The sequence below is a fragment of the Streptomyces sp. NPDC001880 genome, assembly GCF_053594575.1.
Window position 1 is genome coordinate 1 of sequence record NZ_JBSFET010000024.1, and the last position, 56,644, is coordinate 56,644.

General features: G+C 72.1%; 48 protein-coding genes, 1 tRNA gene and 2 pseudogenes (1 of these 51 cut by a window edge). 29 read left to right on the forward strand and 22 right to left on the reverse strand.

What is annotated here, in order from left to right; genetic code table 11:
- From ACWCQ6_RS16150 to ACWCQ6_RS16165, 4 genes and pseudogenes are all read left to right on the forward strand, one after another.
- A pseudogene (locus ACWCQ6_RS16150) lies at positions 1 to 1,237 on the forward strand (adenylate/guanylate cyclase domain-containing protein); the annotation flags it as partial.
- Between the two features lie 2 nt (positions 1,238 to 1,239).
- Entirely contained in the window at positions 1,240 to 2,124 is an 885-nt protein-coding gene (locus tag ACWCQ6_RS16155) for a S8 family peptidase (protein WP_451089590.1), read from the forward strand.
- Positions 2,108 to 2,710 (forward strand): GAF domain-containing protein, encoded by a 603-nt coding sequence (locus tag ACWCQ6_RS16160; protein WP_451089592.1) that lies wholly within the window; start codon positions 2,108 to 2,110, stop codon positions 2,708 to 2,710. Before ACWCQ6_RS16155 ends, ACWCQ6_RS16160 begins: the two co-directional genes overlap by 17 nt.
- 40 nt (positions 2,711 to 2,750) lie before the next feature.
- Positions 2,751 to 3,539: a sugar phosphate isomerase/epimerase family protein gene (locus ACWCQ6_RS16165; RefSeq protein ID WP_451089594.1), complete on the forward strand. Its 789-nt coding sequence runs from the start codon at positions 2,751 to 2,753 to the stop codon at positions 3,537 to 3,539.
- Positions 3,540 to 3,572: 33 nt separating this feature from the next.
- Here the strand turns inward: ACWCQ6_RS16165 and ACWCQ6_RS16170 are convergent, their stop codons facing one another.
- Complete coding sequence (locus tag ACWCQ6_RS16170; RefSeq protein WP_451089596.1) at positions 3,573 to 4,490, reverse strand: EamA family transporter; 918 nt, start codon at positions 4,488 to 4,490, stop codon at positions 3,573 to 3,575.
- Positions 4,491 to 4,594: 104 nt separating this feature from the next.
- Between ACWCQ6_RS16170 and ACWCQ6_RS16175 the strand changes: the two genes are divergently transcribed.
- Positions 4,595 to 5,509: a LysR family transcriptional regulator gene (locus ACWCQ6_RS16175; protein WP_451089734.1), complete on the forward strand. Its 915-nt coding sequence runs from the start codon at positions 4,595 to 4,597 to the stop codon at positions 5,507 to 5,509.
- A gap of 192 nt (positions 5,510 to 5,701) precedes the next feature.
- Positions 5,702 to 7,555: a glycoside hydrolase family 3 protein gene (locus ACWCQ6_RS16180; protein ID WP_451089598.1), complete on the forward strand. Its 1,854-nt coding sequence runs from the start codon at positions 5,702 to 5,704 to the stop codon at positions 7,553 to 7,555.
- Between the two features lie 106 nt (positions 7,556 to 7,661).
- Here ACWCQ6_RS16180 and ACWCQ6_RS16185 read toward each other — a convergent pair whose 3' ends face one another.
- Positions 7,662 to 8,033: a hypothetical protein gene (locus ACWCQ6_RS16185; protein WP_451089600.1), complete on the reverse strand. Its 372-nt coding sequence runs from the start codon at positions 8,031 to 8,033 to the stop codon at positions 7,662 to 7,664.
- 264 nt (positions 8,034 to 8,297) lie between these two features.
- Between ACWCQ6_RS16185 and ACWCQ6_RS16190 the strand changes: the two genes are divergently transcribed.
- Positions 8,298 to 8,804 carry a hypothetical protein gene (locus ACWCQ6_RS16190; RefSeq protein WP_451089602.1) on the forward strand — a complete coding sequence of 169 codons (507 nt, stop codon included), beginning with the start codon at positions 8,298 to 8,300 and terminating at the stop codon, positions 8,802 to 8,804.
- Between the two features lie 21 nt (positions 8,805 to 8,825).
- On the opposite strand, the gene ACWCQ6_RS16195 is transcribed toward ACWCQ6_RS16190, so the two are convergent.
- From ACWCQ6_RS16195 to speB, 3 genes are all read right to left on the reverse strand, one after another.
- On the reverse strand, positions 8,826 to 12,629 hold the full coding sequence (locus tag ACWCQ6_RS16195; protein ID WP_451089604.1) for an ABC transporter ATP-binding protein: 3,804 nt from the start codon (positions 12,627 to 12,629) through the stop codon (positions 8,826 to 8,828).
- Between the two features lie 145 nt (positions 12,630 to 12,774).
- The gene (locus tag ACWCQ6_RS16200; protein ID WP_451089606.1) at positions 12,775 to 13,746 is read right to left on the reverse strand and encodes a serine hydrolase; all 972 of its coding nucleotides are present in this window, start codon (positions 13,744 to 13,746) and stop codon (positions 12,775 to 12,777) included.
- A gap of 585 nt (positions 13,747 to 14,331) precedes the next feature.
- On the reverse strand, positions 14,332 to 15,300 hold the full coding sequence (gene speB, locus ACWCQ6_RS16205) for an agmatinase (RefSeq protein ID WP_451089608.1): 969 nt from the start codon (positions 15,298 to 15,300) through the stop codon (positions 14,332 to 14,334).
- Between the two features lie 277 nt (positions 15,301 to 15,577).
- Between speB and ACWCQ6_RS16210 the strand changes: the two genes are divergently transcribed.
- A complete protein-coding gene (locus ACWCQ6_RS16210) occupies positions 15,578 to 17,053 on the forward strand; it encodes a PucR family transcriptional regulator (protein ID WP_451089610.1) in 1,476 nt (491 codons plus the stop codon).
- A gap of 36 nt (positions 17,054 to 17,089) precedes the next feature.
- On the opposite strand, the gene ACWCQ6_RS16215 is transcribed toward ACWCQ6_RS16210, so the two are convergent.
- From ACWCQ6_RS16215 to ACWCQ6_RS16235, 5 genes are all read right to left on the reverse strand, one after another.
- Positions 17,090 to 18,319, reverse strand: a complete 1,230-nt coding sequence (locus ACWCQ6_RS16215) for a lanthionine synthetase LanC family protein (RefSeq protein ID WP_451089612.1) — start codon at positions 18,317 to 18,319, stop codon at positions 17,090 to 17,092.
- A gap of 97 nt (positions 18,320 to 18,416) precedes the next feature.
- Complete coding sequence (locus ACWCQ6_RS16220; RefSeq protein ID WP_451089614.1) at positions 18,417 to 18,581, reverse strand: hypothetical protein; 165 nt, start codon at positions 18,579 to 18,581, stop codon at positions 18,417 to 18,419.
- Positions 18,582 to 18,590: 9 nt separating this feature from the next.
- Positions 18,591 to 21,338 (reverse strand): lantibiotic dehydratase, encoded by a 2,748-nt coding sequence (locus ACWCQ6_RS16225; RefSeq protein WP_451089616.1) that lies wholly within the window; start codon positions 21,336 to 21,338, stop codon positions 18,591 to 18,593.
- Positions 21,335 to 22,174, reverse strand: coding sequence for a thiopeptide-type bacteriocin biosynthesis protein (locus ACWCQ6_RS16230; RefSeq protein WP_451089618.1), 840 nt, complete (start codon positions 22,172 to 22,174; stop codon positions 21,335 to 21,337). Before ACWCQ6_RS16230 ends, ACWCQ6_RS16225 begins: the two co-directional genes overlap by 4 nt.
- A 445-nt stretch (positions 22,175 to 22,619) precedes the next feature.
- Positions 22,620 to 22,781 carry a hypothetical protein gene (locus tag ACWCQ6_RS16235; protein ID WP_451089620.1) on the reverse strand — a complete coding sequence of 54 codons (162 nt, stop codon included), beginning with the start codon at positions 22,779 to 22,781 and terminating at the stop codon, positions 22,620 to 22,622.
- A gap of 193 nt (positions 22,782 to 22,974) precedes the next feature.
- On the opposite strand from ACWCQ6_RS16235, the gene ACWCQ6_RS16240 reads away from it, so the two are divergent.
- From ACWCQ6_RS16240 to tesB, 3 genes are all read left to right on the forward strand, one after another.
- Positions 22,975 to 23,364: a peptidase inhibitor family I36 protein gene (locus ACWCQ6_RS16240; protein WP_451089622.1), complete on the forward strand. Its 390-nt coding sequence runs from the start codon at positions 22,975 to 22,977 to the stop codon at positions 23,362 to 23,364.
- A 190-nt stretch (positions 23,365 to 23,554) separates the two neighbouring features.
- Entirely contained in the window at positions 23,555 to 24,712 is a 1,158-nt protein-coding gene (locus ACWCQ6_RS16245) for an acyl-CoA dehydrogenase family protein (RefSeq protein ID WP_451089624.1), read from the forward strand.
- 19 nt (positions 24,713 to 24,731) lie between these two features.
- Entirely contained in the window at positions 24,732 to 25,607 is an 876-nt protein-coding gene (gene tesB / locus ACWCQ6_RS16250; protein ID WP_451089626.1) for an acyl-CoA thioesterase II, read from the forward strand.
- Positions 25,608 to 25,791: 184 nt separating this feature from the next.
- On the opposite strand, the gene ACWCQ6_RS16255 is transcribed toward tesB, so the two are convergent.
- From ACWCQ6_RS16255 to ACWCQ6_RS16270, 4 genes are all read right to left on the reverse strand, one after another.
- Entirely contained in the window at positions 25,792 to 26,577 is a 786-nt protein-coding gene (locus ACWCQ6_RS16255; protein ID WP_451089628.1) for a phosphatase, read from the reverse strand.
- Between the two features lie 76 nt (positions 26,578 to 26,653).
- The gene (locus tag ACWCQ6_RS16260; protein WP_451089630.1) at positions 26,654 to 28,168 is read right to left on the reverse strand and encodes a DUF6056 family protein; all 1,515 of its coding nucleotides are present in this window, start codon (positions 28,166 to 28,168) and stop codon (positions 26,654 to 26,656) included.
- Between the two features lie 64 nt (positions 28,169 to 28,232).
- The gene (locus ACWCQ6_RS16265) at positions 28,233 to 29,702 is read right to left on the reverse strand and encodes a glycosyltransferase (protein ID WP_451089632.1); all 1,470 of its coding nucleotides are present in this window, start codon (positions 29,700 to 29,702) and stop codon (positions 28,233 to 28,235) included.
- Between the two features lie 171 nt (positions 29,703 to 29,873).
- The gene (locus ACWCQ6_RS16270; RefSeq protein ID WP_451089634.1) at positions 29,874 to 30,479 is read right to left on the reverse strand and encodes an SACE_7040 family transcriptional regulator; all 606 of its coding nucleotides are present in this window, start codon (positions 30,477 to 30,479) and stop codon (positions 29,874 to 29,876) included.
- Positions 30,480 to 30,576: 97 nt separating this feature from the next.
- Here ACWCQ6_RS16270 and ACWCQ6_RS16275 point away from each other — a divergent pair, with 97 nt between their 5' ends.
- From ACWCQ6_RS16275 to ACWCQ6_RS16290, 4 genes are read left to right on the forward strand one after another with little or no spacing between them, the layout of a single operon-like run.
- Entirely contained in the window at positions 30,577 to 32,199 is a 1,623-nt protein-coding gene (locus tag ACWCQ6_RS16275; protein WP_451089636.1) for a carboxyl transferase domain-containing protein, read from the forward strand.
- A gap of 13 nt (positions 32,200 to 32,212) precedes the next feature.
- Positions 32,213 to 34,300, forward strand: a complete 2,088-nt coding sequence (locus ACWCQ6_RS16280) for an acetyl-CoA carboxylase biotin carboxylase subunit (RefSeq protein WP_451089736.1) — start codon at positions 32,213 to 32,215, stop codon at positions 34,298 to 34,300.
- Complete coding sequence (locus ACWCQ6_RS16285; protein WP_451089638.1) at positions 34,297 to 35,238, forward strand: hydroxymethylglutaryl-CoA lyase; 942 nt, start codon at positions 34,297 to 34,299, stop codon at positions 35,236 to 35,238. Before ACWCQ6_RS16280 ends, ACWCQ6_RS16285 begins: the two co-directional genes overlap by 4 nt.
- A 29-nt stretch (positions 35,239 to 35,267) precedes the next feature.
- Positions 35,268 to 36,434 (forward strand): acyl-CoA dehydrogenase family protein, encoded by a 1,167-nt coding sequence (locus ACWCQ6_RS16290; protein WP_451089640.1) that lies wholly within the window; start codon positions 35,268 to 35,270, stop codon positions 36,432 to 36,434.
- A gap of 84 nt (positions 36,435 to 36,518) precedes the next feature.
- Here ACWCQ6_RS16290 and ACWCQ6_RS16295 read toward each other — a convergent pair whose 3' ends face one another.
- Positions 36,519 to 37,103 (reverse strand): helix-turn-helix domain-containing protein, encoded by a 585-nt coding sequence (locus tag ACWCQ6_RS16295; protein ID WP_451089642.1) that lies wholly within the window; start codon positions 37,101 to 37,103, stop codon positions 36,519 to 36,521.
- Positions 37,104 to 37,220: 117 nt separating this feature from the next.
- On the opposite strand from ACWCQ6_RS16295, the gene ACWCQ6_RS16300 reads away from it, so the two are divergent.
- Together ACWCQ6_RS16300 and ACWCQ6_RS16305 are read left to right on the forward strand one after the other, a co-directional pair.
- The gene (locus ACWCQ6_RS16300) at positions 37,221 to 38,057 is read left to right on the forward strand and encodes an EamA family transporter (protein WP_451089644.1); all 837 of its coding nucleotides are present in this window, start codon (positions 37,221 to 37,223) and stop codon (positions 38,055 to 38,057) included.
- Positions 38,058 to 38,637: 580 nt separating this feature from the next.
- The gene (locus ACWCQ6_RS16305; RefSeq protein ID WP_451089646.1) at positions 38,638 to 39,345 is read left to right on the forward strand and encodes a hypothetical protein; all 708 of its coding nucleotides are present in this window, start codon (positions 38,638 to 38,640) and stop codon (positions 39,343 to 39,345) included.
- A gap of 69 nt (positions 39,346 to 39,414) precedes the next feature.
- On the opposite strand, the gene ACWCQ6_RS16310 is transcribed toward ACWCQ6_RS16305, so the two are convergent.
- Positions 39,415 to 40,857 carry an MFS transporter gene (locus ACWCQ6_RS16310; RefSeq protein ID WP_451089648.1) on the reverse strand — a complete coding sequence of 481 codons (1,443 nt, stop codon included), beginning with the start codon at positions 40,855 to 40,857 and terminating at the stop codon, positions 39,415 to 39,417.
- Positions 40,858 to 41,015: 158 nt separating this feature from the next.
- Here ACWCQ6_RS16310 and ACWCQ6_RS16315 point away from each other — a divergent pair, with 158 nt between their 5' ends.
- From ACWCQ6_RS16315 to ACWCQ6_RS16325, 3 genes are all read left to right on the forward strand, one after another.
- Positions 41,016 to 41,471: a MarR family winged helix-turn-helix transcriptional regulator gene (locus tag ACWCQ6_RS16315; protein ID WP_451089650.1), complete on the forward strand. Its 456-nt coding sequence runs from the start codon at positions 41,016 to 41,018 to the stop codon at positions 41,469 to 41,471.
- A 118-nt stretch (positions 41,472 to 41,589) separates the two neighbouring features.
- Positions 41,590 to 42,231, forward strand: coding sequence for a GNAT family N-acetyltransferase (locus ACWCQ6_RS16320; RefSeq protein ID WP_451089652.1), 642 nt, complete (start codon positions 41,590 to 41,592; stop codon positions 42,229 to 42,231).
- On the forward strand, positions 42,228 to 42,587 hold the full coding sequence (locus ACWCQ6_RS16325) for a hypothetical protein (RefSeq protein WP_451089654.1): 360 nt from the start codon (positions 42,228 to 42,230) through the stop codon (positions 42,585 to 42,587). The genes ACWCQ6_RS16320 and ACWCQ6_RS16325 overlap by 4 nt, the downstream gene beginning before the upstream one ends.
- An 87-nt stretch (positions 42,588 to 42,674) precedes the next feature.
- Here the strand turns inward: ACWCQ6_RS16325 and ACWCQ6_RS16330 are convergent, their stop codons facing one another.
- A complete protein-coding gene (locus ACWCQ6_RS16330) occupies positions 42,675 to 44,303 on the reverse strand; it encodes a beta-N-acetylhexosaminidase (protein WP_451089656.1) in 1,629 nt (542 codons plus the stop codon).
- 126 nt (positions 44,304 to 44,429) lie between these two features.
- Here ACWCQ6_RS16330 and ACWCQ6_RS16335 point away from each other — a divergent pair.
- The 3 genes and pseudogenes from ACWCQ6_RS16335 to glmS all read left to right on the forward strand — a co-directional run bounded on the left by ACWCQ6_RS16335 (position 44,430) and on the right by glmS (position 47,030).
- A pseudogene (locus tag ACWCQ6_RS16335) lies at positions 44,430 to 44,853 on the forward strand (DUF4429 domain-containing protein).
- Positions 44,854 to 44,880: 27 nt separating this feature from the next.
- Positions 44,881 to 45,156, forward strand: a complete 276-nt coding sequence (locus ACWCQ6_RS16340; RefSeq protein ID WP_072489218.1) for a hypothetical protein — start codon at positions 44,881 to 44,883, stop codon at positions 45,154 to 45,156.
- A 44-nt stretch (positions 45,157 to 45,200) separates the two neighbouring features.
- A complete protein-coding gene (glmS, locus tag ACWCQ6_RS16345; RefSeq protein ID WP_189547057.1) occupies positions 45,201 to 47,030 on the forward strand; it encodes a glutamine--fructose-6-phosphate transaminase (isomerizing) in 1,830 nt (609 codons plus the stop codon).
- A gap of 379 nt (positions 47,031 to 47,409) precedes the next feature.
- Here the strand turns inward: glmS and ACWCQ6_RS16350 are convergent, their stop codons facing one another.
- The gene (locus tag ACWCQ6_RS16350; protein WP_451089658.1) at positions 47,410 to 47,931 is read right to left on the reverse strand and encodes a universal stress protein; all 522 of its coding nucleotides are present in this window, start codon (positions 47,929 to 47,931) and stop codon (positions 47,410 to 47,412) included.
- A gap of 960 nt (positions 47,932 to 48,891) precedes the next feature.
- On the opposite strand from ACWCQ6_RS16350, the gene ACWCQ6_RS16355 reads away from it, so the two are divergent.
- The 3 genes from ACWCQ6_RS16355 to ACWCQ6_RS16365 all read left to right on the forward strand — a co-directional run bounded on the left by ACWCQ6_RS16355 (position 48,892) and on the right by ACWCQ6_RS16365 (position 50,944).
- The gene (locus tag ACWCQ6_RS16355) at positions 48,892 to 50,133 is read left to right on the forward strand and encodes a helix-turn-helix domain-containing protein (protein WP_451089660.1); all 1,242 of its coding nucleotides are present in this window, start codon (positions 48,892 to 48,894) and stop codon (positions 50,131 to 50,133) included.
- A 9-nt stretch (positions 50,134 to 50,142) separates the two neighbouring features.
- Positions 50,143 to 50,745 (forward strand): oligoribonuclease, encoded by a 603-nt coding sequence (gene orn / locus ACWCQ6_RS16360; RefSeq protein WP_451089662.1) that lies wholly within the window; start codon positions 50,143 to 50,145, stop codon positions 50,743 to 50,745.
- 126 nt (positions 50,746 to 50,871) lie between these two features.
- A tRNA-His gene (locus tag ACWCQ6_RS16365) sits at positions 50,872 to 50,944 on the forward strand.
- Positions 50,945 to 51,025: 81 nt separating this feature from the next.
- Here the strand turns inward: ACWCQ6_RS16365 and ACWCQ6_RS16370 are convergent.
- From ACWCQ6_RS16370 to ACWCQ6_RS16380, 3 genes are all read right to left on the reverse strand, one after another.
- On the reverse strand, positions 51,026 to 51,283 hold the full coding sequence (locus tag ACWCQ6_RS16370) for a substrate-binding domain-containing protein (protein ID WP_451089664.1): 258 nt from the start codon (positions 51,281 to 51,283) through the stop codon (positions 51,026 to 51,028).
- 138 nt (positions 51,284 to 51,421) lie between these two features.
- On the reverse strand, positions 51,422 to 52,393 hold the full coding sequence (locus ACWCQ6_RS16375) for a spermidine synthase (protein WP_451089666.1): 972 nt from the start codon (positions 52,391 to 52,393) through the stop codon (positions 51,422 to 51,424).
- 138 nt (positions 52,394 to 52,531) lie between these two features.
- The gene (locus tag ACWCQ6_RS16380; protein WP_451089668.1) at positions 52,532 to 52,978 is read right to left on the reverse strand and encodes a hypothetical protein; all 447 of its coding nucleotides are present in this window, start codon (positions 52,976 to 52,978) and stop codon (positions 52,532 to 52,534) included.
- Between the two features lie 256 nt (positions 52,979 to 53,234).
- On the opposite strand from ACWCQ6_RS16380, the gene ACWCQ6_RS16385 reads away from it, so the two are divergent.
- A complete protein-coding gene (locus tag ACWCQ6_RS16385) occupies positions 53,235 to 54,593 on the forward strand; it encodes a tetratricopeptide repeat protein (RefSeq protein WP_451089670.1) in 1,359 nt (452 codons plus the stop codon).
- 177 nt (positions 54,594 to 54,770) lie between these two features.
- On the opposite strand, the gene ACWCQ6_RS16390 is transcribed toward ACWCQ6_RS16385, so the two are convergent.
- A complete protein-coding gene (locus tag ACWCQ6_RS16390) occupies positions 54,771 to 55,367 on the reverse strand; it encodes a histidine phosphatase family protein (RefSeq protein WP_451089672.1) in 597 nt (198 codons plus the stop codon).
- Positions 55,368 to 55,602: 235 nt separating this feature from the next.
- Between ACWCQ6_RS16390 and ACWCQ6_RS16395 the strand changes: the two genes are divergently transcribed.
- Positions 55,603 to 56,595 carry a phosphatase PAP2 family protein gene (locus ACWCQ6_RS16395; protein WP_451089674.1) on the forward strand — a complete coding sequence of 331 codons (993 nt, stop codon included), beginning with the start codon at positions 55,603 to 55,605 and terminating at the stop codon, positions 56,593 to 56,595.
- Positions 56,480 to 56,644 carry the 5' end (the start) of a hypothetical protein gene (locus ACWCQ6_RS16400; RefSeq protein ID WP_451089676.1) on the forward strand. It continues 1,023 nt past the right edge of the window, so the window shows 165 of its 1,188 coding nt (coding positions 1-165); the start codon lies at positions 56,480 to 56,482; its stop codon lies off the right edge, out of view. Before ACWCQ6_RS16395 ends, ACWCQ6_RS16400 begins: the two co-directional genes overlap by 116 nt.

The following is a 56,644-nucleotide window of genomic DNA, read 5'->3' on the forward strand; positions in this document are numbered from 1 at the left end:
GGCCCGGGCCGCCGCCGCGCTCGCCGCGGCCGGTGCGCAGGCCCTGGCCCGTTCCGATCTGCACTGGGCCCAGGGCCTGTTGGAGCGTGCCGCGGACCTGCACCCGGCCGGTGACCCGGCCGCGGCACCGACGTTGCGGCGGCTCGGCGAGGTGCGCCTCGCGCTCGGCCGTTCCGAGGAGGGGGAGCGCCTGCTGCGGCAGGTGCTGGCCATCAGGACCGCGCCGGTGGAGGCCGCGCACGCCCGGCTCGCGCTGGCGGTGCTGGACCCGGCCTCGGTGAGCGTGTCGGCCACGGCCCGGTCGGCGCTGCCGCTCTTCGAGTCCGCCGGGGACTGGGTCGGGCAGGCACGGGCCCGGCTGCGGCTCGCGCAGCGGTTGCAGCTGGCGGGCCGGCACGAGGAGGCCGACCGGGATCTGACCCTGGCCCTGGACCACGCGGTGCGGGCCGAGGCCGAACCGGAGCGGGCGGCGGCGCTCGGGGCCATCGGGATCTCGTTGTGGCGCGGCCCGGAGCCGGTACCGGTCGCGGTGACCCGCTGCCGTGACCTGCTGGCCGCGCACGGCGCCGGCCGCCCCGCCGTACGGACCACGCTGAACTGTCCGCTGGCCGTGCTCCACGCACTGCACGGCCGGGCGGACCGGGCCGGGGAGTGCCTGGCCGAGGCGGAACGGCTGGCCGACGAGCTGGGGTACGCGGAGGCGGAGGTCTTCCTTCCGGTGTTCCGGGCGACGGTCGAGTCGCTGCTCGGGCACACCGGCCCGGCCCTGGACCTGCTCGTCCGGGCGGACCGTGCGGCAAAGCGCGGCGGGGCCCGGTCCATGCGCACGGCCATCGCGCTGGAGGCGGCCCGGCTGCTGCTCGACGACGACCGACCGGACGACGCGGGTCCGTGGCTCGAAGGGGTCGGTGAATCGCAGCCGTTGCCGCACGCGGACCGGGTGGACCTGACGGGGCTGCGGGCCCGGCTGGCGGCGGGGGCCGGGGACGCGGAGACGGCCCTGGGCCACGCGGACCGTGCCGTGCGCGACTCCCTGCTGACCGACTCCCCGCTGGTGCGGGCCACCGCATCGCTGGACCGGGCGCGGACGCTGGCGCTGCTGGGCGACACGGCGGGCGCGGCGGCGGCGGCGCGGGAGGCCCGGGAGGGGTTCGCGGAGAAGGGACATCTGCCGGGCGAACGATGGGCCGCACGGCTCGTCGCCGGACCGGCGGCGGCCACGACGGAGAAGAGCTGAGGATGACGACCACGGACACGGCACCGGGGCCGGGACTGACCTGGAGTCTGCGGGGACGCGGACCCGACGACGTGGCGGTCCTCGCGGACCCGGGCCCCGGGCACGGGGACGGGGACGGAGCCGTACCGGGTACCGGGCGGGGCGTGCGGGTCTGCGTGGTGGACTCGGGCGTCGAGCGCGACCATCCGGGCGTCGGCCCGGTCGCGGGCTCATGGGTGGTGGTCAAGGACCCGGAGACCGGCGAGATCGAGGTGCGGCCGACCGACACCGGGGACTCCTGCGGGCACGGCACCGCCTGCGCGGGCATCATCCGGCGGACCGCCCCGGAGTGCGAACTGCACAGCGTGCGGGTGCTGGGCGAGCGGTTCTCCGGCACCGGGGACATACTGCTGGCCGGGCTGCGCTGGGCGGTGGAGCAGGGGTTCGACGTGGTGAACCTGTCGTTGTCCACCACCCGTGCACGGTTCGCCGAGGAGCTGCACGCGCTGGCCGACCACGCCTACTTCAACCGCACGGTCGTCGTCGCCTCCGCGCACAACTCCCCGGTGGAGAGCTATCCGTGGCGGTTCGCCTCGGTGATCTCCGTGGGCAGCCACCAGGAGGAGGACCCGGAGCTGCATCTCTACAATCCCGACCCGCCGGTGGAGTTCTTCGCCCCCGGCCAGAACGTGACGGTGCCCTGGCTGGGCGGCACCTCGATCCGTACCACCGGGAACAGCTTCGCGACCCCGTACATCAGCGGACTGTGCGCGCGTCTGCTCTCGGCCCATCCGAGGATGACGGCTTTCCAGCTCAAGAACGCTCTCTATCTCTCCGCGGCCAACGTGCGGTTCGGTCCGCGGCTTTCGACCCCGGCAGGAGAGGTCTGTGATGACTCCGAGAACTGAATCAGTGTCCGCCGCGGGCGCGGTGCCGACGGCGGACACGCACCGGCGCGAGCTCCTCCAGTCCATTGTCGACGTGGCCCGCGCGATCTTCGGCGCGGCGGCCGGCTCGGTCTTCCTGCTGGACGAGGAGGCGGACGAGCTGGTCTTCCAGGCGGTCTCCGGCCAGGGCGAGGAGTTCCTGGTGGGCCGCCGGTTCCCGGCCGGCCGCGGGATCGCGGGCTGGGTGGCGACGTCCGGTGAGCCGATGGTGGTGGACGATCTCACCACGGACTCCTCGTTCGACCGTGCGCTCGCCGAGTCCACCGAGTTCGTGCCCAGTGCCCTGATGGCGGCCCCGCTCATCAGTGACGGCCGGGTGCTCGGTGTGCTGGAGGTGCTCGACCCGTCCCCGCGCGCCCGCACGGACATCCGGGAACTGGACCTGCTCGCCATGTTCGCCCGGCAGGCCGCCGCGGCATTGCGGGTGGCGGCGTACGCCCCGTCAGGCGCCGGTGCGCAGGGGCTCGAGCGGCTGGGGCCGCGTCAGCGGGCGGACGCGCTGAGGCTGCTGGGTAGTCTGGAGCAGCTGCTCCGGGAGCCCTGCTGAGCCCCGGGGGCAGGACGCCGACGACGGAAGGACCACGCAGGTGAAGTTCGCCTTCTCGACCCTCGGAGTACCGGGGCTGCCCATCGCCGATGTCGTCCGGCTCGCCGTCGACCACGGCTATCAGGGGGTGGAGCTGCGGGCGCACCCGGAGGAGCCGGTGCACCCGGGCCTCTCCGCTTCCGAACGGGCCGCCGTGGTCGAGGAGTTCGAGAAGGGCGGCGTGGAGATCCTGACCGTCGCCGGGTACGTCCGGGCCGCCGCCGAGGGCGACGACGCGCCGGTGCTGGAGGAGCTCGCCGGGCTGGTGGACCTGGCGCACGACCTGGGTGCGCAGAACGTCCGGGTCTTCCCGGGCGGCGGCAGCCAGGACCCCGCCGTGGCCGACGCGGCCGCTGCCCGGCGGCTGGCCGCCGCCGCTCCGCACGCCGCCGACAAGGGCGTACGCATCCTGCTGGAGACCCATGACTCGCACCGGGCCGGTGTCGATGTGGCCCGGGTCGTCGGGACGGTCGGGCACGGGCAGATCGGCGCGCTGTGGGACATCATGCACACCTGGCTGGCGGGCGAGGAGCCGGCCGCGAGCCATGCGGTGCTGGCCCCGCACCTGGGCTACGTACAGGTGAAGGACATCGCGTCGGCGCAGGACATCGAGCCGTTGGCGCTGGGGGCCGGGGTGCTGCCGCTGGGGGCCTGCCTGGACACGCTGGACCCGGACAGCTGGGTCTGCTGGGAGTACGAGAAGCGCTGGCACCCGGGGGCGGCGGAGCTGCCGGGCCTGCTGGACGCCGGGCGGGAGCATCTGTTGCGGCTGGGCACGCCCGAGCAGTAGGCGGCGCACGGGCCGGGGCGGCACGCGGCTGGTTCAGGCGGCCCGCGCCGGCTCCGCCTCCCGCTCCGGGGCCTTCGGCGTCGGGGTGCGCGGGCGGCGCGTCCCCGCCAGTGAGGTGAGGGCCACCCCGCCGACCAGCAGCGCCGCCGCGCACCACCGCAGCGGGCTCACCGGCTCCCCGAGCAGGAGCGCGGCCGAGGACATCCCGAAGACCGGGACGAGCAGGGTGAACGGGGCCACCGAGGAGGCCGGGTGGTGGCGCAGCAGGAAGCCCCAGGCGCCGAAGCCGAAGACGGTGGTGATCCAGGCGACGTAGACGATGATCCCGGCGCCGCTCCAGTCCAGCGCGGCCAGCGCCTCCTTGTCGCGGTCCCAGCCCTCGAAGAGGAGGGAGAGGCCGAGCAGCGGGAGGACGGGCACGGTCGAGACCCACACCATGAAGTTGAGCGAGTCCGGCGGGGCCGCCTTGCGGGTCAGTACGTTGGACACGCCCCAGCAGGCCGCCGCCGCGATCACCAGGACGAAGGCGAGCACGGGTCCGCCCGCGCCCTCGTCGACCGCCGCGACCCCGATGCCCGCGAGGGCCACCCCCATCCCCGACACCCGCACCCTTCCCGGGCGTTCGCCGAGGGCGATGGCGGCGAAGAGGGCCGTGAAGACTGCCTGGACCTGGAGCACGAGGGACGAGAGGCCGGCGGGCATGCCGCGGTCCATGCCGATGAAGAGCAGCCCGAACTTCGCCACCCCGAGGACCAGCCCGACGCCCACGATCCACTTCCACGCGACCTTGGGCCGGCCGACGAAGAAGACCGCGGGCAGGGCGGCGGCCAGGAAGCGCAGGGCGGAGAAGAGCAGCGGCGGGAAGTGCCCGAGGCCGACCTCGATGACGACGAAATTGACACCCCAGACGGCGGCCACCAGGGCGGCCAGGGCGATGTGGAGGGGACGCATGCACCGAGGATCACCCGCGCCGACCATGTAGCACCAGCGCCGATTTCTTCATGGTGGAATTGAGCGTCGCTAATGAATCGCCCATGAATGGCACAGGAGGTCCGGTGCTCGATCTGGCCCGGCTGCGCGCCCTGCACGCCGTCTCTGTCCACGGCTCGGTCGCGGGGGCCGCCGCCGCGCTCGGCTACACCCCGTCGGCGGTCTCGCAGCAGATCACCAAGCTGGAGCGGGAGACCCGTACGACGCTGCTCGAACGGCGCGGGCGCGGTGTCGCGCTGACCGAGGAGGCGCTCCATCTGGCGTCGACGGCCCAGCAGTTGCTGGCGATCGTGGAGCGCGCGGAGACCTCGCTGGAGGAGCGCAGGGGGCTGCCGACCGGGCGGCTGTCGATCGGCGCGTTCGCCTCCGCGGCGCGCGGGCTGCTGCCCGGTGTGCTGGCGGAGCTGGACCGGGACCACCCGGCCCTGGACGTCCGGATGACCGAGGTCGATCCGCATCTCTCGGTCGACCTGGTGGCCAAGGGCGTGATCGATCTGGCGGTCGCGCACGACTGGGACATCGCCCCGCTGCCCGCCCCCGAGGGCGTGGCGCAGGCGGTGATCGGTGACGACCGCTGCGATCTGCTGGTGCCCGAGGGGCATCGCCTGGCCGGGCGGGAGGCGGTGCGGCGCGAGGAGCTGGCGGGCGAGCGGTGGATCTGCCAGCCGCAGGGGACGGTCTGCCACGACTGGCTGGTACGGACGTTGCGGGCGGCGGGCCACGAGCCGGACATCCGGCACCGGGCGGAGGAGAACCACACCCAGCTGGCGCTGCTGGCCGCCGGCCTCGGGGTCGCGATGATCCCGCGCCTGGGGCGGGGGCAACTGCCGCCGGGGGTGGTGGCGGTGCCGCTCGATCCCGTACCGGTGCGACGGCTGTACGCGCTGTGGCGTACGGAGGCGGCCCGGCGGCCCGCGATCACGGCGGCGGTCTCCGCGCTGCGGGCGCACGGCGCCGCGGTGGGGCTGGGGCAGGACTGAGGCGGGGCCGGGGCGGGGGCGGGGCCGGGGCGGAGGCGAGGTGGGGCCGAGGCGGGGCTGGGGCGGGGACCTGCCACGCCGGGCGTACTCAAAACGGTCCAGACCCTTGACCGGAAGTTATTTTCTGGATATCCGTGCTCCTTGGCAGTTTCTTTCACCCCCTCGTCCCCGAGTACGGCCGAAGGAGCTCACGTGCACCACCGCACCTCCAGACGCACCCTCCTCACCGCCACCGCCGCGACGGCAGTCGCCGCTGTCACGGGCGCGGGCCTCGCGCCCGGCGCGGTCGCCGCCCAGCGGTCCGCGAGCAGCGGACAGTACAACTCAGCCGCCACCACCAAGCGCCTCAAGCGGATCATCTCCAAGATGACCCTGGAGGAGAAGGTCGGGCAGCTCTTCGTGATGCGGGTGTACGGGCACTCCGCCACCGACCCCGACCAGGCCGACATCGACGCCAACCTGGCCGAGATCGGGGTCCGCACGGCCGCCGAGATGATCGGCAAGTACCACGTCGGCGGGATCATCTACTTCGCCTGGGCGCACAACACCCGCGACCCGCACCAGATCGCCGATCTCTCCAACGGCATCCAGCGCGCCGGTCTCGCCGGCCCCACCCCGCTGCCGCTCCTCGTCTCCACCGACCAGGAGCACGGCATCGTCTGCCGGGTCGGCGAGCCCGCCACCCTGATGCCGGGCGCGATGGCGCTGGGCGCGGGCGGCTCGCGCTCCGACGCCCGCCGGGCCGGGCAGATCGCGGGCGCCGAACTGGCCGCGCTCGGTATCAACCAGAACTACGCCCCGGACGCCGACGTCAACGTCAACCCGGCCAACCCGGTGATCGGCGTACGGTCCTTCGGCTCCGACCCGCAGTCCGTGGCCGGCATGGTCGCCGCGCAGGTGAAGGGGTATCAGAGCAGCGGAATCGCCTCGACGGCCAAGCACTTCCCGGGCCACGGCGACACCAGCACCGACAGCCACACCGGCCTGCCCGTCATCAACCACACCCGGGAGCAGTGGGCCGAGCTGGACGAGCCGCCGTTCCGGGCCGCGATCGCCGCGGGCATCGACTCGATCATGACCGCGCACATCGTGGTCCCGGCGCTGGACCCCGCGGAGGATCCGGCGACGCTGTCCCATCCGATCCTCACCGGCATCCTGCGCGAGGAGCTCGGCTACGACGGTGTCGTGGTGACCGACTCGCTCGGCATGGAGGGGGTGCGGACGAAGTACGGCGACGACCGCGTGCCGGTCCTCGCCCTCAAGGCCGGCGTCGACCAGCTGCTCAACCCGCCGAGCCTGGACGTCTCCTGGAACGCCGTCCTGGAGGCCGTGAAGAACGGTGAACTCACCGAGGCCCGGCTCGACGAATCGATCCTGCGCATCCTGCGGCTGAAGGCGAAGCTCGGGCTGTTCGACGACCCGTTCGTCAGCCACTCGGGGGTGGACCGCACCGTCGGCACCCAGGCGCATCTCGCCGCCGCCGACCGGATCGCCGAGCGCACCACCACCCTGCTCGCCAACGAGGGCGCGGTGCTGCCGCTCTCCCGCCGCTCCCACAAGAACCTGCTGGTGGTCGGCGCCGACCCGGCCTCCCCGTCCGGCACCACGGGACCGCCGACCACCACCCTGGCCACCGCCTTCGGCGAACTGGGATACGCGGCGACCGCGTTGTCCACCGGCACCGCCCCCGCCAAGGCGAAGATCGACGAGGCGGTGGCGGCCGCGCAGGGCAAGGACGCGGTGGTCGTGGCGACGTACAACGTCTCGGCGACCAGCTCGCAGCGCACCCTGGTGAGCGCGCTGGCGGCCACCGGCATCCCGGTGATCACGGTGGCGATCCGCAATCCGTACGACATCGCCCAGCTGGCCGGGACCGGGTTCGCGGCGAACCTGGCCACGTACTCCTGGACCGATGTCGAGCTGCGGGCCGCCGCCCGGGTGATCGCGGGCCGCGCCGAGCCGCGGGGCACCCTGCCGGTCCCGGTGCAGCGCGCGGACGATCCGGCCCGGGTGCTGCACCCGGTCGGCTACGGGCTGACGTACTAGCCGGAACCACGGACGGAGGGGCCGTGCGCCGCGCGCACGGCCCCTCCCCCTGCTCGCGGGACCGCGTGCCCAGGCCCGCAGGCCAGCAGGTCAGCAGGTCAGCAGGTCAGCAGAGAATCCAGCCCGTGGAGCCCGACTTCCCCGAGATGCTGGCCGAGGCCCTGACGCACCGGTTGAGCGCATGGACCGTCACCGGGCCGGCCTGCTTGGTGTATTTGCCGCTGTCGACGACGGGGCTGCCGCCGCGTGCCTGGATCGTCACGGACATCTGCCGGCGCGGGCCCGGCTTCTTGGCGACCGCCAACGCGCAGGCGTAGGAACGGCTCTTGTAGACACGCAGCTCGCCGGTCTTGAACGGGACCGTCTTCGCGGGGCGCCCGGCGCAGACCGCGGCGGCGTCGGCGCTGCCGACCGCGGGACCGCCGAGCACCAGGCCGAGGGCGGCCACCAGCGGCAGGACCAGCGAGCACATCAGCATCCGGCGGCCGCTCCCGCTTCCACTCCCCCCTCTGCCGCCACCCTCGTCAGGCATTTCGACCTTTCCGGACTTTCTCGTCCCTCTGATCACCAGCAACCCCATCACCAGTCGAACGCTTGCACCCCTGCTCGGCGCATACGCATACATGCGTACGACGCAGGAGGCCATCCGAAGGTTGCATTCGGCGCGCTCCACCCCCGGCACAACCGAATCGCCACAGCATGACTGCAACCGGACAGAGCCACACGAAAGGCAGGAACTGTCATGCTTCAACTCCGCACCGCACAGGACCCCCGCAGCCGACGCCTCATCGGCCGGACGCTGCTCGCCTCCGCTCTCCTCACCGCCGTCGCCGCGGTCCCGGCCATCGCCGCGGCCCCGCAGGCACCGCGGCCCCCGGCGGCCGCGGCGTCGGTACGCAGTGACCTCGGCACCCCCGCCTACCAGCAGGTCGCCCACTTCTACGGCGCCTACATCGATGCCGTCTCCGCCGAGGACGGCGGCCGGTTCGCCGCCGCCCTGAGGACCTTCTATCTGACCCCTCAGCTGCGCTTCGAGCTGAACGCCTGGGAGCAGCGCAACCACACGGACGGGGTGCTCCGCGCCCAGAACACCCCGCTCGCCTTCCGGGTCACCCCGGGCGACAGCGGCGCCGGCCACACCTGGTCGACGGTGCGGCTCACCTGGAGCGGCGGCGAGCACCCCACGTACTCGTACCTGACCGTGCGTTCGGACCTGGGGACCGGGAAGATCTCCGGCATCGGCCAGTGACCCGGCGGGCGGGCCCGCCGCTCACACCCCGGCGGGCTCGTCCTCCCCGATGAAGGTGCGCCACAGCACGGCGTAATGCCCGTCCCTGGCCAGGAGTTCGTCGTGCGTGCCGTCCTCGACGACCCGGCCGTGGTCCATCACCACGACCCGGTCGGCACGGGCGGCCGTGGTCAGCCGGTGGGCGACGACCAGGGTGGTGCGGCGGCCGGTGAGCCGGTCGGTCGCCTGGTTGACCAGGGCCTCGGAGGCCAGGTCCAGGGAGGCGGTCGCCTCGTCGAGCAACAGGACGTCCGGGTCGACGAGTTCGGCACGGGCCAGCGCGATCAGCTGGCGCTGACCGGCCGAGAGGTTGCGGCCCCGCTCGGCGACCTCGTGCAGATAGCCGCCGTCCAGCGTGGCGATCATGTCGTGGGCGCCGACCGCCCGCGCCGCCGCCTCCACCTCGGCGTCGGTGGCCTCGGGCCGCCCGTAGGCGATGGCGTCGCGGACCGTGCCCGCGAAGAGGTACGCCTCCTGCGGCACGACTCCGAGCCGGTGCCGGTACGCGGTCAGGTCGAGGCGGCGCAGATCGGTGCCGTCCGCCGTGACCCGGCCGCTCGTCGGGTCGTAGAACCGGGCGACGAGCTTGACGAGGGTGGACTTCCCCGCGCCGGTCTCGCCGACGAACGCGACCGTCTGGCCGGCCGGTATCCGCAGGTCGACGCCGACGAGGGCCTCCTCGGCGTCGTCGCCGGAGCCGTACGCGAAGGACACGTCCTCGAAGGCGATCTCACCGCGCAGCGACCGCACGTCCAGCGGTTCGTCCGCGGCGTCGGTGGAGGTCGGCTCGCGCAGCAGTTCCTGGATGCGGCCGAGGGAGACGGTGGCCTGCTGGTAGCCGTCGAAGACCTGGGAGAGCTGCTGCACCGGGGCGAAGAACAGGTCGATGTAGAGGAGGTAGGCGACCAGCGCACCGGTGGTGAGCGTGCCGTTGTCGACCCGGCCCGCGCCGACGATCAGGACGGCCGCCGCAGCCACCGAGGACAGCAGCTGCACGAACGGGAAGTAGACCGATATCAGCCACTGGCCGCGGACCCTGGCCTCGCGGTAGTGGTCGCTGCGCTCCGCGAACCGGGCGGCGCCGTCGGCCTCGCGGCGGAAGGCCTGCACGATCCGCAGCCCGGAGACGGACTCCTGGAGGTCGGCGTTGACCACGCTGATGCGTTCGCGGGCCAGCTCGTACGCCTTCACGCTCCTGCGGCGGAAGAAGAACGTAGCGATGACCAGCACCGGCAGCGTCGCGAAGACGACGAGGGCCAGCTGCACGTCGAGGACCAGCAGCGCGACCATGATGCCGAAGAAGGTGACGACGGAGACGAAAGCCGTGACCAGTCCGGTCTGCAGGAACGTCGACAGCGCGTCCACGTCCGTCGTCATCCGGGTCATGATCCGGCCGGTCAGCTCGCGCTCGTAGTAGTCCAGCCCGAGCCGCTGGAGCTGCGCGAAGATCTTCAGCCGCAGTGAGTACAGCACCCGTTCGCCGGTGCGGCCCGTCATCCGGGTCTCACCGATCTGGGCGGCCCACTGCACGAGGACGACCACGAGGGCCAGCGCGGAGGCCGCCCAGACGGCGCCGAGCGCCAGCTGCGAGACACCCTGGTCGATGCCGTGCCGGATCAGGACCGGCAGCAGCAGACCGGCGCCCGCGTCGATCGCGACCAGTACCAGGCTCACCAGCAGCGGCAGTCCGAAGCCGCGCAGCAGCCTGCGCAGCCCGTAGGAGTCCTCGGCGCAAACGGCCCGCGCCTCGTCGATGCCGGGGGTGTCGGTGGCGGGTGGCAGCGCCTCGACCTGGGCGAGCAGTTCGGGGGTGGCGGGCATGCCGGCCGCCCCGGTGTCGCGCGGCTCCTCCTTGCGGACCCACAGGTGGGGGCTGATGCCGCGCTCGGCGTCGAACTCGGCGTCCAGCTCCTCCTGGAGCGCGCGCTCGTCCTCGGGGGTCGTGCCGGCGGCGGGGGTGAGCCGGTGGTGTCCGGGCGAGGTGCCACCCAGCTCGTCCGGGTCGGTGAGCAGCCGCCGGTAGAGCGGGGAGCGGCGCTCCAGCTCCTCGTGGGTGCCGATGTCGGCGAGCCGGCCGTTCTCCAGGACGGCGATCCGGTCGGCGAGGCCGAGGGTGGAGCGGCGGTGGGCGATCAGCAGGGTGGTCCGCCCGGCCATCACCTGGCGCAGCGCCTCGTGGATCTCGTGCTCGACGCGGGCGTCGACGGCGGAGGTGGCGTCGTCGAGCAGGAGCAGCCTGGGGTCGGTGAGGATGGCGCGGGCGAGCGCGACGCGCTGGCGCTGGCCGCCGGAGAGGGTGAGGCCGTGCTCGCCGACCTTGGTGTCGTAGCCCTCGGGCAGGTCCGCGATGAACCGGTCGGCCTGGGCGGCGCGGGCGGCCTCCTCGATCTGTTCCTGGGTGGCGTCGGGGAAGCCGTAGGCGATGTTGGCGCGGACGGTGTCGGAGAACAGGAAGCTGTCCTCCGGTACGAGCCCGATGGCGGCGCGCAGGGACTCGTGGGTCAGCTCGCGGACGTCGTGGCCGCCGACCAGGACGGCGCCGTGCGTCACGTCGTAGAAGCGGGGCAGCAGCAGCGAGACGGTGGACTTCCCGCTGCCGGACGCGCCGACGAGGGCGACGGTCTCGCCGGGCTCGATGGTCAGCGAGAACCCGTCGAGGACGGGGCGCTCCGGGGCTCCGCCTGCCAGGTCCTCGTCACCGGCGGAGGCGGGGCGCGACGGAGCGTAGCCGAACCGTACGTCGTCGAACTCGACGCTCGCGGGGGCGTCGGCCGGGAGTTCCTTGGTGCCGTCCTTCATGGTCGGCTCGGTGTCGATGAGTTCCAGTACGCGCTCGACGCCGGCCCTGGCCTGCTGTCCGACGGTGAGGACCATGGCGAGCATCCGGACCGGGCCGACGAGCTGGGCGAGGTAGGTGGAGAACGCGACGAAGGTGCCGAGGGTAATCTCGCCCCGGGTGGCGAGCCAGCCGCCGAGGGCCAGCATCGCGACCTGGCCGAGCGCGGGGACGGCCTGGAGGGCGGGGGTGTAGAGGGAGTTCAGCCGGATGGTCCGCAGCCGCCCGGCGAACAGCTTCCGCCCGACCTCGCGCAGCTTGCCGGTCTCCTGCTCCTCCTGCCCGAACCCCTTGACGACCCGGACCCCGGAGACGGCCCCGTCGACGACTCCGGCGACGGCGGCGGCCTGCCCCTGGGCGTACCAGGTGGCGGGGAAGAGCCGGGCGCGGGAGCGGCGGGCGATGAACCAGAGGGCGGGGGCCACGGCTATCGCGACCAGGGTGAGCAGTGGCGAGAGCCACGCCATGATCACCAGGGAGATGATGAAGAGCAGTACGTTCCCGATCGTCATCGGGAGCATGAACAGGAGTCCCTGGATGAGCTGAAGGTCGCTGGTGGCGCGCCCGACGACCTGGCCGGTGGACAGCTCGTCCTGCCGCTTGCCGTCGAGGCGGGTGATCGTTCCGTACATCTCGGTACGGAGATCGTGCTGCACGTCGAGGGCGAGCCGGCCGCCGTAGTACCGGCGGATGTACGTGGCCACGTACACCAGCACGGCGGCGGCCATGAGAAGCCCGGTCCAGACGGCGAGGGACCGCGTGTGGCCGACGACGACGTCATCGATGATCACCTTGGTGATCAGCGGGACGAGGGCCATCACCGCCATGCCCGCGAGCGACGAGCCGAGCGCCAGCAGCACGTTGCGCCGGTAGCGCCATGCGTAGCCGCAGAGCCGCCGGGCCCATCCCGGGGCCTGTGTCGCGCTCTGTACGTCCCCTGCGTCCGCCACCGGTGCCTCCCGTCAGACCTGCTCTACCGGAATGCACCAACGCGGTGGGCAGCAGATTTCATCCCGCGGTCACAAAAAACGGGCCCGCGGTCGTAGGCCGGTGCGACGCCCTGCCTACGACCTGGGTACGCCGTCCGCTGCCCGGCTACGGCCGCGGTGTCGCGGTGAGCATGCGTACCGCCGGGGCCTCCGGTACCGCGGGCACCGCTTCCTGCGGGGCGGCGGGCGGGGCGATGGTGGCGGTCGTCTTCGCGGCGACGGCCGGGTTGAGGTCCTTGTGCACGGCGCGGGCGACGGCCTGGATGGTGTTGATGCCATCGTTCATCGTCTTGTTGTCCTGCGTGAGCACGGTGATCCCGTAGTCGTGCCCCTTGCCTGTGAAGGCGCCGATGCTGTGCACCCGCCAGCCGTGGGTGGCGCGCGGCAGCCAGCCGTTCTTGACCTGGACGGTCACCCCGGACGGGGCTCCCGCGGGTGTGCCCCAGCGCTGCGAGGAGACGACCTTCTTCATCAGCCCCAGCTCGTAGGAGCGCGAGTTGTCGCTCAGCACGGAGTTCTTGGCGGTCAGCAGGGTCAGCAGCCGCAGCTCGTCCTGGGCGGTGATCCGGGTCAGCCCCCAGTAGCCACCGGAGCCGGGCACGGTGTGCGTCATCCCGGCGGCCTTGAGGAACGCCTTGACCTTGGTCACCCCGAGCTGCTTCCACAGGCTGGTGGTCGCGTTGTTGTCGGACTTGGTGATCATGGCGGTGGCGAGGTTGATCTCGCGCTGGGTGAGATAGCGGTTGTGCTTCTTGTTGTCCCAGAGCAGCGTCGCCAGCACGGTCGCCTTCACGATGCTGGCGGAGTCGTATGTGCTGGTCGCCCGCAGGGAGCAGTTGGTCCTGGTCGTGCGGTCGTAGAGCGCCACGGCCGTCGTCGACTTGCGGCCCTTGAGCGCGGCGGCGATGTCCTTCGACAGCTTGGCGGCGAGCCCCGCCTTCCCGGACGTGCAGCTCACCGTCGGCGTCGCCGCCGACGCGGCGGGCGCGGCGCCGAGCGCCACCGGTGCGAGCACGCCCGCGGCGAGCGCGACGGACAGCGCGCCGCGCGCACGGCGCGATATGTGGGATCCAGACATGCGGCTTTCCCCGTCCCCTGCAGTCATCTGTGCGGGCGCGCCCCCTGCACGCCCGCAAGGAATGACTCCCTGGCGTACGAAGAGTTGTACGAGGCACGGGTCATGTGACGGGGTTGTGACGAGGGGCACCGCCGACGCTCCGCCCCGACGCCGGGGCGGGCCCCGGAGTACGTGCCGTGGGTGCGTGATTCAGCCGGCCTGGAGCGGTCGGGGGACGGGCAGCCGTGACGTTGACGACCTGTTGGGCGGGGGCGCGGGTTCCGGCTGTCCGTGGCTCACGGCCCACCGGCGGCACGAACGGACCCGCCCACGCATCCGGATCACGGCCCACCGGCGGCACGAACGGACCCGCCCACGCATCCGGATCACGGCCCACCGGCGGCACGAACGGGCCCGCCCGCGCATCCGGGTCCGGGTGCGCGGGCGGGCAGCGGGCGGGCCGCCTCCTGCAGTTGCGTCGGCTCGAACATCCTCAGCAGGCCGGGAGCACGACCACCGAAGGGCCCGGCCGGGCGAAGGACCTCGCCAGGCCGAAGGTGAGCGTCCCGGGGGTGAGCCGCGGCCGCTCGTCGTGGTGGTCGTGGCTCACTTCGTACGGGTCTCTGCGATCTGACGGGACATGACCGTCGTCAGCTCGTACGCCGTGTGGGAGGCGGCGACGGAGGTGATCTCGGCGTGGTCGTACGCGGGGGCGACCTCGACCAGGTCGGCGGAGACAAGGTTGCAGGAGGACAGGCCGCGGACGATTTCGAGGAGCTCGCGGGAGGTCAGACCGCCGGCCTCGGGGGTGCCGGTGCCGGGGGCGTGGGCCGGGTCCAGGACGTCGATGTCGATGGAGATGTAGAGCGGCCGGTCGCCGATGCGCTGGCGCAGCTGGTCGGCGACCTCGTCGACGCCGCGCCGCATGACGTCGGCGGAGGTGACGATGCCGAAGCCCATCTTCGCGTCGTCGTCCAGGTCCTGCTTGCCGTAGAGCGGGCCGCGGGTGCCGACGTGGGAGAGCGCGGAGGTGTCGAGGATGCCCTCCTCGACGGCGCGGCGGAACGGGGTGCCGTGGGTGTACTCGGCGCCGAAGTAGGTGTCCCAGGTGTCGAGGTGCGCGTCGAAGTGGAGCAGGGCGACCGGGCCGTGCTTCTTGGCGACGGAGCGCAGCAGCGGCAGCGCGATGGTGTGGTCGCCGCCGAGCGTCATCAGGCGGGCGCCGGTGGCGAGCAGGTCGTCGGCCGCGGCCTCGATCGTCTCGACGGCCTCGTTGATGTTGAACGGGTTCGCGGCGATGTCACCGGCATCGGCGACCTGGGCGAGTGCGAACGGCGAGGCGTCCTGCGCCGGGTTGTACGGGCGCAGCAGGCGCGAGGCCTCGCGGATCGCGTTGCCGCCGAAGCGGGCGCCGGGGCGGTAGGAGACACCGGTGTCGAAGGGCACGCCGACGACGGCGACATCGGCGGCGGGGACCTCGTCGAGACGGGGCAGCCGGGCGAAGGTCGCGGGTCCGGCGTACCGCGGGACGCGGGAGGAGTCGACGGGACCGCGCGGCGTTTCGTTGCTGCTCATGCGAAGTGCCTTTCCTTCGGGTTTCGTACGTTGTTCGGTGTGGTGTGCGGGGGTGCGAAAGGGCCCCGTGCGGTGACCGGTTCGTTCAGCGGCTCCCCGGCCTCCGCGCCCGGCCCATGGCGAGCACGCCGACCGGACAGGCGATGATCACCGCGTAGTCGACAGCCATGGGCTTCCTCCGTTTCGGTCACAGGTGCACATGTCTCATGCGAAGAAGACGGTAGGTGGCTCGCAGGCGGCACTGAAGAGTACGTTTCATCCATAATCGAATTCCCTGATGGATGGATCGTCCATGTCGGAAGCCACAGGTGGGCCGACCCCGCCGCCCACTCCCCCGATCCCGCTCCGCGAACTGCTCGCCCACGAGGAGCTCGGGCTGCACCGGATCGCGGGTCCGGCCGATGCGGATCTGCTGTGGGTGCACGCCTCGGAGATGGCCGACCCGTACCCGTATCTGCTCGGCGGTGAGCTGCTGCTGAGCGCCGGGGTGCTGCTGAAGGACCCGGACGCATTCGTGGCCCGGCTGGTGGAGGCGGGGGCGGCGGCGCTCGGTTTCGGGGTGACGCCGGTGTTCGACACGGTGCCGCAGGAGCTGATCGAGGCGTGCGACCGGCACGGTCTGCCGCTGCTGGAGGTGCCGCCCGAGACCCCGTTCACGGCGATCGCCCGTGCGGTGTGGCGGCTGATGGCCGAGGCCCGGCACCGCGAGCTGCGGCGGGTGACGCGCGCCCAGCAGGCCCTGGCCACGGCGGCGGCCCGGCCGGACCCGGTCCCGGCGGTGCTGCACCAGCTGGCGGCTCAGCTGGAGGGCCGGGCGGCACTGCTCGCCGCCGACGGCGAGGAGCTGCACGCCTCGGGCCGCCGCCCCGCCCCCGATGTCGCGGCGGCGCTGGCCAGGCTCACCCGGGTGGTCACCGCCGGGACGCGCCCCGGCCCGATGTCCGCCACCGACACGCTGCGGAACACCCGTCTGTCCGCGTACGCGCTGGGCGGCGGGCAGGGGCTCGTCCTGGCGCTGGCGGCGGACCGGCGCGAGGCCGGCGACCACACCATCGCCGGGGTCGCGGTCGTGCTGCTCTCCCTGCTGGCCGCCCCGCACCAGGGAGCCGACGCCGCCGGCCGGTCCGCGGCCCTGGTGCGGATGCTGCTGGGCGCGGACCCGCAGGACATCGCGCCGCTGCTCGGCGGCGCCGAGCTGTGGACGGTGGTGCACGCGCGCCGCAGTGGCAACGGCCCGGTCGACCCGCTCACCACCGGGGCGCTGGGCGCCGCCCTCGGTTCGGCCCTGGTCGACGCGGGCCGGGGCGGCGATGCCGTACGGGTACTGATCCCCGGCACCGACCGGATCACCCCGCAGCCGGGCTGGACCCTCGGCGCGTCCTCCCCCGCGCCCATCACCGCACTCGACCTCGCCGACGGCCAGGCCTCCCGCGCGCTGGGCCGCGCCGTCGCCACCCGCACCCCGCTGGCCCACCACCTCACCGACGCCGCGGCCGGTCTGGCCGCCCTGGTCCCCGCCGACCGCGCCGAGGCGCACGCCCGCGCCCTGCTCGCCCCGCTCACCGAGCCGCTGGCCGAGACCCTGCGCTGCTGGCTGAGCCTGCACGGCAACTGGGACCGCACGGCCGCGGCCCTGCGGATCCACCGCAACACGGTCCGCCAGCGCATCGCCCGCTGCGCGGCCCTGCTGGAGGCGGACCTGGACGACATGGACGTACGGACGGAGCTGTGGTTCGCGCTGCGGCAGCGGTGAACGGCGCCCGTCCGGTCCTCCCGTCCGGACAGGGCCCTATCTCAGGCCGAGACAGGGCAGCCAGTCGCGCGAGGTGTCGTGGGTGGCGGTGAGCAGGGCGCTGAGCGCGCCCGCGGTTCCGTTGAGCAAGGACGTGTGCGGCTTGCCGGGGGCGAGGGTGGTGGGAAGCCGTCGGCCCAGGTGTCCGGCCAGACAGTCGCGAAGCACCGCGGCGGCCGGCAGGTGGGCGTGCCGGTGGAACGCGTCCGCCACGGCCAGCACGCCCGCGGCACCGTGGCACAGCGCGAGCTGGTCCGTCAGGGGATCGCCGAAGAGGTGGAACTCCTCGTCGTACCGCTCCGCGAGGGTGGTGAACGCGGTCGCCGCCCAGTCGGCCGTCGACCGGTCGCTCAGGGCATCGGCCGCGTCCCACAGCGCCCAGGTGACGCCCGGGTTGCCGTAGCACCACGCCTGGCGGGCCCGCGCCCCGGCGGCGGGCGGGGCGTCGAGCCCGGCGCCGTCCCAGCTCCGGATGGACCGGGCGTCGTCGAAGGACTGCCGCACCAGCCAGCGGGTGGCGCCGCGCAGGGCGTGCGACAGCTCCGGCTCCGGACCGACGCGGCGGACCGCGGCGGTGAGCCCGGCGACGAGCCCGGCCACGCCGTGGCCCATTCCGGTGTTCACCCGGCCCTGCAGCCACCCGAGATGCGGATGGCCGGAGTACTGGCCGACACGCAGACGGCGCAGGTCACCGCTGTCGCACAGCTCCGCCAAGTGGGCGGTGAAGGGCATGAGTTGGCCACGCTTCGGCTGCGGCGTCCCGACACAGAGCGCCAGCAGCACGCCGGACGGCCCGCAGATGAGGTCGTAGTCGGGCAGACCGACGTCCGCGGTCCGCCAGGGGCGCACCCGCGCCCTGTCCAGCAGGTGGTCGCGCAGCCGGTCGGCGGCGCGGTGCAGTGGGGCGTGGATGCGGGCGCCGAGCCGCAGGCCGATCATGGTTCCGGCCAGGCCGCCGTCGTACAGGCCGGGACGGGTGGGCCCGCGTCCGATGGTCCGCGCCCATGCCGCCACCGCGCGTCCGGCGCTCGCCACCGCCTCGGGGTCGGGTGTCCGCCCCGGGCCGGGCGTCTTCGACTGCGGGCCGCACATCTCCGCGACCAGACAGGCCAGGACCGGAACGCCGGGGTCGGGCATCGCGTCCGGCGCTCCGGAGAAGTCGTCGAGGAGTCGGACGGCGATATCGAGAGCCGCACGGTGCGGCGGAGCCTGGCTGTCTGCGTGCATCGGGTCTCCTCGTCGGGGAGCCACCCGGAGCGGTCCGGGTGGCTCCGTTCAGCTCAACGGTGGACGCATGAGGTCATGACGTCCGGATGAGGCGCTGTCAGCAGACGCCGACGACCGAGCAGATGACGGCCGTGTTGCAGATGCCGGAGCACACGTGGGTGTCGCCGAGGTCGTCCGTCACCGCGGGCAGCTCGGCGCCGGTGATCCTCTCGTCCAGCTCGGCGATGAGGTCGTCGAGGTCGGTGAGTTCCATGGTGGGCATGATGTCCTCCTATTTCCTGGTTGTTCCTTCTTGGGTGTTGGCCGCCCCGGAGCCCCCTGCACCAGGTGCCGGCGGGCCGGGGACGTCATGGGTGAGTGCGGCGGCCGCGGACACCGCCAGCTCCTCGGCTGTCAGGTCGAAAGGAGTCCTGAGCATCAGCTCGGCGGCCACCGGCGCGCCCCCGTGAAGCGCGTCGCCCAGCATCGGCCGCTGTGGTCCGGCCACCGGACCGGGCAGCATCTCCTCGAAGACCAGCTCGTCACCGGGCAGCGCGGCGCACGTCCGGTCGATGACGTTGAGCGCCGTCAGGGCTTCGAGGTCGACCGGCACCGGCTTGGCCTCGAACCCGGGCCGCACGAAGGCGAATCGCGGCATGGTGGCGCGCCTGAGCGAAGCGAGCACCCGTACCCGGTCGAGGTCCCCGTCACCGGGCCGCCACAGACCGGCTCGCGGTACCCGCCAGGTGGCCGGGGAGACGACCAGGTCCGTGCCCACCGTCAGCCGCGGCAGACGGATGACGTCGCCGCACGTGGGGAAGACCGCGGCGAGACCGTCCAGACGGAGGGCGGTCCCCGCCCAGGGGTGCCCGGCGGACAACAGCAGCCGCACCAGCCGGTCGTAGGGCGGCATCGGGAGCCGGGTGGCGTGATGGACGGGCACCACCCGCTCGCCGTCCGCCTCGGCGATGATCCGGCGGCCCGACCGTCGCAGGGTGATGCGGTCCAGTGGCAGGTAGCGCTGTTCCGGTCCGCCGGGCGCGAAGTACGCGCACGCGTTGGGATCTCCCGTCCACCAACGGGTGGTGGCGGGGCGTCGGACGGCGTTGGCCGCGCGCTCGGTGACCGGTGGTACCAGCAGTTCCACGAACCGCACACCGGCTCGCCGCTCGACGGCGGCCAGGAAGTCGCGATAGGCGTCGACGGTGTCGTAGCCGCCGTACAGACTCTGGAGTGCCTCGGTGAACCGTGCGTCGATGATTCCGGCGGGCGAGGCCGTCTCCAGCACCGCGACCGGTCCCGGTCCGGGCAGCGGGCGCAGCAGGCAGTCCATCGGCCAGGGCGGCACCACGTCCTCGGCCGGTGGGGCGCCGAGGGCGTCCAGGAGGTCGTCGTCGATGTCGATCTGCGTCCGGTCGCGGCGCGCGGCGAGATGGGCCAGCAGCCGGGCGTACCCGGAGTCCGGGCGGTTGGCGGCGTGCCATCCCGAGTAGCGGCGCACTTCCGCCGCACGGGGCGGCGGTTCGTCCGGCGCCGGCAGGAGGGTCAGGATCTCGCTGACCGGACGGGGACGCTCGTCCAACTGCTCGATGCCGAAATCTGCCGGTGTCGCCCCAAGGACCCCGTCGCAATCGGCCCGGCACAGCCCGGCCAGTCGGTGAGCGGTCCGCAACGCGCGCTGGACGCGGGCGGCGGTCCGGTCGGGTACGTGGGCGTCGAGGCGGCGGTAGGAGTCGAGGAACCAGCCGGTCGGCTCACGGTCGCCGACACCGACACCGGCATCGGCATCGGCATCGGCATCGGCATCGGCATCGGCCCACGGTCGGGGCAGGCCGGCGGTTCCGGCCGCCCGGTCGGCCGGGGTCCAGACGCTGCGCAAGCTGCGCGGGGCGACGCAGGGCTGGAGCACGCCCAGGCCCACCAGGTGGGTGAGGAATCCCCGCAGCACAGCCGGGTCCGCAGCGGGCAGCGCACCCTCCAACTCCGCGAGCGTGCGCGGCCCTTCGTCGAACAGCGTGAGCAGCACGCGCAGCAACGCCGTACGCCGTACCGCGACCTGCCGCAGCCGTGCCGGATCGTCCGGATCGATCGTGTAGCAGCACAGCGTTGCGCCCGTTCCCCCTGTGCCGGCGGCGTCGTCGCGGGTGAGGTGGAGCGGAGCGGGCGCGAGCAGGGTTGCCGGGGCAGCGATGCGCAGGTCCGGCGTACCGGCCCCGGTACGCACCGCGTGAACGTTCTCCACGACGGTGGCGGCCAGTGCGTCCAGCTCGGCGCCGGGAGACAGGAGCCGGTCGCCGGCTCCGCCCCGCACGCCTTCGTTGTCGTCGCCGACGGCTGATTCCGTGAGACCGGGCCACGGTTGCGGACTTCCGACCGGGACCGGCGCCACCTGCCCCACCCAGCCTCGTGGCGTGGTCTTCGCGGCCGTCCTGCCCACGGCCCGCCACAGGTAGGCGGAACGCTTGCGCAGCCGCTTCCCGCTCCACGACTCGCCGCCCGCCAGACGCGTGGTCACCTCCTCCGCCAGTCCGGGTGCGGCGCTGTCCAGGAACGCCCGCAGGACCGGGCCGGACGACACCAGTGACCAGGCCAGCGCCCCCAACCGCTCCCGCTCGTCCGCGAGCGCCCGCTCCAGCTCCGCACGGGTCGCACGGGCCGACCGGTCCGCCCGGCACAGCGCCCCGGCCTCCCGCGCGAGCCCCCCGGGCACGGCGGACAGCTTCTCCAGGAACGCGCAGTCCGCCGGACCGGGGGCCGAGCCGGAGTGCAACCGCCGCCGCAGCGCCAGCACGGCACGGCGCTCGGCGTCCGTCAGCCGCTGGTCGGGCACGACGCGCCCCAGCGTCTGGGCCAGGCGCCGGGCCTGCGCACACTGCCGTTCGAGGGCGTCGGAATGCGCCACGATCCGGCCGAACAACCCCGATCCGCCTGCGGCCGTCCACACCGAAAGAGGGACCCCGGAGGCGCGCACCAGGGCGGTACCGCCGAGGAGTCGGCCCTCGGCCGCGACGTGACGGGCGTGGATCCGGGCGTCGGTCATGATTCCTCCGCCCCGTCGTCGAGCAGGGCCTCGGTGATCAGGCTCTGCCGTGCGTGCGAGAACCGTCCCCGGTTCCAGTGGAAGATCACGGCGTAGGCGGCGGCGCGGCGCGGGCCGCGCACCGCGTCCCCGGACTCGAAGTAGCAGGTGCGCCAGTGGTCCGCGGCCCGGCGCACCGCCTCGCCGTGGCGCTCCTGGTCCGCGCGCCACGGCTCGGGCAGGGCGGCGAGCAGTTGTGCGCGGGGCCTTTCCCATTGGGCGCGGATGCCCTGGGCCGCCCGGCGGAGCCCGGCGTCCTGCAGGCCCTCGGGCAGGGCGCGTCCGGTGTCTGTGCGCACCGCGTCCCAGACACCCCGGTGTTCCCAGCCGGCGATGTGCAGGCCGTCGAACATCTCGCGGAGCAGGAAGAGGGAGAGCCGCCAGTCGGCCGGGGCCTGCCCTCCGCCGTCCCCGGGCCGCCGGGCGTGGTGGTCGAGCCAGGCCAGGGAGTCCGCGGTGAACACCTCGTGCACCCCTGGCATGGAGCCGGGGCCGCCGAAGAGGTAGGACTCCGGTTCGTACACCGCGCACACCGGCGGCCCGGCCAGCTCGCCGAACTCCTCCGCCCGGTCCATGAGTTCGGCCCGCAGCGGCACGGTTCCGCCGGCGCCGTACGCCTGGAAGCGCACCCGCAGGCCGGGCGGCTTGTGCATGAAGAAGAAGGCACGCGCGGTCCGTGCACCGAGGAGGTCGCGTGCGGTGCGGGCGAGCCATTCGTACAGGCGCGGCCATGACGGCGGCTGCGGGGCCAGGTTCACCTGGACCCAGCTCGCCTCGGGGTGCTTCACCACCGGCATGGGACCTCCATGTGTTGTGTTCCGGGCACGGCGGGGCTGCTCACGGATCGCCCGAGGAGCCCGCGGAGCGGGTACCGCGGACCGGCCCGGGTGCCGGGGAAGCCCTCGTCGCGTTCTGTGCGATCCGCGAGTTGATGTGCTGTGGCGCGCGGCGCCCCGCAAAGATCGCGGTCGGACCGGATGCGCCGGACGGGTGCGGAACCGTCCTTCTCGCCTGTGTCGGCCTGCTCAGGCCCTTCATCCAGCTCATTTCCCGCATCAACACCAGCCGAAAGGAAAATGACCATTAGTCATATGATGAATGGGTGTGCGCTTGGCGTGATCCCTCTGGCACAAGCGCAGTCGGCCACGCCGTCGCACGGCTCGCCGATCACCACCGCTCCCCCGTGCGACCGCCGCGCGACCAGCGCGATCAGCCCGCCGAGGGCGCCCGGAACGAACGGCCCTACGGGCCGTCGACACCGTGGATGCCAGTGATGCCGGTGATGCCGGTGATCGTGCCGAACGGGTCGCGGAGCTGCGCGATGCAGCGGCCCGGCTCGGTGTCCAGGGGGCTGCGGCGGCGCTCGCATCCGGCCGCCGGCAGTCGCTCCCGGACCTCGGCCAAGCCGGCCACGCTCCAGTACACGACCGGGCTGCCGCCCCTCGGGTTCGCGCCGGTGCGCACAGAAGTGCCGCGATCTTCGAAGCGGGCTTCGAGCGCCCCCGTTTCCGCCTGTCTGCACAGGTCGCAGCCGTGCCACGCTGCTGCCGACCGGGGCGCGGAGCCCTGATCACCGTCAGGAGAAGGGGTTTTCCTCATGCATCGCATCAGCGCGCTCACCGTCACCTCGATCGCCTTGGCCCTGGGACTCGGCGCCGGACCCGTCACGGTCGCGGCGGCGGAGCACGCCGCCGTCGAGAGCGCCAGGGCTTCCTACAGCTGCAGCCCCGGATATTTCTGTATCTACAGCGACTGGAACGGAGGTGGCACCCGCTGCCAGTGGTCGGACAAGCAGCGGGCGAATACCGCCGACGACTGCTCCTTCATCCAGCGCGGTCAGAACGTCCGCTCCGTATGGAACGCGACCGGGCACCGCATCCAGTACTACACCCAGACCAACTACAACTCCCGGGTCGGCTCCACCCCCGCCGGAAACGGCGGCAACCTCCAGGGGAACTACCAGATCCGCTCCTTCAAGCCCCAGTAGGCGGCAAGGGCCACATCAAGGAGTTCCTCCCCGGTCGGCGGGCCGGGGAGGACTCCTTGGTGTCTGCACGGGCGTGCTGCGCATCACCCTGGACAGCCTCGGTGACTCCCGGGTAACTTCTAGGCATATCTGAGCAAGCGCTTAGCCAGGCTGGCCGAAGCCCGCCCGAAGCCGACCAAGGAGGCACCCCGTGCGCCGTACGGTATTCAACGAGGACCACGAGGCGTTCCGGGAGACCATCCGCGCCTTCATCGAGGCCGAGGTCGTCCCCGTCTACGACGAGTGGTTCGCGGCCGGCCAAGTGCCTCGCGACTTCTACTACAAGCTCGCCGAGCTGGGCATATTCGGCATCGAGGTGCCGGAGGAGTTCGGCGGCGCCGGGATCGAGTCCTTCAAGTTCGAGGCGATCATCTCCGAGGAGTGCGCCCGCGCGGCCGTCAACTTCGGCGGCTCCGGCGTGCATGTGCTGCTCTGCCTGCCGTACATCAAGGCCTACGCCACCGAGGAGCAGAAGAAGCGCTGGCTGCCGGACTTCGTCACCGGCAAGACGATGTACGCCATCGCCATGACCGAGCCGGGCACCGGTTCCGACCTGGCCGGCATGAAGACCACCGCCAAGCTCTCCGAGGACGGCACCCACTACATCCTCAACGGAGCCAAGACATTCATCACCGGTGGCGTCCACGCCGACCGGGTCATCGTCTGCGCCCGCACCGACGCACCCAAGGCCGACGACCGCCGGCACGGCATCTCGCTGCTCGTCGTCGACACCAAGGCCGAGGGCTACTCGGTCGGCCGCAAGCTCGACAAGCTGGGCCTGCGCACCTCCGACACCGCCGAGCTGGCCTTCGTCGACGTCAAGGTGCCGGTCGAGGACCTCCTCGGCGAGGAGAACAAGGGCTTCTCCTACCTCGGCCAGAACCTGCCGCAGGAGCGCCTCGGCATCGCCGTCGGCGCGTACGCCCAGGCCAAGGCCGCCGTCCGGTTCGCCCAGCAGTACGTGAGCGAGCGCACCGTCTTCGGCAAGACCGTCGCGTCCTTCCAGAACACCAAGTTCGAGCTGGCGGCCTGCCAGGCCGAGGTGGACGCCGCCGAGGCCGTCTGCGACCGCGCCATCGAGGCCCACGACGCCGGTGAGCTGACCGCCGCCGAGGCCGCCTCCGCGAAGCTGTTCTGCACCGAGGTCGCGCACCGCGTGATCGACCGCTGCCTCCAGCTGCACGGCGGCTACGGCTACATGAACGAGTACCCGATCGCTCGCCTGTACGCGGACAACCGGGTCAACCGCATCTACGGCGGCACCAGCGAGGTCATGAAGTCGATCATCGCCAAGTCCATGGGCCTGTGAGAGCGGCTACGTTCGTTCCATGAGCGCAGCACTCGACTCCCTGCTCGATCTGCTCGACCTGGAGCAGATCGAGCGGGACATCTTCCGGGGTACGAGCCGTTCGGTCCTCGTGCCCCGCGTCTTCGGCGGCCAGGTCGCGGCCCAGGCCCTGGTCGCCGCGGGCCGCACCGTCCCCGCCGACCGGACCGCCCACTCCCTGCACTCCTACTTCCTGCGGACGGGCGACCCGGGCGCGCCGATCGTCTACAGCGTCGACCGCATCCGCGACGGCCGCTCCTTCACCACCCGCCGGGTCGTCGCCGTCCAGCACGGCCAGCCGATCTTCCATCTCTCGGCCTCGTTCCAGACGCACGAGGAGGGCCTGGAGCACCAGGCGGCCATGCCGCCCGCCCCGGACCCGGAGAAGCTGCCCACGGCAGCACAGATGCTGCCCCGGTACGCGGACCGCTTCAGCGATCCGGGGGTCGTGGACCGGCTGATCGAGGCGCGGGCCGCGGTCGACCTGCGGTATGCGGACGCCCCGCCCTTCGGCAGCGTCGGCGAACCGCGCGAGCCCCGCTCCCAGGTGTGGTTCCGCACCAACGGCAAGCTCGCGGACGATCCGCTGCTCCATGTCTGCATGGCGACGTACGTCTCCGACATGACGCTGCTCGACTCGGTGCTCCTGGCCCACGGGCGAGGCGGCTGGGCGGTCGGCGACGTGGTCGGTGCGAGCCTGGACCACGCGATGTGGTTCCACCGGCCGTTCCGGGCCGACGAATGGCTGCTGTACGACCAGGAGTCGCCGTCCGCCTCCGGCGGGCGCGGGCTCGGCCAGGCCAGGATCTACACCCAGGACGGCCGACTGGCGATCACCGTCATCCAGGAGGGCGTGGTCCGCGTCCCCCGGGACTGACGCGCCCCGCGCCGAGATCCTGATCGCCCCGAAGACCGACTCCGTCGATCTGCCGGGGGGCTGTCCGGACCCCGCCCCGGGCCTGAGGCAGCGGCAGCGCGGGAAGAGCGGGCCCGGACCGGCGGCGGTACCGCTCCGGGCCGACCGGGCCGCACGGCCAGGAGCAGCGCCGTATCGTCCCGGGTCAGCTCTGCGTCAGCCCCGCCGCGTCCAGCAGGTACTCCGTCATCGGGTCGTAGAACCGCGGGTCCAGCACATGGTCGTCCAGCGGGACGGCTACCTGGAGCGTCCCCTCCGCCTCCCCGAGGAAGAGCGCCGGGTCGTTGCAGTCCGCGTACCCCACCGCGTCCAGCCCGCGCTGCGCCGCGCACCCCGCCCAGCCGTGGTCGGCGACCACCAGGTCCGGCAGCGGGCGGCCCTCGCGCTCCAGGCCGTCCAGGATCGCCGCCATCGGGGCGGGCGAGTGCGTGTGCCAGAGGGTCGCACCGCGCTCCTGCACCGCGACGTCCGCGAACTGGAACACCATGCCCTCGTCGGCGACCAGCCCCGAGGGGATCCTCACGATCTCGCATCCGGCGGCCCGCAGCGCCTGTGCGGTCTGCCGGTGCACATCGAGGAGCCCGCCCGGGTGCCCGGTTGCGAACAGCACCCGCTGAGACCCCGCCACGGCCTTCCGCAGCCGCGCCGCCATCCGCTCCAGCGCGTCGACCGTCAGCTCCGGATCGATGGTGTCCTGCCCGAACCGGTGCTCCGGATCGTCGCTGACCCCGCAGCGCTCGGCCATCACCGCCAGCACGTCCTGCTCATCGCGCCACCGGTCCCCGAGCTCCAGCCCCAGCCAGTAGTGGCGGTCGCCGTTGGCGAGCTTGCGGTAGTGGGAGAGGTTGTTGTCGCGCGGTGTGGCGACGTCTCCGGCTATACGCGTGCGGACGAGGTGTTCGACGAGGGCGGCACGGCTGGGTATCGGCATGAACCCATTGTGCCGTCAGGTGTGCGCAGTGTGCCGGGTGTCCGGCACGACGGACGGACCGGGCCCGGCCCGCCGGTCAGGGCAGCCGGGTCGCGTACGTGACCTTCTCCAGCCGGTAGTACTGGGCGACGCACTGCGCCGGCCACGCCCGCCGGCCGTGGTCGCCGAACGGCTCCAGCATCCCGCTGACCGACACCGGCGTGTACGGGAGCACCCGGGCGCCGCGCGCCGCCCCCTCCCTCAGCGAACGGTCCTGCCGGTCCCACCGCTGGGCACGCACCTCCATCTGCCGTTCCAGCCGGAGCAGCGGGACGGCAAGGCCGACGCAGGTCGCGGCGCACAGGGCTGCGGCGACGGCCGCCGTGGCCGTACGGATCCCCCACCGGCGGGCGCGCAGCCACCGCCCCAGCAGGACACCGGCGCCGACCAGAAGCAGCACGTACACCAGGAGGAAGTCGCCCCAGATGCGCGACGCGGTGGCCACGCCCGCCCCGAAGGCGGGACGGGTGACGACGACGCAGAGAAAGCCGGAGACCAGGAAGGCGAGGAATCCGGCGAGAACCAGGAGGAGGGGCCTGCGGCACAGGGGGCCGTCCGGCCCGTCCGTTCCTCGCTCGCCTCCGCGCACCAGCAGGCCCAGCAGCACGCCGACGGCGACCGCTCCCAGGTATTGCCAGGTCGTGAAGACCGTCCCCAGGACGTGACCGAACGACCGCAGCGCCGCGGTCAGCGCCTCGGGGCCGAACACGGAGGTGCTGTCGGCGCCGAACCGTTCACGCCGGGTACGTCCGCCGGGCGACATGTACAGGACGGCCGTCCCGACGGCGACCCCGGCGAAGGCGACCACGCACCAGACGCGCGTACGGGTCCGGCCGGCCCCGGGGAGGGCCCACCGGCTCATCAGCAGCACGGTGGCGAGGACGACGAACGCGACGACCGACGTCTCCTCCGACAGGGTGCCGATGAAGATCCCCGCCAGGTACGCGACGCCCAGGGCGAAGCCGTGTCCCCGCCGTGTCCGTGCGCGCAGCAACGGGATCACGGCGGCGCAGGCCAGTACCGGTGCGACGGTGTGCGAGACGGAGCTGGCGGGCCAGTAGAACGCCTTGTACGGGTTGGGCGTCGCGAGGAAGAAGAGCGCCGCCGCCGTCGCGCCCGCCAGCAGCACCGGCCCGTGCGGCGCGGTCAACCCGGCCCTCTTGAGCGCGGAGGCGATCAGCGCCCAGAGGACGCCCAGCATGAGCACCCCGCTGACCAGGGCGAACCACTGGTGGCCCGGGACACCGAAGGATCCGTACGCGATGACGAGCAGCGCGTTGGCGATACGTCCGTTGTCGTGGAAGAAGAACTTGCCGATCAGCCCGGAGGCACCCTCGTCCCGCACGACCGGGAGGAAGCACCAGTCGTCCGCTCCCGGGCGGACCAGTCGGCCGATCCAGAAGGCCGCGCCGAGCAGGGCGAGCGGCAGCAGGGCCAGGCCCGACGTCCCGATCGCCGCCCACCGGCGCGCGGGGCCCGGACGGGCTTTTGGCCGGGAGGATTCCTCGCCCTCCGCCTGTGTGCCGACGGATTTCGACGTGTCCGTGGTCATGTGCACTGGTGTCCTTTGTACGTAGCTCACGTCTTGCGCGCCGGGAAGTACGGACGGCGTGGGTTCACGGTGCGGTGTGTCCGGTGCTGCTCCCGGCCGGGCCGCTGCCCCGCCGGGACCAGGCGGCACCGGAGTCGATGGCCCAGCGGGCGAGCAGGAACGAGAAGGGGGTGGCGAGAATCCCCGCGGCCACGGCGGCGATGTTCTTGTCCATGCCCAGCCTGCTCACGCCGAGGTAGAGCAGAATTCCGGTGAGTACGAGATTGACGACGCTCGACAGGGGGTACCGGACGAAGGCTTGCCAGGTCGGCTTTGTGCGGCAGGTGATGCAGGAGTTGAGCAGAAATGATCCCACGACGCTGACCGCGTATCCGATGACGTGCGCGGCCATATAGGGAATCCATGCATTCAACGAGGCGTATACCGCAAGATATACCGCCGTATTGATGATTCCGATCAACCCGAATTCGATGAACTGGCGCACGGTGCGCCTGCTCGATGCCCCGAGCGCGGTCGCCCCGGTGCGTCGCGCCGACGGTCTCGCACCCCCGGACACGGATGGGCCCGAACGCACCTCTGCCGGAGCATCGACCGGGAGGACATACGGAGATTCGCTTGTTTCCCGCACCACGTAGTGCGGGCGGCGTTTCGACTCGGAGTAGATCCGTCCCACGTACTCGCCGATGACGCCGAGCGTGGCCAGCTGGATTCCGCCGAGCGCCACGATGGCGGTGAGCAGGGTGGTGTAGCCGGGTACGACGACACCATGGAGCACGACGCCGACGATGGTCCACAGGGCGTACCCCAGTGCCGCCAGCGCGAGCACGAGACCCGTGTGGATGGCCAGGCGCAGCGGATGGCTGTTGAAGGAGACCAGCCCGTCGATCCCGTAGTTGAGCAGGCGCCTGCCGCCCCACTTCGAACGTCCCGCCGCGCGCTGGACGCCCTGGTAGGTGAAACCGACGGTGTCGAAGCCGATCCAGGAGAAGATCCCCTTGGAGAACCGGTTGGTCTCGGGCAGCGCGAGCACGGCGTCCACGGCGGTGCGCGACAGCAGCCTGAAGTCACCCTCGCCGTCGACGACCTCGATGTCCATGCACCGGCCCATGGCCCGGTAGTAGAGGGCGCTGAGAAAGGTGCGCAGGGCGCCTTCTCCCACGCGGTCGCGCCGCGCGACGACCTGGTCGTAGCCGCACTGCCGCAGCTCCAGCATGCGGGGCAGCAGTTCCGGCGGATGCTGGAGGTCGGCGTCCATGAGGACGACGGCCTCGCCCCGGGACATGCGCAGTCCGGCGAGCATGGCGGCCTCCTTGCCGAAATTGCGGCTGAAGGAGGTGTAGCGCACCCGCCGGTCCGCGGTGGCGAGTGAGCCGATCCGGGCTCGGGTCCGATCGCTGCTGCCGTCGTCGACATAACAGATCTCGAACGCCTGCCGCGTCGCTTCGAGGGCGGAGATCAGCGCACGGTGAAATGCCTCGATCACCTCGTCCTCATTGAAACAGGGGACGACGACCGAAACCTGACATGTTTTCATTTAAATTCCCCATCAGGCGTGGGCGAGACGACTCAAACCATATGCCTGCGGATCACCACGACACTCCGATTCACGGAGCCACACCGGGGAATTAGTGAGGAGAACGCGGGCAGCCCTTCTCCTCTTGCACATCAATTCATATATTCGAAGCGCGGGTGGAATTCACATGCCTCAGGCGCGGGCCGCCGCCTCGAAGGCCCCCCGCGCCAGCCGGTGCAGCAGCGCAGCCGTGCCCGCGCGGTCCGGCTGCGCACCGGGCCGGCCCAGGTGCGGGGTCGAGTTCAGCAGGCCGAAGACGGCGTGAACGGCGGCGCGGGCCTCGTGCTCGGGCAGGTCCGGGTACATCTCGCGGACCACCTGCACCCACACCTCGACGTACTGCCGCTGGAGCTGACGGACCCGCTTGCGGTCGGCGTCCCGGAGCCGGTCCAGCTCGCGATCGTGGAGGGTGATCAGGGGACGGTCGTCGAGGGCGAAGTCGATGTGCCCCACGATGAGCGCGTCGAGCAGGGCCTGCGGGCAGCCGTCCGCGCAGGCGGCGTCCTCCGAGACGCGCAGCCGGCCGCCCGCCAGCAGCCGCTCACTGATCCCGACCAGCAGCTCGGCGAGCATCGCGTCCTTGCCGGGGAAGTGGCGATAGAGCCCGGGGCCACTGATGCCGACGGCAGCGCCTATCTCGTCGACACCGACGCCGTGGAAGCCGCGCTCGGCAAAGAGGCGGGCGGCCTCCTTGAGGATCTGCTCGCGGCGGGTGGGGGCGTCCGTCCTGGTGGCCATGGATTCGATTCTAGACAGTCGGGTTAGCGAACGTTAACCTGAAGTCGGACGTTAACGGTCACTAACTACTGCGGTACGGGCAAGGGGGCTCGACACGATGCAGCAGGCACCGGTGCTGGCGAGCGCGGCCGATCCCGCCTCCGAGGCCTGGAAGGCCAACGAGGCGGCGCATCACGCGCTCGCCGACGAGCTGCGTGAGCGGCTCGCCACGGCCAGGCTCGGCGGGGGTGAGAGGGCCCGCGCCCGGCATGTGGCGCGCGGCAAGCTGCTGCCCAGGGACCGGGTGGACACCCTCCTCGATCCGGGTTCCCCGTTCCTGGAGCTGGCCCCGCTGGCGGCCGAGGGTCTGTACGGCGGCGCCGCCCCGGCGGCCGGGGTGATCGCCGGGATCGGCCGGGTCAGCGGCCGGGAGTGCGTGGTCGTCGCCAATGACGCGACCGTCAAGGGCGGCACGTACTACCCGATGACGGTGAAGAAGCACCTCCGGGCCCAGGAAGTGGCGCTGGAGAATCGTCTCCCCTGCCTCTACCTCGTCGACTCGGGCGGTGCGTTCCTGCCGATGCAGGACGAGGTCTTCCCCGACCGGGAGCACTTCGGGCGGATCTTCTACAACCAGGCCCGGATGTCGGGGGCCGGCATTCCGCAGATCGCGGCAGTGCTGGGCTCGTGCACGGCGGGCGGGGCGTACGTCCCCGCGATGAGCGACGAGGCCGTGATCGTCCGCAACCAGGGCACGATCTTCCTGGGCGGCCCCCCGCTGGTGAAGGCCGCGACCGGCGAGGTCGTGACGGCCGAGGAGCTGGGCGGCGGCGAGGTGCACTCCCGTACGTCGGGGGTCACCGACCATCTCGCCGAGGACGACGCGCACGCGCTGCGGATCGTGCGGAACATCGTGGCCACCCTGCCGGACCGGGGCGCGCTGCCGTGGTCCGTGCGTCCGGTCGACGAGCCCAAGGTCGATCCCGCGGGTCTGTACGGCGCCGTCCCGGTCGACTCCCGCACTCCGTACGACGTACGGGAGGTGATCGCCCGGGTCGTCGACGGCTCGCGGTTCGCCGAGTTCAAGGCCGAGTACGGGACGACGCTGATCACCGGCTTCGCTCACATCCACGGCCACCCCGTCGGCATCGTCGCCAACAACGGCATCCTGTTCTCCGAGTCGGCCCAGAAGGGCGCCCACTTCATCGAGCTGTGCGACCAGCGCGGCATCCCGCTGGTCTTCCTGCAGAACATCTCCGGCTTCATGGTGGGCCGGGACTACGAGGCCGGCGGCATCGCCAAGCACGGCGCCAAGATGGTGACGGCGGTCGCCTGCACCCGCGTCCCCAAGCTGACCGTGGTGGTCGGCGGTTCGTACGGCGCGGGCAACTACTCCATGTGCGGCCGGGCCTACTCCCCCCGCTTCCTGTGGATGTGGCCCAACGCGAAGATCTCCGTCATGGGCGGCGAGCAGGCCGCGTCCGTCCTCGCGACGGTCAAGCGCGACCAGCTGGGTGACGACTGGAGCGCGGCGGACGAGGAGGCCTTCAAGGCCCCGATCCGCGAGCAGTACGAGACGCAGGGCAACGCGTACTACGCCACGGCCCGGCTCTGGGACGACGGGGTGATCGACCCGATGGAGACCCGGCAGGTGCTGGGACTCGCCCTGACCGCGTGTGCCAATGCCCCACTTCCCCAAAGGGACTACACAGCGCCCGGCTTCGGCGTCTTCCGGATGTGAGGAACAGATGACGATGTTCGACACGGTTCTGGTCGCCAACCGCGGCGAGATCGCGGTACGTGTCATCCGCACGCTGCGGGAGCTGGGCATCCGCTCGGTCGCCGTCTTCAGCGACGCGGACGCGGACGCCCGGCACGTCCGGGAGGCCGACACGGCAGTACGGATCGGGCCCGCCCCGGCTGCCATGAGCTATCTGAGCGTGCCCGCGCTGCTGGACGCGGCCCGCCGCGCCGGCGCGCAGGCCGTCCACCCGGGATACGGCTTCCTCGCCGAGAACGCGAGCTTCGCGCGGGCGTGCGCCGAGGCGGGGCTGACCTTCATCGGCCCGCCCGCCTCCGCCATCACGCTGATGGGCGACAAGATCCGGGCCAAGGAGACGGTCGCGGCGGCCGGGGTTCCGGTGGTGCCCGGCTCCTCGGGGAGCGGGCTCACCGACGACCGGCTGGTCGACGCGGCCCGCGAGATCGGGATGCCGGTGCTGCTGAAGCCCTCGGCGGGCGGCGGCGGCAAGGGCATGCGGCTGGTGCGCGACGAGACCCTGCTCGGGGACGAGATCGCGGCTGCCCGGCGCGAGGCGCGGGCCTCGTTCGGCGACGACACCCTGCTGGTGGAGCGGTGGATCGACCGCCCCCGGCACATCGAGATCCAGGTACTGGCGGACGCCCACGGCAACGTGGTCCACCTCGGCGAGCGCGAGTGCTCGCTCCAGCGCCGCCACCAGAAGATCATCGAGGAGGCGCCCTCGGTCCTGCTCGACGAGGAGACCCGGGCGGCGATGGGCGAGGCGGCCGTCCAGGCGGCGCGCTCCTGCGGCTATGTGGGCGCGGGCACGGTGGAGTTCATCGTCCCGGGCAACGACCCAGCCTCGTACTTCTTCATGGAGATGAACACCCGCCTCCAGGTCGAGCACCCGGTCACCGAGCTGATCGCCGGCCTGGACCTGGTGGAGTGGCAGCTCAGGGTCGCGGCGGGCGAGCAACTCCCCTACGAGCAGCGGGACATCGCGCTCACCGGCCATGCGATCGAGGCCCGGATCTGCGCGGAGGACCCGGCGCGCGGCTTCCTGCCCTCGGGAGGCACGGTCCTCGCACTGCACGAGCCCCAGGGCAACGGGGTGCGGACGGACTCCGGGCTCGGCGAGGGCGGCGAGGTCGGCAGCCTGTACGACCCGATGCTGTCGAAGGTCATCGCGTACGGCCCCGACCGTGCCACCGCCCTGCGCCGGCTGCGGGCGGCGCTCGCGGACACGGTGATCCTCGGCGTCCCGACCAACGCGGGCTTCCTGCGCCGGCTGCTCGCCCACCCGGCGGTGGTGGCGGGCGATCTGGACACCGGCCTGGTGGAGCGCGAGGTGGACGGCCTGGTGCCTCAGGGCGTGCCCGAGGAGGTGTACGCGGCGGCGGCACTGCTGCGCCGGTCCACGGCCCCTGTCGTCTCCCCCGCCGGCGCCTCCGGCTGGGTCGACCCGTTCTCGGTGGCGAGCGGCTGGCGGCTCGGCGGCACCCCGGCCCGCACGGTGCTCGACTTCCGGCTGCCGGGACACGACCCGGTGCAGGTCTCGCTGCGCTCCTGCCCGACCGGTACGGAGCTGACGTTCGGCCATGTCGGGGAGGGCGCGCAGCCGCCGGAGCCCGTGACCGGGGCGTGCGGTCCGCTGGCCCCGCTGCCGGGCGGCAGGGAGACGGCCAGGCTGGTCGAGGTCTCCGGACCCCGCCTCTCCCTCGAACTCGCCGGTGTCACCCATGCGTTCACCCATGCCGTGTCCCCGGACGGCGTGTGGCTGGGCCGGGACGGCGACAGCTGGCACGTACAGGATCACGACCCGGTGGCGGCGTCGCTGGCCGGCGCGGGCCGTTGTGGGGCGGACACGCTCGCCGCACCCATGCCCGGGACGGTCACCGTGGTGAAGGTGGCGGTCGGGGACGAGGTCGTGGCCGGGCAGAGCCTGCTGGTGGTGGAGGCGATGAAGATGGAGCACGTCATCTCCGCCCCGCACGCCGGGACCGTGACCGAGCTGGACGTGAGCGCCGGTGCCACGGTCGCCATGGACCAGATCCTGGCCGTGGTCGCCCCCGTCGAGGCTCCCGGGGAGGAAGCATGACGACGTCCCGCACCCTGCCCATGACCGTACCGGCCCAGGATCTGCCCGCCCGGGTGCGCATCCACGAGGTCGGCGCCCGCGACGGGCTGCAGAACGAGAAGACCGTCGTACCGACCGAGGTGAAGGCGGAGTTCATCCACCGGCTGGCCGCCTCGGGCCTGACCACCGTCGAGGCGACCAGCTTCGTGCACCCCAAGTGGGTGCCCCAACTGGCCGACGCCGAGGACCTGTTCCCCCGCCTCGCCGACATCGACGGCGTCGCCCTGCCGGTCCTCGTTCCGAACGAACGCGGCCTGGACCGGGCGCTGGCGCTCGGTGCCCGCCGGATAGCCGTGTTCGGTTCCGCGACCGAGACGTTCGCCGCCCGCAATCTCAACCGCACCGTCGACGAGTCGCTCGCCATGTTCGAGCCGGTCGTGGCCCGCGCCAAGGCCGACAAGGTGCATGTCCGCGGCTATCTGTCGATGTGCTTCGGCGACCCGTGGGAGGGGCCCGTCCCCGTTCACCGGGTCGTGCGCGTCGCCAAGGCGCTGATGGACCTCGGCTGCGACGAGCTCTCCCTCGGCGACACCATCGGCGTGGCCACGCCCGGCCATGTGCTGACCCTGCTCGCCGAGCTGAACGAGGAGGGCGTGCCCACCGACACCATCGGCGTGCACTTCCACGACACCTACGGGCAGGCCCTCTCCAACACCCTCGCCGCGCTCCAGCACGGGGTGACCACGGTGGACGCCTCCGCGGGCGGCCTCGGCGGCTGCCCGTACGCCAGGAGCGCGACCGGGAATCTCGCCACCGAGGACCTCGTGTGGATGCTCGACGGCCTCGGCGTCGAAACCGGGGTCGATCTCGACGCGCTCACCGCCACCAGCGTGTGGCTCGCCGATCAACTGGGCCGCCCCAGCCCTTCCCGTACCGTCCGCGCGCTCTCGGTGCGATAGACACCGTCCCACAAGGAGTGACCCCTGCCATGTCCCTGGACCACCGGCTGACCGCCGAACACGAGGAACTGCGGCGCACCGTCGAGGAGTTCGCGCACGACGTCGTCGCGCCGAAGATCGGCGACTTCTACGAAAGGCACGAGTTCCCGTACGAGATCGTGCGGGAGATGGGGCGGATGGGCCTGTTCGGGCTGCCGTTCCCGGAGGAGTACGGCGGCATGGGCGGCGACTATCTCGCCCTCGGGATCGCCCTGGAGGAGCTGGCCCGGGTCGACTCCTCCGTGGCGATCACGCTGGAGGCCGGGGTCTCGCTCGGCGCGATGCCGGTCTACCGCTTCGGCACCGAGGAGCAGAAGCGGCGGTGGCTGCCGAAGCTCTGCTCGGGCGAGGCGCTCGGCGCGTTCGGCCTGACCGAGCCGGACGGCGGCTCGGACGCGGGCGGCACCCGGACGACGGCGGTGCGCGACGAGGCCACCGGCGAGTGGGTGATCAACGGCTCCAAGTGCTTCATCACCAACTCCGGGACGGACATCACGGAGTTGGTCACGGTGACGGCGGTGACCGGCCGCAAGGAGAACGGCGCCCCGCGCATCTCCTCGATCATCGTGCCGTCCGGCACCCCCGGTTTCACGGTCGCCGCCCCGTACTCCAAGGTCGGCTGGAACGCCTCGGACACCCGCGAGCTGTCCTTCACCGACGTCCGCGTCCCGCTGGAGAACCTGCTGGGCGAGGAGGGCCGCGGCTACGCCCAGTTCCTGCGCATCCTGGACGAGGGCCGGATCGCCATCTCCGCCCTGTCCACGGGTCTGGCACAGGGCTGCGTCGACGAGTCGGTGAAGTACGCCGCCGAGCGCCACGCGTTCGGCAAGCCGATCGGCGCCAACCAGGCCATCCAGTTCAAGATCGCGGACATGGAGATGCGCGCCCACATGGCCCGCATCGGCTGGCGCGACGCGGCCTCGCGCATGGTGGCGGGCGAGCCGTTCAAGAAGGAGGCGGCGATCGCGAAGCTGTACTCGTCGACGGTGGCGGTGGACAACGCCCGCGAGGCGACCCAGATCCACGGCGGCTACGGCTTCATGAACGAGTACCCGGTCGCCAGGATGTGGCGCGACTCCAAGATCCTGGAAATCGGCGAGGGCACGAGCGAGGTCCAGCGGATGCTGATCGCCCGCGAGTTGGGCCTCCCGGCCTGACCGGACGACGGCACGGGCCGGGCGGACGGGCGGGCAGGCGGACAGCCGGTCGGCCCTGGACCGCCCGGCGACCCGTCCTGCCGGTCAGCCCGTGGCAGCGGGACCGGCCGGCAGGTGGACGGTCATGATCAGGGTGCAGGCTTCGGTGCCCGCGCCGCGGTAGGCGTGCGGGGTGTCGCCGTCGAACGTGGCGGTCTGGCCGGCTTCGAGGGGGTACTCGGTGCCGTCGACAACCAGGGTCATCCGGCCGGAGGTGATGCTGACGGTTTCCACGACCCCGGGCTGGTGGGGGTGGCTGGGGTATTCCTCGCCCGGTTGCAGCCGCCAGCGCCAGAACTCGACGGGGGCCGGGCCGGAGGTCGTCAGTACGAGCCGGGCCTCACCGCCCTTCGCGCCGGTCCACAGCGGTGCCACGTCGTCGGAGGTCACGACACGGACCCGGCCCTCGGGCGGTCCCTGCATCAGGGCGGAGACCGAGATGCCGAGGGTGTCGGCCAGCCGGACCAGGGTGGCCAGGTTGGGATTGCCCTGGGCCTTCTCCAGTCCCACCAGGGCGCCCTTGCTGACCTGGGCGCGTCGGCTGAGCTCCTCCAGCGACAGGCCGGCGCGGGTGCGGGCCGCCCGGACGTTGTGCGCAACCGTCCGCAGGGCTGCGGCCGTCTCGGCCACCTGATCACCATCCTTGCAAGTGGAACACTTCAATGCACCGCACGGTCGGTTGGTTGACACAACCCGGTCGTTCTGCTGTACGGTGCGGTCGTTCCATTGAATGGTAAGGGATGTGCTGTGCTTGCTCTGCTGCTCGCCCTGGGCAGCTCACTCGCCTACGGGTGCGCCGACTTCCTCGGCGGCCTCGGCGCCCGCAAGGCACACGTGCTGCGCACCGTGATGATCGCGGCGCCGGCCAGCCTCGCGGTCGAGCTGCTGCTGTGGCCGCTCCTCGGTGCCTCGTTCAGCGCCGGTGCCCTCGGCTGGGGCGCCGCGTCGGGGGTCGCCTCGGCCGCCGCGTTCGCCATGCTCTACCGGACCCTGGCGATCGGCCCGATGAACGTGCTCTCGCCCGTCACCGCGCTGGTCTCCGCCGCCTTGCCGGTCGGGGTGGGACTGATGCAGGGCGAACACCTGGGCGCCGCCGGACTGGTGGGCCTGCCGCTCGCGCTGGCGGCGGTGGTGCTGGTCAGCGCCGGACACGGCGCCGGGGTGACGCGCCCCTCCCGTACCGCACTGCTGCTGGCCTTCGGCGCGGGCGCCGCCATCGCGCTCCAGCTGGTCTTCCTGCACCAGGCACCGTCCGACAGCGGGGTGGCCCCGCTGATCGTGGGCCGGGCGGTCTCCTCGGCCATCACTCTGGCCGCGGCGGGGCTGCTGCACCGCAGGCTGGGCCCCGAGCGGCCCGCGTACGCGCTGTCGGCGACCGCGGGTGTGCTGGACTCCCTGGCGAACCTGATGTTCCTGCTCGCCGCCCGCAGCGGGGACCTCACCGTCGTCGCCGTGATCACCGCCCTCTACCCCGCGGGCACGGTCCTGCTCGCCCGGAGCGTGCTCGCCGAACGCATCCACCGCGGCCAGCTCGTCGGCCTGGGCACCGCCGCCGTCGCCGTCGGCCTCCTCGCCCTGACCTGATCCCGGTCCGTCGCCTCGCCGAGCAGGGCGCCCCGCCACGCATCGACCCGGCCGTCGACTCCTGCGACATCGTCTCCGCCCAGCACGGCCTGCCCGCCGGGGCCTTCGATCCGGACCGGTTCGACGTCCGAGTCCCCCGCCGGCCGCCGCGCGGGCCGCGCGGCAGGGTCCGTGGCGTCGTCGACCGGCGACAACGCCGCCAGGCACCGCCCATCGGCACGCGACGCCGCCCCATCCATGCGCGCGACCTCCGCATCACCCCGCGCTCCCGCCCGAGCCGGGGTTCTCGTCGACAGAATCGCGGACGTCCCGGTGACCGAAGAGGGCGCATGCCGCTCCGCTCCTGCGCGCTGCCGTGGCCAACTGCCGCACACGCGACGCGCCCCCGGCGGGGCGCCCCGCGGCCCGCCCGGTCAAGAGCATCTATTCGGCCAGCATCACCACGGAACCGGACATACCGCGCGAGGTGCGTCAACAGAGGTGATTCAGCCTGATATCCATGGCCTGCCGTACTGACCCCGCCGGTGCGCACGGCCTCACAGGAAGGGCGCGCACCGGCCTGCCGGAACGAGGTATGCCCGTGAGGTTGTTCCGCCGCGCCATCGGCCGGTCCGCCGCCGCTCTCGCCACAGCGCTCGCCGCCGCGCTCTCCCTGACCGCATTCGGCGGCACCGCCGTCGCGGCCCCGGCCGCCACCGCGTCCGTCGGGCCCGTCAAGCTCTACGTCAAGGGCTTCGGCAGCGGCCCGCTGAACGTGGCCGTGCAGTCAGCCCGCGAGACCGGGCTCGACGCCGCGGTCGCTCGCGGCTTCGCGCGCTCCGACTGCCAGGTGAGCGCCGGCCCCACCGTCGTCAACTCGCTTCCGAACGGATGGGTGCAGGTGCACATCGAGTACCTGTGCACCGGCGAGCCCGACGTGGGCGCCCCGACCTTCGTGCTCTACCGCTACCACAAGAGCTCCGACACCCGGAGCACCCCGTGGGACGCCCCCGTCGGCTATGACCTCCAGGGCCCGCTGGGCACCCTGTTCACCGCGCCCAATCCGGGCACCCAGCCCCTCTACCTCTGCCAGGTGCGCGGCGACCACTTCGCCACCACCGACGTCGGCTGCGAGGGCCAGACGTACGTGACGCGCCTCGGCTGGCTGTACGCCGCACCGCCCGCCGGAACGTCGAGCCTGCCGCTGCTGCGCTGCCTGCGCAAGGAGAACCGGCAGATCTTCGAGTCCCACCAGCCCGACTGCGAGGGGCAGATCATGGGCGGGACCCTCGGCTACCTCCTGCCCTGACCACTCCTTCACTCGCCCCGCCTCGCCCCGACCCGGTCCGGTTCATTCCGGACCGGGTCGGGTCGCAGGTCAGGCCTTGACCGCGACCTGTTCGGGCATGGCCTCGGCACCGGCCTCGACGCGGCGCACGGCCGGGATGGCGGCGGCGATCACCGCCGCGACCAGGGCGACACCGCAACCGACCAGGAGTCCGGTACGGAAGCCGTTCTCGGAGGTGAGGGTGTAGCCGCCCATGGTGACGGTCATCTGCGAGAGGACCACGCCGATCACCGCGGCGCCGATCGATGTGCCGAGGGAGCGCATGAGCGTGTTGAAGCCGTTGGCGGCGGCGGTCTCGGACAGCGGGACCGAGCCCATGATCAGTGCGGGCATCGCACCGTAGGCCAGACCGACACCGCTGCTGGTCACCATGCCGACCACCATCAGGCCCCACGCGGAGCCCATGAGCACCAGCGCCAGGCCGTAGCCTCCCGCGATGACCAGGATGCCGCACACCAGGGTGAACTTCGGGCCCCGGGCGTCGATGAGCTTTCCGCCGAGCGGGGAGACGATCATCATCATGATCCCGCCGGGCGCCAGCCACAGGCCCGCCGCGAGCATCGACTGGCCCAGGCCGTAGCCGGTGGCGGAGGGCAGCTGAAGAAGCTGCGGCGCGATCAGCATGCTGGCGTACATGCCGAAGCCGACGAAGACGGAGGCGAGGTTGGTCATCAGCACCCGGGGGCGCGCGGTGGTGCGCAGGTCGACCAGCGGGTCCTGAGTACGCAGCTCCCACAGGCCCCAGGCGATCAGGACCACGACGGCGGCGGCGAACAGGCCGAGCGTGGTGGCCGAGCCCCAGCCCCAGTCGGCCCCCTTGGAGACCGCGAGCAGCAGGCAGACCAGCCCCGCCCCGAGACCGAGCGCACCGAGCACGTCGAACCGCTGCCCCTTGGCTCCGACCGGCACGTCGGGGATCAGGAACCAGATCAGCACCGCGACCACGGTGGCGAGACCGGCCGAGCCCCAGAACAGCACCCGCCAGTCCGTGTACTGGGCGACCGCCGCGGCGATCGGCAGGCCGAGCGCGCCGCCGATGCCCATGGAGGCGCTGACCAGCGCGATGGACGAGCTGAGCTTCTCCGCCGGGACCACATCACGCAGCAGGGCGATGCCGAGCGGCAGCACGCCCATGCCCATGCCCTGCAGACCGCGGCCGACGATCATGGGGACGACGGACGAGGAGAGCGCGCACACCACCGAGCCGACTATCAGCGGCACGGAGCACACAAGGAGCATCCGGCGCTTGCCGGCCATGTCGCCCAGCCGTCCGGAGACGGGCACGCAGACAGCGGACACCAACAGGGTGACAGTGATCACCCATGCCGCGTTCGAGGGGGTGGTGCTCAGGATCTGCGGCAGCTCCGCGATGAGCGGGGTGACCAGGGTCTGCATGATCGCCGCCGTGACACCGGCAATGGCCAGCGTGGCGACGACGCCGCCGGTGCGAGTTGATGGCTGGGGTGCGCCCATCCGGGACTCCTCGGGTGTGTATCGGAAGAAGGTCATGCATCGTACACACGCCATGTATCGGACACACCATATGTGCCTTGCATGGGCCATGGGAGAATGGACGCCGACACGCGGAAGCACGCCGGGACGCCCGGACGACAGCAGGAGGCGGCAGGCGCATGACCAGGCCCACCCACGAGGTCGAGTACGAGCAGATGCTCCTCAGCCGCCACGGCCTCCTGCAGAACAAGGGCGGCCGCCGCAAGGACGGCCTGATGGACCACAGCGCCTACATCCTGCTCAGCCGTGTCCGCATCCAGGGGCCGATGTCGATCGGCGAGCTCAGCGACGCCTTCGGGCTCGACGTCTCCACCCTCAACCGGCAGACCGCGGCAGCCATGCGCGCCGGACTCGTGGAACGCATCCCGGACCCCGAAGGCGGCATGGCCCGCAAGTTCCGGATCACCGACGAGGGCGCCCGCATGCTCGACGCGGAACGCGAGGGCCTCGTCCGCTCCCTGGAGCGGGTCATGACCAACTGGTCGGACGAGGACATCTCCGGCTTCGCCGCCTACCTGAGGCGCTTCAACACCGACATCGAGCGCCTGGCCGGCCGCCCCTGGCCGCGCCCCTGACCGTTCACGGCACACGGTCCGTGCCCGACTCGCACGACCGCGGCGCATCGGGGTACGCGGTGCGGCCGACCGCGGAATCCGGTCGACAGCGCGCCGCACCGCGCGGCAGAGTCTGCCCATGAAGCCGCAGCACTGGCCCCTGTACGGGCTCCGCCTCCGCACGCCCCGCCTGGAACTGCGCCTCCCCGGCCTGGAGTTGCTGGACGAGCTCGCATCGGTCGCCGCAGACGGGGTGCACGCGCCGGGCGAGATGCCGTTCACAGCCCCCTGGACCGCCGTACCGCCCGCGGAGCGCGGCAGGGCGGTGTTCCAGCATGTGCTGTCCACCGTCGCCGACTGGTCGCCACAGGACTGGGCGTTGAGCCTCGCCGTGCTGCACGAGGGCAGGGTGGTCGGGCGGCAGGACCTGACGGCCACGGACTTCGCCGTGACCGGCCAGGTCGCCACCGGGTCGTGGCTGGGCCTGGCCCACCAGGGCCGGGGCATCGGCACCGAGATGCGGGCCGCCGTCCTGCATCTCGCCTTCGCCGGCCTCGGGGCCCGGACCGCGGTGTCGTCCGCGATGACCGACAACCTGCGCTCGCTGGGCGTCTCGCGCCGGCTCGGCTATCTGCCGAACGGCCTCACGGTCGCCGCCGTACGGGGAGCGCCGGTCACCCTGCAACAACTGCAGATGGACCGGGCGCGCTGGGAGGAGTGCCGGAGCGTCGAGGTCACGGTCGAGGGACTCGACGGCTGCCGGGCCGGGTTCGGGGCATGACGCTGCTGGTGCACACCTTTGTGTACGACGAGCGGGGGGAGTGCAGGCTGCTCGACGACCCCGACGACGGAAGCGACATGGCCGGCTTCGAGAGCTGCCGGACCAAGCTCTGGGGTTCGGAGCTCGCCCGTACGCTCGGGGCCCGGTGCCTTCCCGGGCTGGCCGCCGACGACCTCTGCGTACAGCCCGAGGACATCGAGGAGTTCCTCGCCGAGTGCGAGCTGCTGCGCGGGCACACCGCAAGGCTCGGTGCGGTCGGCGGCTACCGGGAGGACTACGTGGCGGCGCGGCTCGCCAACATCACCCGGGCCGCGCTGCGGGCCCGGTCGGTGGGCGGCGGGGTCCTGGTCTGGTGAGCGGCGACGGCCGAGGGCGCGTGGAGCGCGGGCACCGGGGCCGTCCGGCGACCGGAGGCGGGCGGTCGCCGGACGGGCCCGGTCGGCTCACTCGGCGGCCCAGGGAACCTGTGGCGCCCGGTAGTAGTTGACGCCGAGCGCCGAGAGCCTCGGCCCCTGCGCGCCCAGCCGCACCTTGTACGCCTCCCAGTCGTGCGTGGCCGCGGGCGACCAGCCGAGCTCCGCGACCCCGGGGAGCCGGGGGAACGCCATCTGCTCGATCTCGTCGCTGTTGGTCAGGGTCTCCGACCAGAGCGGCGCCTCGACACCGAGGACCGAGTCCTCCGGGACACCGGCCAGGTACGTCGCCGGGTCCCAGTCGTAGGAGCGCTGGACCGGGACGTAGCCGGCCCAGGCCAGGCCCAGCTCGGTGTCCTTGTCGTACTTCATGTCGAGGTAGCTGCGGTCGGCCGGGGACAGCACCAGCTTCGTGCCGTTCACGGCGGCGTCCGCGACCTGCTTGCGCTCGGCGGCACCCGTCCGGTCGTAACCCCAGTACTGGGCGACCGCCCCCTTCACCGGCGTGCCCCCGGTCAGCTGGTGCCAGCCCACCACGGTCTTGCCGTACTTGCCGACGACGGCCTGCGCCTTGTCCATGAAGGCCACGTAGTCCTCGTGGCTGGTGGAGTGCGCCTCGTCACCCCCGATGTGGAGGTACTTGCCGGGGGTGAGCGCGGCGAGCTCACGGACCACGTCGTCCACGAATTCGTACGTGACGGCCTTCGGGACGCAGAGCGAGCTGAAGCCGACATTGGTGCCGGTGTACAGCGGCGGCGCGACCCCGTTGCAGTTCAGCTCCGCGTACGAGGCGAGTGCCGCGTTGGTGTGGCCGGGCAGGTCGATCTCCGGCACGACCTCCAGATAGCGGGAGGCCGCGTACCGGACGATCTCCTTGTAGTCGCTCTTCGTGTAGTAGCCGCCGGGGCCGCCGCCGACCTCCGTCTGCCCGCCGTACGTGGCGAGCCGCGGCCAGGAGTCGATGGCGATCCGCCAGCCCTGGTCGTCGGAGAGATGCAGATGGAGCTTGTTCATCTTGTAGAGGGCGAGCTGGTCGATGTAGCGCTTGACCTCGGCGACGGAGAAGAAGTGCCGGGAGACGTCGAGCATCGCGCTGCGGTACGCATAGCGCGGCGCGTCCTTGACCGTGCCTCCCGCGACCGTCCACGGACCCTTCTGGGGGCTCTTCTTCTCCACGTCGGCCGGGAGCAGTTGACGGAGCGTCTGGACGCCGTGGAAGAGCCCTGCGGGGCCGCGTGCGGTGATGGTGACGGAGCCCCGGCTCGACTTCAGGCTGTAGCCCTCGGCGCCCAGTTCGCCGTTGCGGGGATCGAGACGCAGCCGGATGCCGTTGCCCGCGTCGCCGGTGACCGGCAGCGGATATCCGGTGGACGGGCGCAGCACGCCCGCCAGGTAGTCGCCGACCCTCCGGGCCTCGCCGGAGCCGTCGACGCGGATCCTGGTGTCCGCGGTGATGGTGTACGGGGAGCCGCCGGGCCTCGCCTCGGCGGGGGCGGGCACGATCTGGCCGAGCGGACGGGGCGAGGCGGCGGCCGGGCCGCTGTTCGCCGCCGCTCCCCCCGGCGCCGCGCCGACACCGGAGATCCCGGCCGCCGTGACGAGCAGCAGCGAGCCGAGAAGGCGGGGCAGGGCGGTGCGCTGTGTCCTGTGCAGTCTCACGAGCCGGATCCCTTTCGACGGGTTCACACCTGTGGGTCTCCTGAGCAACCGAACCATCACCATGCGTATCGTGCGCCTCACGGATGGTCAAGGTGTAGACCACTCCCCCGTTCCGCGACTGAGAGAATCCAGCGCGACGGAACCTGGACCTTCGACGGCGAAGCGGTGCGGATCGCGCCGGGCCGGGGCAAGGGGATCCATCCGCTCCGGCAGGAGCTGGGTGAATGCGTGGTCCCGCTGCGGGCGTCGGCGGGGATCTCCTTCGAACCGGACCGCAGGGGCGGCCGGCTGCGACCACGACTGCGCGACGCACCGGACCCGGCCCCCGCGAGCGCCGCGCCCGGCCGCAGCCGCTCCGTCCGCACCGGCCGGCGACGACCACGACGCGCTGCTGCGCCGGCTGCGCGAGCTCGGCGAGCCGCACCGGGCCGGGGTCCTCACCGACGACGAGTTCACCGCCGCCAAGCAGGCCGTCCTCAAGCGCCTGCAGTCGGTCCGAGATCGCAATCACACCCGAGCCTGCCCGATATCGGGCAGAATTGTTGCGTAAGCGCCCCACCCACCGCAATATCAACGAGTGCTCGAACGCCGCCCGTCGCATGACGACCTCATTGACCACCTGGTGCGCAGCACCGCGCTCCAGCGCGGTGAAGCCGCCCGGGTGATCCTCGACGTGCTGGCGTACTTCGACGAGACGACCGATGACTTCGTCCGCCGCCGCCACCGCGAACTGCAGTCCGGTGGCCTGGTCAACGCGGAGATCTTCGAGCGGATCGCGGCCGAGCTGCCGCACCGGGCGGTCGCGCCGCCGGAGCTCTCGCTCCGCCAGCTGCGCCGCATCGTCTACGGCTGAGCGAACGGGCACCACAGGTACGTCGATGGAGGGGCAGAGAATTCATGTGCGGAATCGTCGGATACATCGGGAAGCGTGATGTGGCCCCGCTGCTGCTGGAAGGGCTGCAGCGGCTGGAGTACCGGGGTTACGACTCCGCGGGCATCGTCATCACCGGCAAGGCGTCGGCAGGCAAGCCCGCCACCCTGCGGATGGTGAAGGCGAAGGGCCGGGTCCGCGAGCTGGAGGCCCGCGTCCCCAAGCGTTTCACCGGCACCACCGGTATCGCCCACACCCGCTGGGCCACCCACGGCGCCCCGAGCGACGAGAACGCGCACCCGCACCTGGACGCCGAGAACAAGGTCGCCGTCGTCCACAACGGCATCATCGACAACGCCTCCGAGCTCCGTGCCAAGCTCGTCGCCGACGGCGTCGTCTTCCTCTCCGAGACCGACACCGAGGTGCTGGTCCACCTGATCGCCCGCGCCCAGGCGGACACCCTGGAGGAGAAGGTCCGCGAGGCGCTGCGCTCGGTCGAGGGCACGTACGGCATCGCCGTCATGCACGCCGACTTCAACGACCGCATCGTGGTCGCCCGCAACGGCTCCCCGGTGGTGCTCGGCATCGGCGAGAAGGAGATGTTCGTCGCCTCGGACGTCGCCGCACTGGTCGCCCACACCCGCCAGGTCGTCACCCTGGACGACGGCGAGATGGCCACCCTCAAGGCCGACGACTTCCGTACGTACACCACGGAGGGCTCGTCCACGACGGCCACGCCGACCACCGTGGAGTGGGAGGCCGAGTCGTACGACATGGGTGGCCATGACACGTACATGCACAAGGAGATCTCCGAGCAGGCCGACGCCGTCGACCGGGTGCTGCGCGGCCGGATCGACGACCGCTTCGCCACGGTGCACCTGGGCGGCCTCAACCTGGACGCCCGCGAGGCGCGCGGGGTCCGCCGGATCAAGATCCTGGGCTGCGGCACCTCGTACCACGCGGGCCAGATCGGCGCCCAGCTGATCGAGGAACTCGCCCGCATCCCCGCGGACGCCGAGCCGGCCTCCGAGTTCCGCTACCGCAACCCGGTCGTCGACCCGGACACGCTTTACGTCGCGGTCTCCCAGTCCGGCGAGACGTACGACGTGCTGGCCGCCGTCCAGGAGCTCAAGCGCAAGGGCGCCCGGGTGCTCGGTGTCGTCAACGTGGTGGGTTCGGCGATCGCCCGGGAGGCGGACGGCGGTACGTACGTCCACGCCGGCCCCGAGGTCTGTGTCGTCTCCACCAAGTGCTTCACCAACACGGTCGTCGCGTTCGCGCTGCTCGCCCTGCACCTGGGCCGGATCCGGGATCTGTCGGTCGCCGACGGCAAGCGGATCATCGAGGGGCTGCGCAGGCTGCCCGCCCAGATCAGCGAGATCCTGGCGAACGAGGACGAGATCAAGAAGATGGCGGCCGAGTACGCGGACGCCAAGTCGATGATGTTCATCGGCCGGGTGCGCGGCTACCCCGTCGCCCGGGAGGCCTCGCTGAAGCTCAAGGAGGTCTCGTACATCCATGCCGAGGCGTACCCGGCCTCCGAGCTGAAGCACGGACCGCTGGCGCTGATCGAGCCCGCGATGCCGACGGTCGCGATCGTGCCGGACGACGACCTGCTGGAGAAGAACCGCGCCGCGATGGAGGAGATCAAGGCCCGCAGCGGCCGCATCCTCGCCGTCGCCCACCAGGTGCAGGAGAAGGCCGACCACACCATCGTCGTACCGAAGAACGAGAACGAGCTGGACCCGATCCTGATGGGCATCCCGCTCCAGCTCTTCGCGTACCACACGGCGCTGGCCATGGGCCGTGACATCGACAAGCCGCGCAACCTGGCGAAGTCCGTCACCGTCGAGTAGGCCCGTGCACGGGGCGGCCCCGGCGCGCGCAACGCGGTACCGGCGTGCGCGGGGCGGCCCCGAAACGGCCGCCGAGGGCATGAATTGCCTGTTTATGCGGGCTAGTTGACGCCATGTCGAACGAGAGCCGCCCCACGGATCGCGGAAACGACGGAGGGGCCTGCGGGGTGCGGGGCTCAGAGCCTGTGGGGTGACCTCGGGCCGGATGGCGGGCGCGGTCCGGTGCGTGCGATTCCAAGGCGGAGGAGTCAGGCGGAAGGGGCCTCCCCTGCTTGAGCGGAGCCGAGAGCCCGGGGAAGGAGCGCCGGCGGCCGACGACCACGCGGGAAGCGTGCGTGCCGGGGCGTGGTCGCCAGATCGGAGGCCACCCGACGGGCTCTCAGGGAATGACGACGACGGGGCGCTGCGCACGCCGCGCGAGGCGCCCCGCCACCGAGCCGAAGATGCGGCCGACGATGCCGTGCGTGGAGCCGACGACGATGGCGTCGGCCGAGTACTCCCGGCCGACCTCCTCCAGCTCGTGGCAGATGTCCCCGCCCCGCTCGACGAGCACCCAGGGCACCTCGGAGAGGTAGTCCGCGCAGGCGAGCTCCAAACCGAGCACCTCGGTGCGGTGGTCGGGCACGTCCACGAAGACGGGCGGCTCGCAACCTGCCCAGACGGTGGTCGGCAGCCGGTTGGCGACATGGACGATGATCAGGCCGGAACCTGATCTTCGGGCCATCCCGATGGCATAGGCGAGGGCGCGTTCACTGGAGGTCGAGCCGTCGAAGCCGACGACTACCCCGTGGCGGAACGCGGGGTCGCAGGAGTGACGTGTTTCTTCGACCGTCAGCGGGTCCGACATGGGGTCGGCCACCTGCTTGCGGTCGGCGGGTTCGGGGATTTCGTGACCGGCCATCGGTGTCTCGGCGAAGAGAGTCCTCGTGAGGAGAGCGACGTGGGGAAGGTGCGTCAGCGGGCGGTGTTGCGGTGTCCGGGAATCATCTTCCCAACCCCTTACCCCCAAGGGTACGGCGCCACTCCTCCACTGCCCAGAGCCACGCAAAGCGCGTGCGACGTTTCACGGAGCATGCCCGAGGCGGACCCGTATGGCAATGCCGCTTGTGCCGTACACCGACGCAGCGGACCCGGACGACTGCCCTCGGTGACCGGACGGAGCCGGATCCGTCGTCCCTACGGGCCGTGAGCGCGGCCCCCGCGCCCCGGGACGGCCGCGAAGTGGATCACCGGCCCGTCACCGACCGCCGGGCCGGCATCCGGACCTCTCGGCCCCCCGGAGTCACAACGCGCCCGCTCCGGACCGTCCGCCCCGTTCCCGGCACTCCTCCCGGCCGGGGACCGACACCGGCCCGTCGGGCGGAATCCGGTCGCCGCCGGTTGCCATCGCACCGTTCCGTACGATCGGCCGTCCGACCTGCCCAGGGAGCGCAAAGAAGCGGTTGATCACCCGGGTTGTGCGCCGGTTGAATGACTGAATCACGTATGCACAACCATCTATTTTCAGCCAACTTCATACCCCTGCCCATTCCTTGCCGAATTGGCCGATCAACCCCCTTGTCACCAGGCAGGAAGAGACCGCGCGGTACGCTTCCACCCAACGGGGACGGGCCATGAACGCACGGCGCACTTCCCTGCGCGCTCTCCGGATGAAACGCTTCGTGATCGAATGCTTCCCGCCAAGTTGCCTTGTCGACATAACGCCGGCTGATGAACTTGTCACGCCGGCACCACGGGACGCAGTAGATTCGATCTTGGGTATCGAAGTCTGGGGAACTCGTGCAGGACCGAGGGGAACAGTGCAGGTGCGACAGGCCCGTAAGGACCAGGGAGACGCGAACACCGAGGGGGGCTTAGCGTCATGAGCCAGGACTCCGCCGCCGTGACGGAGGCTGTACGGAAACTCAGTGGCCGTCGACGACGAGAAGTCGTCGCCGTGCTGCTGTTCAGCGGCGGCCCCATCTTCGAGAGTTCGATCCCGCTCTCCGTGTTCGGAATCGACCGCCAGGACGCGGGAGTTCCGCGCTACCGACTCCTCGTCTGCGGCGGGGAGGAAGGACCGCTGCGGACCACCGGGGGACTCGAACTCACCGCGCCCTACGGGCTGGAGGCGATCAGCAGGGCCGGCACCGTCGTGGTGCCCGCCTGGCGTTCGATCACCTCGCCGCCGCCCGCCGAGGCGCTGGAGGCGCTGCGCCGCGCCCACGAGGAGGGCGCCCGCATCGTCGGTCTGTGCACCGGCGCGTTCGTGCTCGCCGCCGCCGGCCTGCTGGACGGCCGCCCGGCGACCACGCACTGGATGTACGCGCCGACGCTGGCCAAGCGCTACCCGTCGGTCCACGTCGATCCGCGTGAGCTCTTCGTCGACGACGGCGACGTGCTCACCTCGGCCGGGACAGCGGCGGGGATCGATCTCTGTCTGCACATAGTCCGCACGGACCACGGCACGGAGGCCGCCGGGGCACTGGCCCGCCGGCTCGTCGTGCCGCCGCGGCGCAGCGGCGGTCAGGAGCGCTACCTCGACAGGTCTTTACCTGAGGAGATCGGCTCCGACCCGCTCGCCGAGGTCGTGGCCTGGGCACTGGAGCACCTCCACGAGCAGTTCGACGTGGAGACGCTGGCCGCGCGCGCCTACATGAGCAGGCGGACCTTCGACCGCAGGTTCCGTTCGCTCACCGGCAGCGCACCGCTCCAGTGGCTGATCACCCAGCGGGTGCTGCAGGCGCAGCGGCTGCTGGAGACGTCCGAGTACTCGGTCGACGAGGTGGCGGGCCGCTGCGGCTTCCGCTCGCCGGTCGCGCTGCGCGGACACTTCCGGCGTCAGCTGGGCTCCTCCCCCGCCGCGTACCGGGCCGCCTACCGCGCCCGTCGTCCGCAGGGCGGCGGCGCGGAGCCCGTGGCCGCGGTGACCGAGCCCGTCGTGCCCGCCCAGGGCAACGCGGTGATCCGGCGCGCCACGGCCACGGCCACGGCCACCCCGACGGGCCCGCATGTCGTCACGTCGCCGCCGGCCGGACCGGCCCAGTCGGAGCAGGGGAAACCCGGCCCCGACGCGTACACGACCGGACGCCCGACCCTGCCGGGGCAGCGCAGTGCCCCGTAGGGTGGGGCCATGAACGATCGCATGGTGTGGATCGACTGCGAGATGACCGGGCTCTCGTTGACGGAAGACGCACTCATCGAGGTGGCCGCACTGGTCACCGACTCGGAGCTGAACGTGCTCGGCGAAGGGGTGGACATCGTGATCCGCCCGCCGGACGCGGCCCTGGAGACCATGCCCGAGGTGGTGCGGCAGATGCACACCGCCTCGGGCCTCCTCGACGAGCTGGCCGGGGGCACCACCCTGGCCGACGCCGAGGCCCAGGTGCTGAACTACGTCCGTGAGCATGTGAAGGAGCCCGGCAAGGCCCCGCTCTGCGGGAACTCCGTCTCCACCGACCGCGGTTTCCTGGCGCGGGACATGGCGGCCCTGGAGGGCTACCTCCACTACCGGATCGTCGATGTCTCCTCGATCAAGGAACTGGCCCGCCGCTGGTACCCGCGGGCGTACTTCAACAGTCCGGCCAAGAACGGTAACCACCGGGCGCTCGCGGACATCCGCGACTCGATCACGGAGCTGCGCTACTACCGCGAGGCAATCTTCGTGCCGCAGCCCGGTCCGGACTCGGAGCGCGCGAAGGCCATCGCGGCGCACGTCGCGCCGCCCGCGCCGTAGGACCCTGTGAAGCCGCTGGTCATAGCCCTTTCGGGGGTTGGGGTCAGCGGCTGAGCAACTGGGGAGCGAGCACCCTCTCGGACCCTGTACACTTTTTCTCGGCCGGTCGGAAAAAGACCGGGCATGGTGGGTATAGCTCAGATGGTAGAGCACCTGGTTGTGGTCCAGGATGTCGCGGGTTCGAGTCCCGTTACTCACCCTGAAGGGAAGGGCCCCGGTCTTCGGACCGGGGCCCTTCTCGTGTCTGAGCCCCCCTCAGCGGGCGGCCGTGTGACGGCTGTCACGACGAGTCGCGGACGGCCAGTCCGGTGGGGAGCACGGTCTGCGGACGTTCCTGGTTCTCGCTCGCGATCTCCTTGAGCAGTACGCGGGCCATGGTGCGGCCCATCTCCTCGATGGGCCGGCGCACGCCGGTCGTCCGGGGGCCGGTGATCGTGGCGATGGCTAGGGCCTTGTCCGGCGGATCACGGCCGGGGTCGCGGCGTCTGGCACGGCACCTCGCGGCGTTGCCAAAACGTCCGAACAGCTCCGCTATCAAGACGCTCCGGCGCCTTGCGATGCACCGCACCGGACGCCGCGCCCTGTCCGACCCTGATCCGCCGGACAGGCCCTAGGCGTCCCCGAGAGACGAGATGGCCGACCGCGGCCCGGCGCAGCCGGGTCGGCCAGTCCTCCGTCACCCGAAGGCCGAGGGGGGCGGTGCCGGGGACGGCTTGGCGTCCGCGTCGCTCACCGGCGCCGCGCCGCCGGTGAAGTCGGCGAGCGCGCGCCCGTGTTCGACGCGTCCGGGATGCGGATCGGTGGCGACCCGGCGGGTCAGCTCGGCGACCTTCGGCGGCACGTCCGAGGCGAGCAGCACCGCGTTGCCGAAGCGGCGGCCCCGCCACACGGTCGGATCGGCGGCGAGCGCCAGTTCCGGGAAGACCGCGGCGGCGGTGGCGATCTGGCCGCGCAGATGGGTCAGCGGCGGCCCGTCCGCGAGGTTGGCCACATAGCTCCCGCCCGGCTTCAGGACCCTGCGGACCTCGGCGAGGAACTCGGTGCTGGTGAGGTGCGCGGGGGTACGGGCGCCGCTGAAGACATCGGCGATGACGAGATCGGCCCAGTCGTCCTGGATCTTCCCGAGCCCGGCGCGGGCATCGGTGGCCCTGACCCGGATCCTGGCCTGCGGGTCCAGCGGCAGCTCCCGGCGGACCAGTTGGACGAGCGCCGCGTCCACCTCCACGATCTGCTGGGTGGAGCGGGGCCGGGTCGCGGCGATGTAGCGGGCGAGCGTGAAGGCACCGCCGCCCAGGTGCACCACGTGCAGGGGCTGTCCGGGGGGTGCGACGAGATCGGCGATGTGGCCGATCCTGCGCTGGTACTCGAAGGACAGGAACGTGGGGTCGTCGAGATCCACGTGGGACTGCGGGGCGCCGTCCAGCGTCAGCGTCCAGGCACGCGGCCGCTCCCGGTCGGGGACCAGTTCGGCGAGGGAGCCGTCCACCGGTTCGGCGAGGGGCTCCGCCCTGCGCCCACCGCGCCCGGCGCCACGTTCGCCCCTGCCCCCGGCCTTCTCCTCGGCCGTGCTCCCGGCCCTGTTCCCGGCCTTGCGGTCGGACCGCTTACGGGCGCCCGCACCTCCGCTCGACGCTCCTCGACGTGCCACCGCTGCTCGTGCCCGCTCACTGATCTTCGCTCCGGACCGGTGGTAGACCGGCCGTGCCGGGGAAACCCGCTCACCTGCCCATTATGGGCGCGCAGGCGAGGAAGCAGCGGTTCGTGGGCGCGGGCGAGGAAGCAGCGGTCAGCAGCAGTTGTCGGCCGCCTCGATCAGCCGGGCCGCCTCGTCGAGTGCGGCCCGCAGCACCTCCGGGTCGGTGACCGGGGCGTCGTCCCCGGGCGGCAGCAGCCAGCCGCTGCCGGTGACGGGCGGCTCGGCGGGGATGCGCAGCCCCCGGCCGGCGGTCCGCGTACAGGCGCTGCCCGGTACGTCCCAGGCCTCGGCGGTCCCGGGCGGCACGAGGAAGCCGAGGGTGTCGCAGGCGCCGTCGTGCAGGACCGGGCCGATGTCCTGCTCGGTATCCCTGCGAAGGATGTCCACGGCCTCCAGACCCTGGCGGGCCGGGACGGTCACCAGGTCGCAGGGTTCGCCGTCGTGGCCGTCCGCGGCAGTGGTGGGCGCCGGGGCGCCCGTCGCGGCCGGGGTCGTCGCAGTCGTCCGCGAGTCGGTCTCCGTGCCGAGATGCAACAAGGGACCTCTCCTCTCATCGCCGGGCGGAGCCGTTTGATTCCGTCTCCTCATGGACCAACGCCCCGACGGCGTCAAGGGCTACGGTGCCACGCCGCCGCAAAGGGTGGCAGTTCATGGCGGATCGCGGGCAAGATGCCCGCTTTGTTAATAAAAGCCGCGTATGCAACTTGTCGTAGCCGGTACGTTCTTGCTCCGCCGGGACACCGGATGCAGGAAGCCCGGCTGCAGAAGAGCTGCAGAAGAGAGGTCCCCGCCCATGGTGTCGACAGGGGCAGTGCCCAACCTCGCCTTCCGGCGGCTGCGCGGACAGCGCTCCGCCGGGGAGTTCGCTGCCGCGGTACGCAGATCGGCCCGTGAGATCGGCGAGCAGGTCGCGTGCGACGCCCGGTACATCGGACGCGTGGAGTCCGGGGAGATCCGCTGCCCCAACTACGCGTACGAACGGGTCTTCCTGCACATGTTCCCCGGAACGACCCTGGCGGACCTGGGCTTCTCACCGCGCGAAACCGTACGCGGCCGGGGGGCTCGGACCACTGCCGAAACCCCACCGCCCCCCACGCTCCACAGCGAACCCGACGAGGAGAGCGACGTGCTGCGTCGCGTATTCATGACGAGCGGCACCACCACGATGGCGGCCGCGGCCCTGGGCCTCGGCTCCGCATCCGCCGCTGCCGCCACCGCCCCACCCGATCCGCGCCGGGTCGGCGAGAGCGAGGTGAGCGCCGTCGAGAAGGCGGTGCGGCAGATCCGGCTGCTCGACGACCAGCACGGCGGCGACGGCCTGTACCGCACGGCGTTCCAGCCGCTGCGGGCGGCGTACGCGCTGCTCGACTCCGGCACGGCCACCAAGCGCTCCACCGCCGACAGACTGCACGCCGGAGCGGGCGAACTGGCTATCTCGGTGGGCTGGCTGGCCCATGACTCGGGCCGGTTCGAGGACGCCCGCTCGCACTACGCGGAGGCGCTCGCCATGGCACGGATGGCCGGTGATCCGGCGCTGGAGGCGCATGCGTTCTGCAATGCGTCGTTCCTGGCCCGGGACACCGGGCGGCCCCGCGAGTCGGTGCGGGCGGCGGAGGCCGCGCAGCGGGCGGCACAACCGCTGGGCTCACCCCGGCTGGTGGCGCTGCTCGCACTGCGGGAGGCGGGAGGCCGGGCGGGGCTCGGGGACCGCACGGGCTGCGAGCGGGCCCTCGGCCGGGCACACACCGCGTTCGGGCGCGGTCCGCGCGACTTTGATCCGGAGTGGATGACCTTCTTCCGGGAGGCGGAACTGGAGATCCTGGAGGCGCAGTGCTGGTCGGCGCTGGGCGACTGGTCGCGGGCGGCCCGGCACGCGCTCAGGGCCACCCGGCTCCAGGACCCGCACTTCACCCGGAACCAGGCGCTGTACCGGGCCGAACTGACCTGGGACCTGGCCCGCGCGGACCTGGCCGGGGAGGCGGCGGAGGCCGGCCATCAGGTGCTCGACCTGCTGGACCGCGTCCGGTCGACCCGCATCCGCGCGATGCTGGCGCAGGCAGTGGAGGTGCTGAAGCCGCAGCGGTGCGTGGCGGAGGTACGGGAGTTCCTGGAGCGGTACGCGGACGCGGCGGAGGGCGCCGCCTCCGCGTAGGCCCTGGGGCGTGTTGCGAAAGTCCCGCCTGGCCGGGAACACCCGGCACGCGCGCTCACCGCGTAGTCGGTCGTCGGCGCAGCCCGCTGCACTCTCCTCCCTCCGCCTTGCGGCCGTACGCACCGAACGCCCCCGCCCCTGCCCCTCCGGGCGACGACGGCGGTCTGACGACAGGCCCTAACGGTCCAGGTGGCCGGTGTCGTTCCAGCGTTCGATCGCGGGGGCCCCGTATGCCCAGCCCAGCACCGAGAGCGAGGTCGGGTCCAGCCGGATCCGCGCCGCGAACGACACGTCCTCGCCGAGCCATCGCGCCCCCAGCGCCCGCAGGATGTGCCCGTGGGCGAAGACCAGCACATCGCGGTCGGCCGAGCGCGCCCACGTCACGATCTCGTCGGCGCGGGCGGACAGTTCGGCCAGGGTCTCGCCCTCCGGCACCCCGTCGCGCCAGATGAACCAGCCCGGCCGGATCGCCTTGATCTCGGCCGGCGTCATCCCCTCGTACGCCCCGTAGTCCCACTCCATGAGCGCGTCCCACGGCTCGGCCCGGTCCGCGAATCCCGCGATCTCGCAGGTCTCCCTGGCCCGCAGCAACGGGCTGGTGCGCACTTCCAGGCCCGGCAGCTGCGCCCACGGCCCGCGCCGCAGCCGCTCGCCGAGGAGCTTCGCGCCCGCCCGGCCGGTGTCGAGCAGCGGGATGTCCGTCCTGCCGGTGTGATTCCCATTGACGGACCATTCCGTCTGGCCGTGCCGGGCGAGCAGGATACGCGGTGCCATGACGGCTCTCCCTGAACTGAGATCTGAGGCCGGCGATCGAGACGACATGGATCACCGGGTTTTCTCATCATCGCGCACGTGATCGCGGGGCAACCTCCTGGGCCGAACAGGCGTCCCACTCTGCGCGGAGAACTCTGCGCGCCCCGAAAGCACCCCGGGGGAACCTCGACCGAGCCGCGCCGTACGGTTGAACGCCCGTCTTCGGTCGCATGAACACATGATGGAGAACTTCCGGATGCAGCATGCCAGCGCCGCGCCCGTGCCGCGCCCGCGACCCCGTTGGTGGACCGAGCTGCCGCTGCTGGCTCTGGTGTACGGGGCCTATACGGCGGGCCGGCTGGTGGCACGCGGCGACGTGTCCACCGCCGTCGACCACGGACTGAGCATCCTGCGCCTGGAGAAGGCACTCCACATCAACATCGAGCACCCGCTCAACCGCCTGTTCACCGCGCACCCCTCGATAGGCATACCCGCCGACTTCGTGTACGCGTCCCTGCACTACCTCGTCACCCCGGCCGTCCTGGTCTGGCTCTTCCGCCGCCGCCAGGAGATATACCGCCGGGCCCGCACCTGGCTGATGACCTCCACGATGCTCGGCCTGATCGGCTTCACGCTGCTGCCGACCTGCCCGCCCAGGCTGCTGGAGGCCCAGTACGGCTTCGTCGACACGATGGCGCAGTACAGCTCGTACGGCTGGTGGGGCACCGGGGCCAGCGCCCCGCGCGGCATGAGCGGGATGACCAACCAGTACGCGGCGATGCCGAGCCTGCACGTCGGCTGGGCGCTCTGGTGCGGAATCCTGCTGTGGCGCCACAGCAAGAACCCGTACGTCCGGGCCGCTGGCATCGCCTACCCCTTGATCACCACGTTCGTGGTGATGGGCACCGCCAACCACTACTTCCTCGACGCGGTCGCGGGCGCCGCCGTGATGGGCGTCGGAGCCCTGCTGGCCCGGCCCGTGATGCGGCTGGCGGACCGGATCAGGGACTGGGTCGGAGCACGCTTCCCGCGGATCGCCCCGGTCGCGGAATCCCCGATTGTCAGTGCCGGATGCAAGACTTCCGCGGGTGAGCGAATCCCTGGCCAGCGGACCACCTCCGCAGACTCCACCGATGCCGCGGCATCGGCCGACGCAGACGCCTCGGCCGGTCGTGCACCCCGGGCCGACGCCGCCGCCCCCGCAGGAGCGGGAGCCGCGGGGGACGACACTCCGGCAGCGGCTCGCTGAGCTGCGGGGACCGGCCGTCCCGCCACGCCCGCTGGACGCCCGCGCGCTG

Bases quoted from the DNA above. Each gene is read 5' to 3' on its own strand.
- ACWCQ6_RS16155 (WP_451089590.1), top strand. From the start codon at position 1,240: ATGACGACCACGGACACGGCACCGGGGCCGGGACTGACCTGGAGTCTG.
- ACWCQ6_RS16160 (WP_451089592.1), top strand. From the start codon at position 2,108: ATGACTCCGAGAACTGAATCAGTGTCCGCCGCGGGCGCGGTGCCGACG.
- ACWCQ6_RS16170 (WP_451089596.1), bottom strand. From the start codon at position 4,490: ATGCGTCCCCTCCACATCGCCCTGGCCGCCCTGGTGGCCGCCGTCTGG.
- ACWCQ6_RS16185 (WP_451089600.1), bottom strand. From the start codon at position 8,033: ATGCTGATGTGCTCGCTGGTCCTGCCGCTGGTGGCCGCCCTCGGCCTG.
- ACWCQ6_RS16190 (WP_451089602.1), top strand. From the start codon at position 8,298: ATGCTTCAACTCCGCACCGCACAGGACCCCCGCAGCCGACGCCTCATC.
- ACWCQ6_RS16200 (WP_451089606.1), bottom strand. From the start codon at position 13,746: ATGTCTGGATCCCACATATCGCGCCGTGCGCGCGGCGCGCTGTCCGTC.
- speB (WP_451089608.1), bottom strand. From the start codon at position 15,300: ATGAGCAGCAACGAAACGCCGCGCGGTCCCGTCGACTCCTCCCGCGTC.
- ACWCQ6_RS16210 (WP_451089610.1), top strand. From the start codon at position 15,578: ATGGATGGATCGTCCATGTCGGAAGCCACAGGTGGGCCGACCCCGCCG.
- ACWCQ6_RS16215 (WP_451089612.1), bottom strand. From the start codon at position 18,319: ATGCACGCAGACAGCCAGGCTCCGCCGCACCGTGCGGCTCTCGATATC.
- ACWCQ6_RS16220 (WP_451089614.1), bottom strand. From the start codon at position 18,581: ATGCCCACCATGGAACTCACCGACCTCGACGACCTCATCGCCGAGCTG.
- ACWCQ6_RS16225 (WP_451089616.1), bottom strand. From the start codon at position 21,338: ATGACCGACGCCCGGATCCACGCCCGTCACGTCGCGGCCGAGGGCCGA.
- ACWCQ6_RS16230 (WP_451089618.1), bottom strand. From the start codon at position 22,174: ATGCCGGTGGTGAAGCACCCCGAGGCGAGCTGGGTCCAGGTGAACCTG.
- ACWCQ6_RS16240 (WP_451089622.1), top strand. From the start codon at position 22,975: ATGCATCGCATCAGCGCGCTCACCGTCACCTCGATCGCCTTGGCCCTG.
- tesB (WP_451089626.1), top strand. From the start codon at position 24,732: ATGAGCGCAGCACTCGACTCCCTGCTCGATCTGCTCGACCTGGAGCAG.
- ACWCQ6_RS16255 (WP_451089628.1), bottom strand. From the start codon at position 26,577: ATGCCGATACCCAGCCGTGCCGCCCTCGTCGAACACCTCGTCCGCACG.
- ACWCQ6_RS16260 (WP_451089630.1), bottom strand. From the start codon at position 28,168: ATGACCACGGACACGTCGAAATCCGTCGGCACACAGGCGGAGGGCGAG.
- ACWCQ6_RS16265 (WP_451089632.1), bottom strand. From the start codon at position 29,702: ATGAAAACATGTCAGGTTTCGGTCGTCGTCCCCTGTTTCAATGAGGAC.
- ACWCQ6_RS16270 (WP_451089634.1), bottom strand. From the start codon at position 30,479: ATGGCCACCAGGACGGACGCCCCCACCCGCCGCGAGCAGATCCTCAAG.
- ACWCQ6_RS16275 (WP_451089636.1), top strand. From the start codon at position 30,577: ATGCAGCAGGCACCGGTGCTGGCGAGCGCGGCCGATCCCGCCTCCGAG.
- ACWCQ6_RS16280 (WP_451089736.1), top strand. From the start codon at position 32,213: ATGTTCGACACGGTTCTGGTCGCCAACCGCGGCGAGATCGCGGTACGT.
- ACWCQ6_RS16285 (WP_451089638.1), top strand. From the start codon at position 34,297: ATGACGACGTCCCGCACCCTGCCCATGACCGTACCGGCCCAGGATCTG.
- ACWCQ6_RS16290 (WP_451089640.1), top strand. From the start codon at position 35,268: ATGTCCCTGGACCACCGGCTGACCGCCGAACACGAGGAACTGCGGCGC.
- ACWCQ6_RS16310 (WP_451089648.1), bottom strand. From the start codon at position 40,857: ATGGGCGCACCCCAGCCATCAACTCGCACCGGCGGCGTCGTCGCCACG.
- ACWCQ6_RS16315 (WP_451089650.1), top strand. From the start codon at position 41,016: ATGACCAGGCCCACCCACGAGGTCGAGTACGAGCAGATGCTCCTCAGC.
- ACWCQ6_RS16320 (WP_451089652.1), top strand. From the start codon at position 41,590: ATGAAGCCGCAGCACTGGCCCCTGTACGGGCTCCGCCTCCGCACGCCC.
- ACWCQ6_RS16325 (WP_451089654.1), top strand. From the start codon at position 42,228: ATGACGCTGCTGGTGCACACCTTTGTGTACGACGAGCGGGGGGAGTGC.
- glmS (WP_189547057.1), top strand. From the start codon at position 45,201: ATGTGCGGAATCGTCGGATACATCGGGAAGCGTGATGTGGCCCCGCTG.
- ACWCQ6_RS16350 (WP_451089658.1), bottom strand. From the start codon at position 47,931: ATGGCCGGTCACGAAATCCCCGAACCCGCCGACCGCAAGCAGGTGGCC.
- ACWCQ6_RS16355 (WP_451089660.1), top strand. From the start codon at position 48,892: ATGAGCCAGGACTCCGCCGCCGTGACGGAGGCTGTACGGAAACTCAGT.
- orn (WP_451089662.1), top strand. From the start codon at position 50,143: ATGAACGATCGCATGGTGTGGATCGACTGCGAGATGACCGGGCTCTCG.
- ACWCQ6_RS16385 (WP_451089670.1), top strand. From the start codon at position 53,235: ATGGTGTCGACAGGGGCAGTGCCCAACCTCGCCTTCCGGCGGCTGCGC.
- ACWCQ6_RS16390 (WP_451089672.1), bottom strand. From the start codon at position 55,367: ATGGCACCGCGTATCCTGCTCGCCCGGCACGGCCAGACGGAATGGTCC.
- ACWCQ6_RS16395 (WP_451089674.1), top strand. From the start codon at position 55,603: ATGCAGCATGCCAGCGCCGCGCCCGTGCCGCGCCCGCGACCCCGTTGG.